Source organism: Staphylococcus simulans (assembly GCF_003043455.1).
In the GTDB taxonomy this organism is placed as follows: domain Bacteria; phylum Bacillota; class Bacilli; order Staphylococcales; family Staphylococcaceae; genus Staphylococcus; species Staphylococcus simulans_A.
Genome location: NZ_PZGG01000012.1, coordinates 1 through 53,437 on the forward strand (window position 1 = coordinate 1; position 53,437 = coordinate 53,437).

The following is a 53,437-nucleotide window of genomic DNA, read 5'->3' on the forward strand; positions in this document are numbered from 1 at the left end:
GATATATTGTCACAAAATTCCAACATTACAGGTGATTTCAATGCTCAACTTATTTATGCTTTTACTTGAACGCGTCGGCTTGATTATTTTACTCGCTTACCTCTTGATGAATTTCAATTATTTTAAAAATTTGATGCATCATCGTGAAACGTGGCGGGCTAAATGGCAGTTAGCTATTATGTTTGTTATCTTCGCATTACTGTCTAACGTAACCGGTGTCGTAATCAGAGATTCTCAAATTTTATCTGGGCAACTCTATACCCACTTAGCACCTGATACTTCACTCGCAAATACACGTGTGTTGACTATCGGTGTATCAGGGCTCGTTGGTGGACCTGGTGTTGCTTTAGTCGTGGGTATCATTTCAGGTATCTATCGATTTTATATTGGCGGTGCAAATGCTTTTACATATTTCGTCTCTTCTATTTTGATAGCGTTAGTTTCAGGCTATGTCGGCCGTTACTATTTAAAAGTACGACGTTATCCACCTGTTTTCTTAGGTGTCATTATCGGTGCTTTATTAGAAGTGATTCAAATGACATGTATCTTATTGTTTGCTGAACATTCTGGTCATGCTTGGTCACTTGTAAGTTTCATTGCGATTCCAATGATCTTAATGAATAGTATCGGTACCGCAATTTTCTTATCTATTATTATTTCAACAATTAAGCAAGAAGAACAAATGCGTGGCGTGCAAACACATGATGTCTTACAATTAGCTAATGAAACTTTGCCATATTTCAGAGAAGGTTTAACAGAAGCCTCTGCTTTTAAAGCTGCACAAATTATTAAAGATTTGATGCAAGTTCAAGCGGTTGCGATTACTAACCGTCATGATATTTTAGCGCACGTCGGCGCAGGTAGTGATCATCATGTTCCTCAAAAAGCGATTATTACCGATTTATCTAAGACAGTAATTCAAAGCGGAAAAATTAAAGAAGCACATTCTCGCGCAGAAATCGGGTGTCACCATCCGAATTGTCCATTAGAAGCAGCCATTGTGATTCCGCTTCACATCAAAGACAAAGTTGTGGGTACGTTAAAACTCTATTTTACAGATGCACATCGATTAACTTTTGTTGAAAAACAACTAGCCACAGGTCTAGCCAATATTTTCTCAAGTCAGTTAGAACTGGGCCAAGCGGAGACCCAAAGTAAGTTATTAAAAGATGCTGAAATTAAATCACTGCAAGCACAAGTCAATCCGCATTTCTTCTTTAATGCGATTAATACGATTTCTGCGATGGTCAGAATCGATAGTGAAAAAGCACGTAATTTATTACTGCAATTGAGTCAGTTCTTTCGTTCAAACTTGCAAGGTGCGCGCAATAATACCATTACGCTGGATAAAGAATTACAACAAGTTGAAGCTTATCTATCCTTAGAACAAGCACGTTTTCCGAACCGCTTCAACATCGACTTTGACATCGATCCAGCAGCACAACATGCACTCTTGCCGCCGTTCATCATTCAAGTCTTAGTGGAAAACGCCATTCGTCATGCTTTTAGAAATCGCCGTTCTAACAATAATGTCACCGTTACGGTACAACTAGAAACACATTACTTATATCTCACTGTCAAAGATAATGGTATGGGCATTCCTAAAAACAAAATGCCTTATATCGGTAAAGCCATTGTGCATTCTGAATCAGGCGGTACTGGCAGTGCACTTGAAAACTTAAACTTAAGATTATCTGGTTTATACGGACCCATGTCCATGTTGAAAATCCGTTCGAATGAAAATGGTACAACGGTCAGTTGTGCCATCCCATACCGCACACAAACTGACGAAGGAGGTCAATTAATTTGAAGACATTAATCGTAGATGATGAACCGTTAGCGCGCAATGAATTGAATTACTTACTGACGCAAAATGGTCAATTCAACAAAATAGAAGAAGCTGAAACAATCTCAGAAACCTTAGAAAAACTGTTATACGATACGTACGATGTCATCTTTTTAGATATTCATTTAATGGATGAAAGCGGCTTGGATTTAGCTGAAAAAATTAAAAAAATGCGACAGCCTCCTTATATCATCTTTGCGACAGCACATGACAACTTCGCAGTAAAAGCTTTTGAACTTAATGCGACGGATTATATACTGAAGCCATTTGAACAAGCGCGCATTGATGCGGCAGTCGCTCGAGTTGCTGCTCAAGTGCAAACGAACACAAAAACAACAATTGATACTAAACCAGAAGAGAATGATACTCATAAAACAAACCAAAAATCGATAAATAAATCACCGGACGTTTTACCGATAGAAGTAGATGAACGCATTTACGTATTAAATCAAAAAGATATCGTTGCTTTGACAGTCAATAATAAAAGAACAACGTTGCATACATTAAGTAGTGATTATGAAACTTCTGAACCTATGAACAACTACGCAAAGCGCTTAGATGCAAAACAGTTTATTCGCATTCATCGTGCAACGATTATCAATAAAGCACACATTCAAACGGTAGAACCTTGGTTCAATTATACGTATCAAGTCACAATGACCAATAACCTTAAAGTACAAGTCAGCCGTTCTTATATGAAAGCATTTAAACAAACTATCGGATTAGAATAACTCATAAATAAACTAACTAAAATAAAGCATGCCTAGTTTCCATTAAAAACGAAACTAGGCATTTTTGTATTTCAATCCACTTTTTCAACAACTCAGGTTCTCCCACTTTCAATCTAGATCAATTACTCTGAATTTCAACTTCTGATTAGTGCAACTCGCGAACCTATACTCGCATCTCATCGTGAAAACGCACACAATCTCGGTTTTTCGTCTTAAACTAGAGACAAGATAAAGAAACGAACGGAGGCTATCCACGATGGAAAAAGCACAAACAAACGTTAAAAAAGCAAGCAAAGCAGCAAAAGCGTATTCATTCTTACATCAAGTACTCGTTATCAGTATCATCTTATTAATCTCAAGAATTATAGAGAGTTTTATGCCTATTCCAATGCCGGCATCAGTAATCGGTTTAGTACTGATGTTCATTGCACTTTCAACAGGCATCATTAAACTCGGTGAAGTTGAAGGTGTAGGAACTGCGCTAACAAATAATATCGGGTTCCTATTCGTGCCAGCTGGTATTTCAGTCATTAACTCACTTGGTATTTTAAGCAAGAGTCCAATTTTAATTATCTTGTTGATTATTATTTCAACGGTTTTATTACTACTTTGTACTGGATTTGTTTCTCAAATATTAGTGAAGGGCTCACCTATTAAACGTAAATCTAAACAACATTCAGTCAAACATCACAATAGAGTTGCGGAGGATCATGTATGATAGAACATTTAGGCATTAATACACCGTATTTTGGTATCTTGTTATCTGTGATTCCGTTCTTAGTTGCCACATATTTCTTTAAAAAGACCAACGGTTTCTTCTTATTAGCACCGTTATTTGTGAGTATGGTCTTTGGGATTGCATTTTTAAAGGTAACTGGGATCAGTTATGAAAACTATAAAATTGGCGGAGACATTATCAACTTCTTCTTAGAACCTGCCACTATCTGTTTTGCGATTCCGTTGTATAAAAAACGTGACGTACTTAAAAAATATTGGGTTAAAATTTTCAGCGGTATTGCATTAGGAACAGTCATCGCAATTTTCGGTATCTATGCATTCGCTAAATTATTCCAATTCGGCAGCGGCATTGTCGCATCAATGATTCCACAAGCTGCGACAACTGCCATTGCATTACCTATTTCAGATGGTATCGGCGGCGTAAAAGAATTAACATCTTTAGCAGTAATCTTAAACGCAGTCATCATCTATGCATTAGGGAACAAACTATTACGCTTCTTCCACATCGATAATCCGATTGCACGTGGACTAGCGTTAGGAACAAGTGGCCATACACTCGGTGTTTCTGCAGCACAAGAACTTGGTGAAACAGAAACTTCAATGGCGAGCATCGCGGTTGTATTAGTGGGTGTCATCGTTGTCGCAATCGTTCCTTTCTTAGCAACAATTTTATTGTAAGACCTCCTTACCTACCACAGCATTAATTTTCCATTCGTTTAGAGACAGGATTACCTGTCTCTTTTTTTGATTTATTAACATGAATTAAATGAAAGCGTTTTAATTTAAAGTTTTCATTAAATGTTCAATTATGAAGAGTTGTATCCTGTTTACAAGAAAAAATGTGCGTATTACACTATTAGTAAACGATACGTTTCGTTTTAAAATTATATAGATTGGGATGAATTTTCATTATGTTCGGCATTTCATTAATAAGCTTAATTATCCGCTTTATATTCGGTGGATTGGCTGTTACTTTAGCGACAGTTATTGCGTCAAAACTTGGCGGCAAATTAGGTGGTATCTTTTCTACCTTCCCTGCTGTTTATTTAGCTGCCTTAGTCACATTATCCGTTGACTTTTCAGGCAATAAATTAGTTTATGAATCTATCCACTTAAGTGCTGGTGCTGTGATCGGTATTATCGGCTGTATTATCAGTGTGGCTTTAACAGCAATCGCAGTAAAACATATCGGCTATAGAAAAGGCGCTGTCTTCTCTATCGCATGCTGGTTTGTTTTATCTTGCATTATCCTAGCACTAAAACATATATAATCGGAGGTTTGAATCAAAAATGAAAATGCTATTGATTAAATTTTTAGCCGGCGGCATGTCCGTCTGCTTGAGTTATATCGTATCAGTTATTATTCCTTGGAAAGAATTCGGCGGTATCTTCGCAGTCTTTCCAGCTGTATTCTTAATTGCTTTAATTGCTTCTGGTATCCAATACGGGGATAAAGTTGCAGCCCACGTTAGTAATGGTGCAGTCTTCGGTATGACAGGTGTTTTATTCAACATCTTAGCTACTTGGTTGATGTTAGTATGGACGAACAACTGGATTCTCAGTATTTTCGTCGGTTTAATTGCATGGTTCTTGAGCGCAATTATTATTTTTGAGATAGTAGAGAAACTAGCACATTTGAAACGAGGTCATTAATATGGCAGGCAGACCAAAAGATCCGAAGATAAATATAAGGATTTTTGACGAGTTAGGCAAAATGTTAGAACGTGAATCTTATAATTCCATTACCATAGATGAATTAGCTGAAAATACACAGATTTCAAAGGCGACCATTTATCGCCGTTGGAAAGATAAAGACAGTATGATAATCGATATGTTTTTAAGCAAAGCACATTCCGATGTCACGCTTCAAGGTGAGTTCTTTGAGGATTTATATACCACTTTGATTAAAATCACACATCTGTATAAAACACCTTTAGGCAAAGCAGTCATTCAAATCTTATTAACCAATGAAGAAAATGACTTGCGCAATCACTTCATGGAAGATTATTTCAATCAATACCGTCAAATGTTAAAACAAGTAAGCGCACCTTATATATCAGAAGAACATCAAGATATGTTTATTGATTTAATCTTCTCACCAATTTATTTTAATATCTTGATTAAACCTGAAGTGCTCACAGATGAGTATATTTATGACATGTTGAATACTGTAATTGATGCCTATCGCCCTTCTTAATCAGTTAATTATTTCAATTGAATATTTCTTAAAATAAAGTTATATAGAGTGAGAAATCCCCTCAAATCTCTTTTTGGATTTGAGGGGATTTCTTTATTCATTGCGTTTCTATTTCGCTATTTTCTATTTATTTTCTATCTTTTAAGAACCAATCTAATGCATATTCAATTGCTTTATCCCAGTAAGCATAATCATGTTTACCTGGACCGTCTTCGAATTGATATGCGACTTTTTTATCATCTAAATAGCTGATAAAATCTAAGTTATCTTGATATAAATCATCTTCTGTACCGCACATAATCAGTAAATCAGGGATATCTAAACCTTTATCTATTGCTTGATCCACTAAATAGTAAGGATCAAGTTCAGTGCCTCTAGCTGCTTTTTTCTCTCCTAATATCGCATGTTTAGAGAAGTCATGCCAATCTATATTCATTAACCAATCAGGTGTAAAGACCGCAGATAATGGTGCAGCTTTAGAGAAGCGTTCTGTTTGTGTTAATGCATATTTGATTGTGCCATAACCACCCATGGAATGACCTGCGATAAAGTGGTCTTCACGACGTTTAGACAGTGGGAAGATTTGAAGCGCATAATCAAAAACTTCTAATACATAATCATAATAATTATGACCATAACCCATATTCGCATAACCACTGTGATCGCCTGCTGGCATTATCACTGCGATTTGACGTTCTTTCGCATAACGTTCTAAACTTGTAAATCTTAAATAAGATGTTTCATCGCTTGATAAACCATGCAGCAATAAAAGAACAGGTAATTCTTTTGCAGGTTTATCTGTTTCAAATTGTGAAGGTTCCTCTGGTAAAAATGCGTTAAAGCGCTGTTCTTTACCTAATGTGATTGAATCATAATTGACTTGTAACCATGCCATAATAAGTGCCTCCTCATTATTTGTCTCATCCCTAATGATAAAGGTATCGTATGTCAGATGAAATCATCTTGCATACGATACCTCTTAAATTAATTAACCATCTACACCTTGAGGTAGTGGACCTTTTGGTTTTCTTTTCTTCACAGGATCGAGACGTTTTTCCAAGAATCTTAATACGATATCAATTAACACTGCGATAATCGCAATTGGAATCGCACCTGCAAGAATGAATGTTGTACCATCAGTCGCGTTTGTACCACGGATGATGATGTCACCGAGTGTCGGTGCACCAATAAATGAACCAACCGCTACTACACCGATTGCGACAACTAATGCGATACGTAAACCACCGATAATTACTGATAGTGCTAGTGGCAATTCAATCATACGTAACACTTGGTTGTTTGTCATACCCATACCTTTACCTGCGTCTTTAATATTGGCATCAACACCGATAATACCTGAATATGTGTTTTGAATAATCGGCAATAATGCGTATAAGAACACAGTGACAACAACCGTAGTCGGACCTAATCCCATAACTAACATCAGAATCGCTAACATTGCGATAACTGGAACTGTTTGAATAATGTTTGCGATAGTAATGACAGTCTTAGATAACTTGCCGAATCTTGAAATCAAGATTCCAATTGGAATCCCGACAATTGCAGCAAATAGGACACCATAGACTGACATCAATAAGTGTTGGAAGAATAGTCCCCATAAATAGCCGGCGTTCAATGAATAGTATTCAATCAGCTGTTGGAATAAATTACCTTTCATTATTTTTGCCCGCCTTTCTTATCATCAAAATAATTATGTTTTTGTAAGAACTCTTCAGCTACGACAGCAGGTTCTTTACCTTGACCATCTGCTTCATAGTTCAAGTGCTGCATTTCTTCTGTTGAAATTTTACCTTCTAGTTTTTCTAATGCTGTATTAATTTCAGGATGTTTCTTCAATAAATCCTTTTTAGCAACTGGACTCGCGTCATATGGCGGGAAGAATTTTCTATCGTCTTTTAATACTTTCAAGTCATACGCTGCGATACGTCCATCTGTTGAATAACCTAATGCAACATCTAGTTTTTTACTTTTTAGTGCATCATAAACTAAACCGATTTGCATTGGGCGTACAGTGCTGAAGTTCACACCATACTCTTTTTTGAAACCTGGATAACCGTCACCTTTACGGTTCAACCAAGAGCTATCTACACCTAAGCGTAAATCTTTTTCATGTTTCTTTAAGTCTGAAACTGTATCTAAGTCATATTTTTCAGCTGTTTCTTTTGTCACCATGAAAGCGTACGTGTTATCAAAACCGTAAGAATTGAAGAATTTTTGATTGAATTTTTTATCGAATCCTTCTTGTGTCACTTTCATAGCTTTCTTAGGATCTTTAATCGGATCTTCACCTAGAGCACCGACTAAGTCTGTACCTGTATAACGTGTTCCTGAAACGTTCGCATCGCCGTTCATTAACGCGTTATGTTGAATCGTACTTGAACCCATATTATTAATTAATGTCGGTTTAATTTTATCTTTCGTTTCATGTTCGATCATCAAACGAACCATATGTGACATGATTTGAGACTCACTTGTTGCGAGTGATGTGATTTCTACTGAATCCTCATCTGCACGACCACCGCCTAAACCAGGCAGACTGCATCCAGATAATACAACAAGACAAGTCACCATCAGAATCAAGTATTTTTTTATCTGTTTCATAAAGTTCCAATGTCCTCCCTATCTGGATATTTTATGCTTTTAAGCCTTTTGGTACTGCCCATTTTTCTACTGCGCGTAGTACGTAATCAACAATTAATGCTAATGCTGTAACAAGTACTGCTGCACTCACAATCATAATTGGGTTATATAAGTTCAATCCGTTGAAGACGAAGTCTCCTAAACCGCCTGCACCTACATAACTTGCAAGTGTTGCCCAACTGATAACATACACACTTGATAAGCGGATACCACTTAGAATCAACGGTAATGCTAAAGGCATTTCAACGTCTTTCATCAGTTGGAATTTCGTCATCCCCATACTGATCGCAGCTTGGCGAACGTCTGGGTTAATATTTTGAACACCTAATACTGTATTATTTAAAATCGGTAATAAGATATACACGAACAATGCAATAATTGCTGGTGTTTTACCTACACCGAATATTGGAATCATAATCGCTAATACCGCAAGTGTCGGAATCGTTTGCAGCACACCTGCTGTTGTTAATACAATACTTGCTGCTTTTTTAGTTTTAGCTAACAGAATACCTATCGGCACTGCTACGACGATGGCGATCAAAAGCGCAACAATAGAAATAAAGAAATGTTCGCCCGTCTTTTGAATCAGTTCGCCGCCATATTCTTGAAGGAATTCTTTCATTATCGCTCAACTCCTGCATCCGACGTTTGTTCGTGATCCATTTCAACCGGTGCTTCTTTAATACCTGCTGCTTCATTTGCTTCAGCTTCTTGTTGCGCTTCTTCAGCACCTTCACCCCAAATGCTGTCATATACAATATCTACTAAGTTTGCACGCGTGATTAAGCCCACTAATGTGTCGTGGTCATCAACTACCGGCACGTTACGAACGTTACGTTTTAAAATCGTACGTACAGTATCTTGTAATTTACTGTTGACGTTAACGCGATAAATGTCACGTTGCATTGTATCAATCAGTTCTTTGCCTGCACGTAGACCTTGGTTGATGTCTTCAATATCCATGTAACCTAAGAATCTGTCTTGATTAGTTACCACAAAGATTGTATCGATACGATGACGACGCATTACATCAACCGCATGGTTTAATGAATCATCTGCACGTACTGTAATTGGTTTAATCATCGCATCTTGTACTGTACGCATATTCGGACGATCTTGAATTAAACGGTTTTGACCGATGAAATCACGTACGAAGTCGTTTGCTGGATGACGTAAAATATTATCTGGTGTATCAAATTGAACGACTTTACCTTCTGACATAATACAAATCTTATCTGCAAGTTTAATTGCTTCATCCATATCATGTGTTACGAAGATAAATGTCTTACCTAATTTTCGTTGTAGTTCTTTGACTAAGTCTTGTAATGTATCACGTGTAATCGGGTCTAATGCGCCGAACGGTTCGTCCATTAAAATGATGTCTTGTTCAGCTGCTAATGCACGTACTACCCCGATACGTTGTTGTTGTCCGCCTGATAATTCAGATGGATAACGGTCTAAGTATTCTTCAGGCAAGTCAACCAATTTAATTAACTCACGTGCTTTTTTATCTTTCTTTTCTTCTGGCCATTTTAATAATTTTGGAACCAGAACGATATTTTCTTTGATTGTCATGTGCGGCATTAAGCCGATTTGTTGAATCACATAACCGATACTACGGCGTAATTCTACCGCATTCATCTTTCTGATGTCTTTGTCATCAATCGTGATTTGTCCTTTCGTTGCTTCAATCATACGATTGATCATACGTAAAGCAGTTGTTTTACCACTACCACTTGTACCAATAAATGCAACAAATTCCCCTGATTGAATATCAAGCGAGATATCATCTACCGCTTTTTTACCTCCAGGGTAAACCTTAGATAAATTCTTAATACTAAGCATTAAAGTAATTCCTTTCTTTATCGAATTTGTTTAAGCCTAAGTAAGTTCTAAGTTGTGATTCAAGAACAGTCTGTCTATCGTTCTCTGTACACACCCTAAAAGCAGTCAATAAAAAAATCACTTGCCCAATGTTTCAATAACTTAACGGATAAGTTCCTAAACAAAGTCGCAAATGACTTGTTAATTGCTTTAGATTCGGTTGCGCTGCAACCTTCACCTCAACTACGTTATAATACAGCGCTGTTCAACAGTGTCTGTTCTTTTGCTCAATACAATAAAATTTAAATTGTATCTTCGACTTACTTGATTAATAGTGTACTTTATAATTATAACACAAACTAAACTATTTGGTCGGATTAATCGCAAAATTTTTTGAAAAAGATTTACATATTTTGTGTTTTTCATAATTTAGGGACGATTAATCCAATATTTAATTCCTCTCGCGTAACTTAATTACTTAAAACGACTAATCATTCATACCTTTACCAGCCAATATTTGCGCTTTGTATTTATCAACACGTGCTTTCCTAGTAGCTTCACGTTTAGCTTGACCGATGAAATACATATACTGGCGTTGACGTCCCGGAGTAAGCTTGTTAAATGCTTCATTTAATTGTTCATCCGCTTCTAACGCTTCTCTTAATTCCTGCGGCATGTCATACTCCTCAGTCTTTTTCATTTCGATCTTTTTACCTGCCCGTTCAATTTCCACTGCTTCATTTACATAAGCTAAAATCATTTCTGATTCTGCTTCGATTTGATCAAGCGACGTAAAACGTAATTGTCTTGCTGCTTGAACATTTTTAGTTTGCTGAATCAGCTTATGTTCTGAATCTTTCATTAAAGCACCCTTGTGAAACAACAACGCACAATAGTCTTTAAATCCATGAATCAACACCACATTCTTTCCATTCAAGGTATAACAAGGATGCATCCATTTATAATCTTCTTCTAAGTCTTTATTTTGAAAAATAATGTCACGTAATGCTTTATACTCATCATGCCACGCTTGCGCACGTGCGAAATACGCGTCTGCTTTATCATTTATTCTGTTCTTTGTCATTGTTGTACTCCTTTTTTATTGGCTTAATATACCATAGCCATTTAAGTGAATTTCTAATCCACAATTTTACACTTTTTGTATTCTAAAACACTCTTTCACTTATATTGCCCTTTTTTCTTGTTCATTCCTGAGTTGCCATTGATTGTCTTCCTTATAACTGGTAATTTTCTAGTAATAACAACGATTTTTTACGTTTCCAAAATGCATAATCATCGAACGCTATAAAATTATGAAGTGCGTAATGACGCTTTCAAACAAATTATCACTTCTAATGATTATACAAAAATTGTTTATATAACGTATTTTCATGCATTTTCATTTATAAGTTATAAACCTGTCCTTTTCCTGTTGACCTCATCTGAATTTTCCGTATAATGTTCTATCATGAGTTAGGTTTGCCTTATATAAAATGACGCAAGCTTATTTTGCTTTACAAATAAAAGAGAGCATCTTCTCTGAAACTTAGGAGTTTTACTATGAAACAAACTAAAAGTGGTAAAATCAGCCTGTCACAGCTTGTTTTACTTGGACTTGGTTCATTAATCGGTTCAGGTTGGCTGTTTGGGGCATGGGAAGCCTCATCTGTCGCAGGTCCTGCAGCAATCTTTTCATGGGTGATTGGTTTCATCATCATCAGTTTAGTCGCATATAACTATATAGAAGTCGCGACAATGCTGCCGCAATCAGGCGGGATGAGCAACTATGCACAATATACACACGGTTCATTACTGGGCTTTATCGCTTCTTGGGCAAACTGGGTTGCCTTAGTTACGATTATCCCAATTGAAGCCGTATCTGCCGTACAATACATGAGTTCTTGGCCATGGGAGTGGGCAAAGTTTACAAGTGTTCTGATGAAAGACGGCACAATTAGTAACATTGGTTTATTGGCTGTTTATGTCATAATCATTATCTTTTCACTGTTAAACTATTGGTCAGTGAAGGTACTTACATCTTTCACAAGTTTAATCTCATTCTTTAAACTAGGTGTACCGACATTAACAGTTATCTTATTACTATTATCAGGGTTCCATCCAGGAAACTATGGTCATTCATTAAGCAGTTTCATTCCTTATGGGACTGCACCGATATTTGCGGCGGTTACAGTATCTGGAATCATCTTTTCATTCAACGCTTTCCAAACAATTATTAACATGGGTGCTGAGATTGAAAAGCCAGAGAAAAACATTTTACGTGGTATCGTGATTTGTCTATCATTAACTGCCTTATTATATGTCGTTCTGCAAAGCGTCTTTATTACATCTATGCCAGAAGGTATGGTCGCTGATAAAGGTTGGAAAGGAATTCAATTCAACTCACCTTTCGCCGACTTAGCCATCTTATTAAATCTGAATTGGCTAGCGATTTTATTATACATTGAAGCATTCGTTTCACCATTTGGTACAGGGGTCTCATTCGTCGCTTCAACAGGCCGTGTATTAAGCGCTATGGAGAAAAATGGACATATTCCTAAAATTTTAGGCCGCATCAATAAACAATATAATATTCCACGAGTGGCGATTATTGTCAATGCCATTCTAGCAATGGTTATGGTGACGTTATTCAGATCTTGGGGTACACTGGCAACCGTTATCGCAACATCAACGCTCGTTGCTTATTTAACTGGTCCGACGACTGCGATGGCTTTAAGAAAGATGGGACCAAAACTTCATCGACCATTTAAAGCACGCTTCTTAAAGATTGCAGCGCCTTTATCTTTCGTCTTAACGTCACTTGCGATTTATTGGGCCATGTGGCCGACGACTGCTAAAGTTATCTTTATTATTATTCTAGGTTTACCAATGTACTTCTTTTATGAATACAAATTAAACTGGGAAAATACCCGTAATCAATTACGCGGCAGTCTATGGTTGATTATCTATTTACTGGTACTTTCTGGATTATCCTTTATCGGCAGTAAAGACTTTAACGGTATCAACTGGATTCATTATCCATATGACTTTATAGTCATTATTATCGTCGCTTTAGTCTTTTATAAAATCGGTATCGGCAGTTACTTCGAAAGTAAGTACTATAAAAATGCGGTTGAAATCAATCAAACTTTAGAAAAAGACATTTCAGACCAAGCGAATACTAAAACTTCATCATAAATACTAATTAGAAACAGCTGAACAGATATTATATCTCTCAGCTGTTTCTTTTTTGTGCTATGTTAGAGGAAAGGAGCGAGTACGATGACATCTATAACAAGACATACCAAAGCTGGTACGATTATCGGTCAACTTGAACAGCACTGTGAAACGTATTTTGGCATTCCCTATGCTTATCCACCTATTCACGACAGACGTTTTAAACATGCAGAATTATTAACAAACTGGCCAGAACCTTTGCATGCAGATCAATTTAAAGCAGTTCCGCCCCAACCGTTTAATAAATTAGAAGCATTCTTCTCTACAAAGCCTGAAGATACACAAGTACCTAAAATCGAAAACCAAAGTGAAGATTGTTTATATTTAAATATTTGGAAACCCGTCACTAATTCTCCTAAAAAGAAATTACCTGTCATGATTTGGTTTTATGGCGGAGGTTACCTCAATGGTCACGGTTCTGCAGAACTTTATAATCCTCAAACATTCGCTGAACATGCCCAAGTCATTGTCATTACTTCCAACTATCGCTTAGGTGCACTCGGCTATTTAAATTTCAAAGCCATTAACGAGACATACGATATGAACTGCGGCTTATCCGATCAAGTTACCGTCTTGTTGTGGGTCAAACAGTTCATTGAAGATTTTGATGGAGATTCTAACAATATTACCTTGTGCGGACAATCTGCAGGCGCCATGAGTATTCAAGCACTAATGCTTCTAAAAGCAGCACAACCTCTCTTTCATAAAGCAGTGTTAATGAGTGGTACTTTGCGCTTTGATGAGATAGAACATAGTCAAAGCACTGCACAACATTTTTTAAACACAGTCACAAAACTTTATAACACCACAGACTTAGCTACACTTTCAACACATCAAATGATGCATGCGATGGAAGAAGATTTAATACAATATGGACCCTCTAAAGGATTAGAATTGATTTACAGTCCAGTTTTTGATGAAACAACTATGGTAGATTCTATCCCTGACAAGTGGCCTGTGTTAGTTGGCTTCACTGAACAAGAAGGCGATTGTTATATTCGAAATGAATCACGCAAGTTAGCACCTGAGCGCTTTTTAGAAGTAATGAATCATAACGATATAACCGTCGATACGGCTGCCTTTGATATCACAACGGGCAAAGGTCAGTCTGAAGCAATTACGTATTATGAATTTAAACAACCTGCTTTACGTTGGTTAGATCATTATCAATATACACAGAAATGGCTCTATTGTTTTAATTGGTCACTCCCAGCATCTCAAAATTTTAAAACACCTTATCATATTTTAGATGTCATTTTTTGGTTTGGTCATACTAATATTTTACAGGCACATCACCTTCCATTAGAACATCATACGCAAGCTTTAATGAATCAAATGATGAACACACTCGAAAAGTTTGTGACAGAAGGTTATGTGGATTGGCCTATTTATACAACAAGTGAAGATTCTTATATTTTTGAATAAAAAATACGCTTAACCCAGAGATTTGGATTAAGCGTTTTGTTTATATTTGCGGTTTTTGTGTTTGTTTAATACTTAAGACGATGAATACAATCGCGATACCTAAGATACTTGAACTATATGCGACTGCATGAACGCCGATATTTGAGACGATTAAACCGCCGATCATACCGCCCGCTGCGATACCTGCGTTTAAGCTAGACATATTCCAGCTGAGCACTTGGCTCGCATCACCTTTCACATGGTCAATCAAACCACTTTGTACGGCTGGGTTAGTACTCCATTCCATGATATTCCATATAAAGATGATCAAAACAATCACAATAGAATTCGTAATAAACCAGTTCACTGCAGCTAAAGATATCGTAAACGCAACAGCTGCGATTAATAACCAAGTTTTACTGGTTAATTTATCTGCAAGGAAGCCTCCCATGGATGTACCTAATGTTCCGGCAATACCATTCACTAATAAGATAATAGAGACAAATTGAATGTCATAACCATTCGTCAGCATTAACGGATTGATATAAACAAAGGTAATTGAATTCGCTGTCAGCAACATAAAGGTCACTGCGAGATATTTGATAATCTCTGCACGATTTAAAATTTTGTAGTGTGATGATGTATTAGTTGTATCACCTGACACAGCTGATAATTCAGCAGGTGTCGGCAAGTAACGCATCATTAAGAAAGCAGCTAAGATACTAACCACGATAATGAACACGAACGTTGCACGCCAACCGAGCCATCCGCCAAGCATGGTACCAATCGGCACGCCGAAAACATTGGCACCGCTGAATCCTGAATACACAATCCCAATCATTTTACCGCGGTTCTGCGGTGCCGTCAGCATAGCTGTCAACGCTAAAATTTTAACGATAATCAAAGCTGCAGCTGCTGAAGAAATAATACGACCGATAATCAATAAAGTGAAATTTGGCGATACTGCGATTAATGCATTACCGAAGACAAAGACTGCGATTGTCCAAAGCAATACGGTCTTTGCGCTGAAACGATTAGTTACTTTGACTAAAATCGGACCGCACACGGCGAAAGTGACTGCGTATAACGTCACTAATTGGCCTATCCATGCTTCAGAAACATGTAAATCCGCGCTCATTAAGTTCATAATTCCAGCTACCATCATTTCGACCATACCGACAATAAATACACTAATGATAAACGTCACAATTCTCATGGCTGACATTCTCTTTGCCTCCTCTCTTTTATATGTAAAATTAATATTTTCAACCTTTCCATTATAGTTGAATTGAAATCAAAATGTAAGTAGATAAATTTATTTTCTGTTATTCGTTAAAAAACAGAGCTGTAAAGCAGAAATGGATTTTCCAGCTTTACAGCTCTGTTTATCTAAAATTAGTTATCATCGTCTTCATCTTCCATCATACTGCCGATGAGTTGATGACGATGGTTAAAGAATTGTTTGTAGCTTAAATATGTTGCGATGAGTGCTGTCGTGATTGTCGCAGTGGTATGGATAAAGACAACTAATAGTTGGAATTTGATGGCTTGAAGCGGATCTACACCACTAATAATCATACCTGTCATCATCCCTGGAATAGAAACTAAACCATATGTTTTTACTGAGTCAATCGTTGGGACAATCGCAAGTTTAATACTTTCTCTTACTGCTGATTTAGATGCTAACTTCGGTGTTGCGGCTAACGCAAGTTTACATTCGATTGTGCCGTATTCTTTCACAAAGGCACGATCTAAGTTTTGATATGCGAGGTTAATCGCGATTAATCCGTTATTCGCAAGCATCCCTGCGATTGGAATCAATTCGTTGCCGGTAAATTTAATAGCACCGACAAAAACAATAACCGCTAATGGAATTGCTGTACCGATAAAGATAGATACAAATGAAATCCAAAAGACATGGTGCATCACTTTAGACGCACGACTGATGGTATTCCATGACGCATTAATAATAATGATTAATACGAATAAAATTAAAATCCAAGGTTCATCCAAATCAAATATAAAATGCAGAATGTAACCTAAGATGACTAACTGAATCACTGCACGAATCGATGCGATGATTAAATCTTTCGCTATATTCAATTTCTCTTTAATAGAGACTGCAATAGGGATAATTAATAACAGTGCCGTTAAGGCTAAGGCTGTTGTACTCATACATCAATTACCCCTTTCTTATCTTTATTGACTTTGCCGTCAACTATGTCTACGCGACGGTCAAAGTGTGACATACTTTGGTCATAGCTATGAGTAATCCACATAATCGATACTCCTTCATTTTTCGCTAAACCAAAGATGACATCTTCTGCTTTCTCAGTATTATCCGCATCTAATGCACTTGTAGCTTCATCTAATAATAAAACATCAGGTATGTACATCAACTGACGTGCTAAACAGATACGCTGACGTTCTCCTCCGGATAAAAACTCAACGTTTGTGTCTAAATCATAATGACCTAACCCAAACTCTGATAACAATTTTAACGCTCTATCCTTATCGAACTTGTCATTTCGTGCAATAGAAGGAAACGCTAAATTTTCTCCAATTGTACGATCGAATAAATCTGTCTCTTGCGGCATATAACTGATACGTTGACGTAATGTTTCCGGCTCATACGCATCGTATTCTTTGCCGTTATAATACATATGTCCGCTCGTCGGACTGATTAAATTACACAACAAATGAAACAGCGTACTTTTCCCGCTGCCGGATGGTCCTACAACTGCGATTTTTTCGCCTTTTTTAACCGTTAAATCTAAATGGTCAATAATCAGACGTTTATCCGCTTTGTAGCACACATCTTTTAATTCTAAAATCGCCATACTACTGCTCCTTTTCTTCAATCTAGAGAGATGACATGATTCATCACCTTACTATTCCCTTTCTTATACAATTTAACATATTTCAATTTTTAAAAATATGACAATTATCTAAGTATAGTACAAAAACACTGACCTTTTACTCAGCCAGTGTTCATGGATATCTGTTACTTAAAAAATATTAAAATAAAGCCGATCGCATTGTTGAAAGCATGAAGCAAAATCGCAACTGCCAAATTCTTTCCACTCATTAAATAAACAACAGAAAATACCGTACCCATTATCACATAAGGCAACGCTTCGTATATAGAAGTCGCATACATTATATGTATGCCCGCAAACAAAATGATGGATAATAGCGTTGCCGGAATATTGCCGATTTTCTTACTGAGTTCATGAATAATCACATGTCTATAAAGAAGTTCCTCTACAATTGGTGCGATTATTACTATGCTGATGAATAAGAAAGGCCATAACCATTGATGTTCAAACATAGCTTCAATCATGGCTTGATTTTGTGTGTTGTCGATGTGTAAGACATGTTCCATAAGGTATCCGATACCGATATTTAAAGTAAAGACAATAATACCTCCACCAATAATTAGATACCATTGTTTAAACGCAGTCTTTACCCTCTCTTTCGCAATAGGTACCAGATAACGTCGATGCATTAAGTAGAAAATAAATAATAAACCTATACTCGACACATCTTGTGCGATGCCGCCAAATTCTTCATACTTTATCATCGGAACTTCTCGGTTAGTCGCACCGTAATATAGACCAAGCACGAGTTGCAGTAGTATCGCTGCACCAAATAATAAGAAGAAAGATAATGGAAATAAGAAGAAATCACGCTTCATAACTTTAGTTGAGTCAAAAGGATTTTCAAGTGTCTGAGTTGTTTGTGTCATGTTGTCACCTCTTGTTGTTTTCTTTATTGTACAAAATTCAAACATCTTTGTATCAATAAATCATGAAACGCTAGAAAGTTATCCTAAACTTTAAAGTCTGTTTAATGACTTATCTAGCTTAATTATTTCCGTGGAAATAAAAAAAGACTGCATAAGCAGTCTTTGGAATGATTGATTTATACTTTTATGTTACGAAAATTTATCCATAATGAACTGACCAACAATACCAATAAAGCCAACACCATTAATAATCATATGAAAAGCGATAGATACCGCTAAATTACGTCGTGAATACATATAAACAAAGACTAATGCACCTGCCATAATCGCATATACACCAAATTCAAATGGCGACACAGCATCAGTTACATGAATACCCGCAAATACAATAACAGATAATATTGCCCCTGCTGTATATCCGATTTTCTTACCGAGTTCGTGGATAATTAAATGACGGAAAATCAATTCTTCAATAATCGGTGTCAAAATCACAATATCTATAAATAAAACCGGCCATGCCCAAGGATTATCAAAGAGTTGAAGAAGTATCATTTGGTTTTGTGTATTATCAAATTGCAGATGCTTCGGCAGTAATAACATCAATCCACCATAGATTGCTTGTGCAACAGACATCGCTAAGTATGTAAGGAGTAATACCCAAGCATAGCGTTTTACTTTCGCAAATCTTGCTTTCGCAATCGGTATAATATATTTTCGATGCATCAAATAATAAATCAGTACTACCACTATTTGCCCAACTAAACTGCCAATCACATTTAACAAAATAAATGTATGTTTAGTTAAATCACCATATTGGCTTTCATATATTAAACGTAATGGAAACATCACTAATACTGTGATCAATGGAATCACAAGAAAGAACAGCGGAATCAACCAAAAATCTCGTTTCATTACACGTTTTGACTGATAAGGATTATCTTGCGTCTGATCTAATGGACGTTGTTCGTTTTCATTCACGATATCACCTTTTCTAAGCAGTTGCTTATTCGTTAACTGCTTGCTTTCGTTTCAAAACAAGATTATAACATATCACGCGTTTATTTAATGTGATTTTTGTGTATATTTTCAAAAAATCATTCTTAATGTTCAATAAAAAAAACAGCAAAATATCGTCTCAGTGTCGACTATTAAAATATAGTAGCGTTGTCTTTAAGCGAAAAGATTATATATGAAATCTGTGAAGTATGTTTCTAAAAACGCTGCGAGTATGTATAAAGGTAAAGCCACTAGAAAGTACATTTTTAGTAAATTACTTAAAGCTAGTTTAAATGAAAGATTTTGCTTTTTATTACTTCTAAATAAGTTGCTTATCTTTCTGATGATTGCTCGATTCAATTTATATAAACCACTAATAACGATGCACATGGCAAATATTTCAATAATTGCATGAGGTATTGCGGACCCGACCATGATAAGACCTTTATTATAATCAATATGAATGGCAAAACCGAACATAATACCTATCACTATGCTTGTAGAAATTATATTTAGAAAGTACAAAAATGGTATTGGCATTAAGGAAAATATAAACATTTGAAGCGGCACACGACCACCATTATTTAGTATATATTCCCATACTTTATTTAATCCTTGCGCATCCTTAAGGTTAGAAGGCAAGCCACTTGATATACTTTTAAAAGTTTCAATTGATGGGCTGAAGATAAGCGATAACACAAAAGCAGTTAAAATAAGAGTCATTGCTACGACGAAAATTTTAATAGTTCTTTTAAAATAATTTGGATCTTGGATATTTAACATAATTAACCTCTCCTTTTAAATTATCAAATTAATTGATTGCTTAGGAGGAGTCGAAAGCTCTCCATATTACCAATTTGATTATAACAAGTATCTTTATTTTTTCACGTTAAATCTATATTTTGTATTATATTTAATTTTTAGTTTCTGATTAATTGCAATAAAAAACAGCAAATCACAATGAAGTGACTCGCTGTTATTATGATAGTGATTATTCTTCGCTAAGTGGTTTTTTTAGAGTTAAACCAGATTTTTTCAATGAGCGTTCAACAGATTTGACGTCGACATAATCATTGCCTTCTTTTGGTCCAGTCACACCTACTCTGTGTGATAACTGTTTTAAATCCGCTTCTTTATAATCAATATCTACTTTTTGAACTGCTTTGTCTTGCTTGATTTCTTTTTTGTATTTAACACCTTTTAAGCCTTCGAATACTTTTTCCTGTTTTGCTAAAATATTTTCAGCATCACTTTTCGAAAGACCGTTTTCATCGTACTTAATTGTCATAATCATTGATTGTTTAACCATTTTATCGCCTTTATAAGTTAAAGTATCAATGACATCTGCCCCTGCTAATTCGCCTTGATATGTTTTTGATTGTTCTTTTTCACACGCTGCTAAGACGAAAAGACTCAACATAATGATCCCCATAAAGAGAAGGCTGCGTTTCATCTCGTTCCCTCTTTTCTTATCCATTTAATAAAATTATTATACCATCTTTTTTCACTTCCACGTATCTCTAATAACTGTTTTTTATGTCTGATTTGAAAATTTAAAGTGTACGCGATTGCTTGTTTAATATAATGAATATTACTATCAATTTAGTCTATACAGTTAATGTAGATTGTAATGTTTTGTGATAAAATTAAAGTGAACAAAGAATGTGACTCTTGTTGTCATATCAGGCATTAAGCGTTCTCATTTTTTCTAAAAGAAGGAGTTAGTCATATGATTTTACCTGGACAAAAACTGATTAATCGTCTGCTGACTGCTTCTAAGCAATCAGAGGGGGTTCTCATGAAACGCATTGGATTAATCGATATCGGTTCAAACACCATCAGATTAGTTGTGTTTGAATACGATAGTAAAACAGGCCTTACGGAAATACAAAATATAAAGACACCTGCACGTTTAAGTCAATATCTTGAAGATGACTTAACAATGAATGATGAAGGTATTCAAGTCTTAATTTCAGCATTACAAAGCTTTAAGAAAGTCGCAGATGAATATAAAGTAGATGAACTGCATCCAATTGCGACAGCAGCAATTCGTCAATCGAAAAACAGAGATGACATTTTAAAACAAGTGAAGAAAAAAATCGGTATGAAACTATCTATCGTTCCAGAATTAGATGAAGCTTATTACGGTTTCTATGCAATTATCAACTCTACTGCCATTGTAGATGGACTTTCTGTCGATATCGGCGGTGGCTCAACTGAAGTTACGTTATTTAAAGGAAAAGAGTTGATTCATTCGCACAGTTTCCCATTCGGTGTCGTTACTTTATCTCGTAAATTCTTTGAAGGTAAAGATCATAACGACAAAGATGCGATTAAAAAAATGCAGAAATTCTTAGACAAAGCCTTTGGTTCTCTTGATTGGATCAATAACCAAAAAGTAGCTTTAGTCGGCGTCGGCGGTTCTGCACGTAACGTGGCACGCATCCATCAATCTGAAGTCGCTTACCCTATCGGCGGTGTACATTGTTATACCATGACAGGTGATGACTTGAACCAAGTCTTTGATTTAATTGAAGACAGTTCACGTGATGATTTAACAAACTTAGATGGTTTAAGTCGAGACCGCGTAGATATTATTCTTCCTGCTGTCGCTGTCTTTAAAGCATTGTTTAAACAAGTAGATGCGACACAATTCACTTTCTCTAGAAAAGGTTTACGTGAAGGCTATGTGATGTATCAATTGAACCAAAAGATTAAAGATGCTTTCGATCGTTTTAACGTACGTAATCGTGCATTATATCAATTGTCGAATACGTATAAACACGAAGGTGTCGGTGCTAAACAACGTGTCGTTTTAGCTGGTGACTTATTAGATCAACTGAAAGAACAAGACATTATCAAGTTGTCTGAAAAGGATCAACGTCTGTTTAAACAAGCCGCTTATATTTATTATTTAGGTCGTTTTATCGATGCTGATTCAGCATCACAACATACGTATTATATTATCTCAAACTCAATGATTGATGGTTTTAGTCACCATGACCGAGTTCAATTAGCGTTAATGGCAAGTTTTAAAAATAAAAGTTTATTAAAATTCTATAATGATGAAACAGGCTGGTTGAATAGTGACGAACTAAGCCACCTACAGTCTCTTGGCGGCATTTTGAAATTCATCGATGCCCTAAATGTTTCACATACAAATCCAATCAAACGCATCGAACTCGTAAAAAATGATAAAGACCATTACACCTTAAATGCCTATTACACTGGACATCCGATTGCAGAAGAATATCAAACAAATCGTCAAAAGAAACACCTAGAAAAAGTATTAAAAGGAAAAGTATCAATAAACTTTACAAAATCTTAACATTAATGTGTTAAGTTACAAATGGATGTTTCTGTGAATTTAAGCATTTGTATACAATGAATTAAGTTATACAACAAGTTGCACTTGAGCGTTCAACATAAAATTTAAATTGTAATTACTGACATCTCTGAATGACATCTATGAACTTTGTCATTTCAATTTTATATTCAAATAAAGTCTATTTACTTACCATGGGGTGGTCATTATGGAAAATCAAGTCGTTGAAAAAGATATCAACAAACCAGAGTTTTACAATAACCGAGAATTAAGCTGGCTCGACTTCAACTATCGTGTCCTACAAGAAGCGAGCGACAAAACAAATCCTTTATTAGAACAATTCAATTTTATTGCGATTTTCGCATCTAACCTTGATGAGTTCTTTATGGTCCGTGTAGCCGGTCTGCAAGACCAAGTTAAAATGAACTTCAATAAACCCGAAAATAAATCACAAATGACACCTAAACAACAACTGGCTGCCATTAAAGAAAAAAACAAACCAATGGTTGATTTACAGTATGAACGTTATAACGAATTAACAAAGCAGTTACGCGAATATAATGTGATTACTACAAAACCACATGAATTAAGTGAAGCATTACAAAACGAATTAGAACAAGAATTCAAATACAACATTTTACCGACATTAACACCGCTAGGTATTGATGCCTACCATCCATTCCCTAAGCTGGTTAATAAAAGTTTAAATATCTTTGTTGAGTTAGATACTGATGAAGCAACTAATACAGCGATTGTTCAAATCCCATCGCTAATTGATCGCTTCATGGTTTTAAAAGATGAAGATAAACAATACGTCTTAATGATTGAAGATGTTATCGATTATTTCATTGAATACCTCTTCCAAGGTTATGACATCCGCAAGACGTTTACATTCCGTATTACACGTAATGCTGACTTAACGATTCATGAAGATGGAGCTGAAGATTTATTAATCGAAATCGAACGCTTCTTGAAAATGCGTAAAAGCGGTTCAGCTGTACGTTTAGAAGTTGATTCACGTAATACAAATGAGTTAGACATTGAAGGTCTAAAAGAACAGTTAGAAATTCAAGATGAAGATGTTTATTTTGTAGACGGTCCTTTAGATTTAACAATGGCGTTTGGTTTAGTCGGTTATTTAACACCGCAACTACCGAACTTACGTTATGACCGTTATACACCACAAATTCCTGAATCACTAGGCTATAATGACGTCTATGATTTAGCGTTAAAACGTGATATTTTCTTCCATCATCCGTATGAATCTTTCGAGCCGATTGTTGATTTTATCCGTGAAGCTGCTGAAGATCCAAATACGATTGCGATTAAACAAACATTGTATCGTGTCAGCAAGGATTCACCTATTATCAAAAGCTTGAAATATGCGGCAGAACAAGGTAAACAAGTTACAGTACTTGTTGAATTGAAAGCCCGCTTCGACGAAGAAAACAACGTTCACTGGGCACGTATGTTAGAAGATGCAGGATGCCACGTAATTTACGGTATGACACATCTGAAAACACACAGTAAAATCACATTAGTAGTTAAACGCTTAAAAGGTCGTCTTGTACCGTTTGTACACTTAGGTACTGGTAACTATAACGATAAAACAGCTGAAATCTATACAGATATGGGTATCATCACAACACATAAAGGGATTGCTGAAGATGCGATTAACTTCTTCAACTACTTAAGTGGTTACTCAATCAAACCTCATTACAATGAATTGATTGTGGCACCATTTGATATCCGTGATGTATTCGTAGAGCGTATTGAAACTGAAATCAAAAACCATCAAGAATATGGCAATGGTCATATTATTATGAAAATGAACTCTTTAACAGATAAAACGATTATCAAAAAGTTATTTGAAGCCTCACAAGCAGGTGTTAAAATTCAATTGATTATTCGTGGTATCTGCTGCTTGAAACCAGGTGTGCCAGGTGTCAGCGAAAATATCCAAGTCGTTAGTATTGTAGGTCGTTTCTTAGAACATTCTCGTATCTACTACTTCCACAACAATGGTGATGAAAAAATCTATTTATCATCTGCAGATGCGATGACACGTAACATGATTAAACGTGTAGAAATTTTATTCCCTGTTCATGATGCGAAAATCAGAGAACGCTTATTAAACTTTGTGAACTTACAATTATCTGATAATCAAAAAGGCCGTTATCAAGATAAAAATGGTATCTACCATTATGTTAATAACAATCAACTACCATTAAATTCACAACTTTACTTGATGCATCAAGCAGTTGAATTAGCTAAAGCTATCAAACACAAAACACCATTTACTGAGGTACGTCCCAAGAGTACGACTCAACCAAGACGTAATTGGATTTCACGTTTAAAAAACACATTTAAATCTTAAAATAAGTCTCATATCAGTAAAATATGAGTAATAAGTAAAGACCCGCAACCGCGGGTCTTTTCATTTATCTATTCCTATATCTATTCCTATTTTCCATTTTCTGCTTACTGTTTTTTCATAGTTGATGCTGATTTAGGAAGTTGATACCAGTTTTTTAGAAATTCCAATAACACTGCACTATATTCCGTTAAATCTTTTTTATTAATTTTTTCATCTACACTATGTGCTTCTGTTAATAATCCAGGTCCATATAAAATCGTCGGTATGCCATAATCATCTAACCAACCGCCATCTGTCACTGTTGTTGACATACCTGTTTCAAGCGGTGTGTGATGTATAGCTTCATGCGCTTTTGCTAAAGTTTTGAAACCTTCATGCTCTACTGGCAGTGTGAAACTTGGGAAGATTTCGCCTTGGTCTTCAATCATAGACGTGCCGCCCCATTCAAATTGAAGTGGATTATTTCGTAACCAGACATCCGCTTCAGCCACACGATGTAAATATGCTTCAATTTCTTTGATTACTTCATGGTAATCTTCATCAGGCAAGAAATGAACTGTGATCCATAAACGACACGTGTCTGCGATAAATGCAGGATTACGACCGCCTTCAATGACCGCTGGATTAATCGTATTGGCACCGGCAGGCATATCTGGATAATGTTTCATGACAGCCCAATGTTGTTCTAGCTCTTTTAACGCTGTAATGATTTTAGCCATCTTTTCAATCGCACTCGCACCATGTAAGCCACCACCCGCATGTACCATTTGACTACGTGCACCATCATGGATTGTTGTTTTACTTTGTATTGTAATCCAACCTGTGATGACACCGCCTTGTCCTAGCGCTTGTGAATCACTTGTATCTAGCACCAAGGCTAAGTCAGCTTTAGGACTTAATTCACATGCTGTCTTTGTGCCGGCTTCTCCAACTTCTTCACCCACAACAGATTGAACAATAATATCACCTTTCGGCTTTAATCCTTGTGCATGCAGTTGTTCTAAGACATAAAAGAGCGAAGCCATCCCGCCCTTCATATCACTGACACCTCGACCATACACTGCATCATCTACTTCGGTTAATTTAAATGGCGGATATTGCCAATGTTTAGGATCTTCTACATTTGCGACATCCACATGACCATTTAAAATCAGTTTTGGTGCATCGCTATTTTCACCAGCTAATACACCGACCACAATACTGTCATTGTCATATAAAGGTTCACGTTTGACTTCAAAGCCTAATCCTTCTAAGTAATTTTGTATTTCTATTTGCAACGGATCTGTATTACGTGCTGGCGGACTTTCTGTCGGGTGTTCCACTAACCATTTCAACAATTCAAATAAACGACGTTCCATGTTCCTCTTCCTTTCCAAATGTGATGGTTTATTTTATACTTGTTTCACTTCTCGTTACCCTGATTTAATCCTCTTAAATAACTGCGAAATCCTCGCATGACCCATTCATGTATCACCGCTTGTGTATACTTATAAATTCTCCAAGGTAAACGAGGTGTAAAATGCGCTAAACAGGTATAAAGCGCTTGATTACTATGAATAAAATAAAAAGATGACGCGTTATTTTTAGATTGATACAACAAACTATTTGGTTGAATCATTAGTTTGACACCTTGTGTAAGATTGATTTGTTTCATCGCTATCAACGGACGGTTGATATTGAGTAAGTGAATATCAAAGCGTTCAGGTTGTTCCTTCACTTGAATAAGACCTAAAGACATTTTCTTTAGGTAATATGCATAAGCAACAATGCTTTGATGAACCGTGTAGTCTTGAGGTAATGACATACATTGAAGCGAAGCAGCTTGTTTCTTCTTTACTTTTTTATATGCGATGACATCATCATACTCAATCACTTCTATGGGTTCAGTCGCATATACAAAGTCTTTAATCAATTGACGTAAAACTTGAGACTTACCGTGCCACAAGCCATCTCCAAACATTTCAGGCAATGCATTTATCAGTACGATATCTTCTTTTTCTATGTATTTCTGCCAATATGATAAATCTATATAATCCATAGCTTGATAGCTTAATCCAGCTTGTTTATCAGCCTCTCGATTTGCATCATATAAAACAAGAATTTCATATTGCGTTGTATCTATAGTTTCTAATATGTATTTTGCTGTAAGCGAAACATCTTCTACTATCACCAAACGTGTCATGGTCTTCACCTCTTCTTTACTATAACTATAACAAAAAAGCACGTATCTAATGAAAGACACGTGCGTTCTAAATCTATACGAATAAACTTAAGAATAATATAAAGATAAGTCCTGAAACGGAAATAATCGTTTCAAGTAATGACCAAGTTAAGAAAGTTTCTTTAATCGTCAAACCGAAATATTCTTTAAACATCCAGAATCCTGCATCGTTGACGTGAGATAAAATCACACTGCCGGCACCAATCGCAAGCACGACTAATGCGACATTGACATCACTAGCTTGTAGCAACGGTAAAACAATACCTGTTGTAGAAATTGCCGCAACTGTCGCAGAACCTAGCGCGAGACGTAAGACTGCCGCAACAATCCATGCCAGTAAAATCGGAGACATTGTTGAGCCTTCGAACATCTTCGCAATCGTATCGCCGACACCGCCGTCAATCAGGACTTGCTTGAACGTACCGCCGCCACCGATAATCAAGATCATCATACCGATTGGATAAATCGCATCTGTTACAGACTGCATAATCGCTTTGTTGTTGCGGCCTTGTCTGAGACCCATTGTCACCATCGCAAAGAGTACCGCAATCAACATTGCTGTATCAGCTGTACCAATGAAGTTGATAATACCGATAAACGCATTTTTAGAATTTTCCACATTACCTGTAATCAATTGAACAACCGTCGCAATCAACATCAAAATAACAGGAAGTGTCGCAGTTAACACACTGATACCAAAACCTGGCATCTCTGAATCTTTAAATTCTTTTTGTGCACCTAATGATGAAATGTCGCCTTCTCTTGTATAAGCAGTCGGTGTCAATTTTTGTGCAATTTTACCGAATACCGGACCTGCAATAATTGTGACTGGAATCGCGATAATGAAACCATATAATAATACTTCACCTAATGAAGCATGTAATTCTTTTGCGATGACTACTGGTCCAGGATGCGGTGGCAAGAAGCCATGCGTTACAGATAACGCTGTAATCATCGGCAACCCGATTTTAAGCGGAGATACTTTTGTACGTTTTGCTAAAGTGAAGACTAGCGGTATTAATAGTACAAGTCCAACTTCGAAGAATAAGGCAATCCCAATCACAAAAGCTGCGACAACCATTGCCCATTGGACATGTTTCTCTCCAAATTTATCAATTAATGTATCTGCGATACGTGTCGCACCGCCGCCATCAGAGAGTAACTTACCTAAAATCGCACCTAATCCGAAGATAATTGCGATATGTCCGAGCGTACTACCCATTCCTTTTTCAACGGTTTCAACCACTTTGTCCAGCGGCATACCTAACATCAACGCAGTGACCATTGATGTGATAATTAATGAAATAAACGTGTTCAACTTCAACACAATAATGAGTGCTAATAAAATTAAAATACCAATGACCACCGTGATTAACGGCCAAATTTCTGTAAACATGCTTTTTCCTCGCTTTCATCATAAGTCTCACTACTGATAACGTTTACATCAGTAGTCAAAGAAAAAGCCGAAGTGCTTAATAGTTTATGGATAGACACTCCAACTGCTTTTTCTCAGTGACTCATGGTTCTCTATTTTATAAATGTTTTCTTTGGAAATCTGCGATCTTACGATATTGCGGAGCCAAACTACGGCTCAAATCAATGTAGATACCAATCAATTGTTGATAAATTTCTACAGCGGCTTGATTCGGTTGATGCGCATGTGTCGTTCCGACCATCTCTTCAATAATTGAAAAGTCTTCAATTTCACCTAAAGCTTTCAATCCTAAGACACACGCACCTAGCGAAGAACTTTCATAACTTTCAGGTACAATCAAATCTGTATCAAAGATATCTGACATCATTTGACGCCACATTTCACTCTTCGCAAAACCACCTGTTGCCTTGATGGCCGTCGGCGTTTCGCCCATCATTTCAATTAACGCAAGATAAACGGTATACAGATTGTATAAAATACCTTCAAGTGCTGCGCGAATCATATGTTCTTTTTGGTGAGATAATGTTAAACCGAAGTACGAACCTCGTGCATCCGCATTCCATAAAGGTGCACGTTCACCTGCAAGATAAGGATGAAAAATCAGACCTTTCGCACCAGGTTCTACACGACTGGCTATTTTCGTTAAAACATCATAAGGATCGACTCCAAGACGTTTCGCCGTTTCTACCTCACTCGCAAGCAACTCATCACGCAACCAGCGTAAAATAATACCGCCATTATTCACTGGACCGCCAATCACATATTGTCCCTCATCTAACACATAACAGAAAATACGTTCTTTCTCATCCGTTCTTGGATGATCAATCACGGTACGAATCGCACCTGATGTCCCGATTGTTACCGCTACTTCACCTTTCTTGAAGCTGTTCACACCTAAGTTTGATAGCACGCCATCACTTGCGCCGATGACTATAGGTGTCTCTTTGTTTAGACCTAATAAAGTAGCATAGCGTTGTTTCATACCTTTTAAGATATACGTAGTCGGTACTAGTTCAGGTAATTGTTCTGGTGTAATCCCAAGTAAATCTAACGCTGGCTTGTCCCAAGTTAAAGTTTCAAGATTCATCATACCTGTTGCTGAAGCAATAGAATGATCCATCACATAACGTCCATATAATTGGTATAAGACATAACTTTTGATATCAATATATTTCGTCGCTTGCTGGTAAATCTCTGGATGTTCCTCTTTCAACCAATAAATTTTAGACAACGGCGACATCGGATGAATCGGCGTGCCTGTGCGTTTATAGATTTCATGACCGTTATGTTGTTGGCGAATTTCTTCAGCGTGTCGACTTGCGCGGTTATCCGCCCAAGTGATACTTTCTGTTAATGGTTTTTGATTATTGTCCATTGCGATTAAACTATGCATTTGCGCACTGAACGCAATTAATTTCACATCATCTGGTCCTACTTTACCTTCTCGTATGACTGCCTTAATTGTCATTAAGACAGCATCAAAAATTTCATCTGGATTTTCTTCAGAGGTATCAACATCCGGTGTCTGCATGTCATAACCGATATTATGTTTCAACAAATATTGGCCATGTTCATCATAAAGAACTGCTTTCGTACTCGTGGTACCGATATCGACTCCAATCATATACTTCATGGTTTAACCTCCTATTTCTTTTCTAAAAATAATGCGCTGATATAATCTCCGACATCATCAAAATTACGGTGAAATGCATCCCGTAATAATGCTGTATCATTATGTTCAACGGCTTGTGCGTAGATTTCGTGGTTGGCATGAATTCGTTCAAAATCGTCAGGATTTGTCTGCATTCTCTCTCGCATCGACAACAAGATTAAACACAATAAAATCGGCTTAATATTATTCCAACTGCTTAGTAAATAACGATGTTTGGTCGCATCAATCAATACTTCATGAAATAAAATATCATGTTCGGTAAAAGATTCTGCATCTTCAAACTGAACAGCGACTTTCATCATCTCTAGATGCTTACGCATGTTTTTAGCTAATACTGCACGTTCTTCATCTTGAATGCGCGCAAACGCAAAAGATTCCATCATGATACGTAAATCATACACTTCACGACGCTCAGCTTCGCCAAACGTTAAGACATCTGCCCCCATACGTTCTAAACGAATCAATTGATCTTGTTTCAATAATTTAAACGCATCACGCACAGGAGAACGACTGACATTGAATTGCTTAGCAACTTGATTTTCAGTTAACGCATCCTCTGATGTCAATTCACCACTGATAATCTTCAAACGTAACTCAGCCGCAACTGCTTCCCCTGTTGTCATATTCGCTAACCATTGTTTCGGATATTGTTTTTCCATCACGCACCTCTTTTCGTTCTACATACTTGTATACAAGTATATTAATACAAAGTTGCGAAGATTGCAATCGCTTACAAACAATTAAAAAAACAAGAAATTGAAAAGACGTTTATCACATCTTATTTCTTCAACTTCTTGTCATTACGGTTTTTCATCTTCTTTTTTTGATTCCTCACGTGCCATTTTATGATCTTTAATAAAAAGTCTAACCATCGCTAACGCAATCCAACTCACTAATAAGACAGGCAAAATAATAATATTCAATAGATTCAAGTCTAGTGTTTGCGTAGATATTTTGAGCTCTCCAATTTGTTTAAGTGTCGCTTTATCACTTGTTAAAAATTGATAGAGCGTAAAGAAAATTGTTGTCCACTGAATATAGTATTCTAAAATTGCTACTAACATTTCATTATAATCGTTCCATTTAATTAACTGCAGTATCACAAAGTAATTGAAGATACCAGCCATCAAAATGGTGATGACCCCGAAAATAAATATACTACCGTCATCATTCAATAATTTCACAAAGATGAAATAGACTAAGCTGCCTGATAACAATAAAGAAACTAACCCAGAAATAATCATGATAATACTTAAACCAAATGATTTAAAAAACAAAAATCGATCACGATAGCGGCCTGATAAAAACCCAGTGAGTAAAAACAGTGCTAAGATGACAATTATATTCAGTATAATCATGGTGTTACCTCGCTTATATACTTAATTTTATTCTTCTACTACCCTTTTTTGTTTTCAAAACAACAAAAAAAGCCCTCATCCATATTCCTATAGATGAGAGCGTGAAATTTAAATGTGATTCAATTGTTTATTCAAGTGCGGATTATAGAGAATCTACTTTTTCACCGTTGATTAAGATGTCATCGCCATCGATAGTTACTTCGATGTCTTTCACATCTGTGTGTTCTAGGTAGTAGTCTGTGATACGGTCACGAATTTCTCTTTCAACCACACGACGTAATGGACGTGCACCAAGTTCTGCATCGTAACCTTGGTCAATCAACCAATCTTTAGCATCTTGACTAACTTCAAGTGAGATGCCTTTTTTATCAAGTGTATCAGCAACGTCATCTAATAATAAGTTGATGATATCTTGTAATGCATCTTTGTCTAAGTGAACGAATTCTACGATGCCGTTGAAGCGGTTAAGGAATTCTGGACGGAAGAATTTTTTAAGATCGTCCATTAATGCTTCGCGATCTCCTTCATCACCATCACCGAAACCTGCGTTTGAAGTACAGATGATGATTGTGTTTTTGAAGTTCACGACATTACCTTGACCGTCTGTCAAGTTACCGTCATCCATCACTTGTAGTAATAAAGTTAAGATTTGTGGGTTCGCTTTTTCGATTTCATCGAATAAGATGACTGAGTAAGGATTACGTCTTACTTTTTCAGTTAAAGTATTAGAGTTATCATCATAACCTACATAACCTGCAGATGTACCGATTAATTTAGATACAGCTGTACGGTCCATGTATTCACTCATGTCTAATTTAATTAACGCTTCTTTATTACCGAATAAGTCAATTGATAATTGTTTAGCTAATTCAGTTTTACCTACACCAGTAGGACCTACGAATAAGAAGCTGCCGATTGGTCTGTTACCTTCATCGAAACCTGCACGGTTACGACGGATAGCACGAGCTACCATATCTACGGCTTTATCTTGACCGATGATTTTGCTTTTTAGTCGTTTAGAAATGTTTTTCAAACGAGCAATATCATTGTCGTCCATTTGTGATACTGGAATACCAGTCATACGTTCTACAGTATCTGCCACGTCTTGAACAGTTGCTGTTGAACCTTCGCCATGACCTGATTCAAGTCTATCTTGTAATTCTTTGACTTCTTTTTGATATTTGTCTGCATCAGAATAAGCTTCTTCGCTGACTGCTTTAGATTTTTTATCTTCTAATTCTTTAATTTCTTTTTCAACTTCCACTTTGTCTACTACTGGATTTTGTGCAGCTAAGTGTGCAGCTGTGATATCTAAGATATCTAAAGCTTTATCCGGTAATAAACGTTGTGGCACGTATTGAATAGATAAGTCTACACAAGCTTTCAATACATCATCAGGTAATTTTACATTGTGGTGTTCTTCGAATTTTTCACGAACACCTTCTAAGATTTTGATTGTATCTTGTGCTGATGGTTCTTTTACAACAACTTCATTGAAACGACGTGCTAAAGCTGGGTCTTTCAAGATGTTGTTTCTGTATTCGTCTTGAGTTGTTGCACCAATTACTGAGATTTCACCACGGCTCAATGCTGGTTTGATAATGTCAGATAAACCTTTGCTTCCTGAGTCTCCGCCAGTTGAACCTGATCCGATGATTTGGTGAATTTCGTCAAAGAATAAGATAACATTTTTTCTTTCTTTAACGCTGTCTAGCAATTGTTGGATGTTTTCTTCGAAAGCACCACGGTATTGTGTACCTGCTTCTAATGAAGAAATGTTTACTGAGATAATTTCTTTATCTTTAATTGCTGCTGGTACATTACCTTTCACAATTGCTTGTGCCAATCCTTCAACGATTGCTGATTTACCTACACCAGCTTCACCGACTAAGATTGGGTTGTTTTTATTACGACGGCTTAATACTTCTGCAGTATCTTGAACTTCTTTGTCACGTCCGATTACTGGATCTAATAAGCCTTGTCTTGCTTCTTCAGTTAAGTTACGGCCTACTTTTTCTAAGTAGTCTTCGCCGCCTTGTCCACCACCAGCTTGTCCTGGTTGTGCACTTTGTACTTGTTGTGAAGGGTGACCACCTTGTTGTTGTTGTAATGCTTGTAATTGTTCAGGTGATACTTCACGACCATTAATATAATATTTTTTATTTCCATCTGCATTTTGCATATCTTGCATCATTCTTCTAAAAATTGAGTCAAATTCATTTCCGAAAAATCCGTTATTCATATATTCATAACCTCCGTTAATTGGTAAAACTCCATTATTTTAATAATTTCTGTCTGTCTTAAAATAACTGTTTTACACTTCCATTTATATTTTTCTTGTGGCAAGTACACAATACTTTTTCGTTATGCGTGTCGCATTATTAACAGATAAGTGCTTTAGATTCGGATATTCAATTAGTTGACAAGTTAAACTACTATTTACATTCAAAATATACCACCTTGTCAAAAATTCAAAACACTTTCTTTAGTTTTACATGTCTCTATATATTTACTTCTTAATTATCTATTGTGTCCTTGCAATTCCATGTCTTGTTTTCAAGTTAAAATTTGTATAATTATTATTTGGTCAATTAAAGTCAAATAACTTCATTCCTTTAGTTATCGCCTTTATCAACCTTACATATGTAATTATAACGTATATTTATGCATTAATCAAGTACTAAATATGCATTTTTCAAAGTTTTTTTAAGTTTTTTTGGATTTTTTCGGTTAAATATACCAAATAACTAAGTTATCTACCATCTGACCGCTTCTGTGAACATTACATAAACTTTTCCATTAAAAAAGAAGTTGAATCTTTCAAAGACTCAACTTCTTTTCCGTTATTCTTCATGGCTGACTTGCTTCAAAATATCACCATACATTTTCTGCAGCTTATACTCTACTGTTTCGATTTCTTCTGCACATTCTTTTAATGTATTTTTATAAACTTCTGTATTTGTCGCATTTTTATAGCGTAATTTATGTTCAAGGCTAGCCCACATATCCATACCAATTGTACGGAGTTGAATTTCAACTGGTACGTACTCAACAGTATCTGTTAAGAAGACAGGTATTGAAACTACAAGATGCAGACTGCGATAACCGTTTTCTTTTGGCTTTTCTATATAGTCCTTACGTTTTAATAATTTAACATCCGCTTGTCTTAATAATAAAGATGCAACGACTTCAATATCTTCTAAGTAATTGCACACCACTCGAATTCCAGCGATGTCCGTGATATTTTGACGTGCAGATTCAGTCGTTACTGGCAATCCCCTTGTTTCCAGCTTACGCACTAAACTGCTGATCTCTTTAACACGTCGTTCCATATGATGAATTGGATTATGTTCATATAAGATTTGAAAGTCATTATCTAGAATACTTAACTTCGTACTTACTTCTTCTAAAGCTGACGCATACAAATGATGTAAACTCACAAAATCCACTAATTCTTCGATTCGATAATTCTGTTCTTGAAACTTTGTGATATTACGTTTTAAATCTTCCTTAAGCGCGTTAAGGTTAAGTGTTTCTCTTCTCTCTACATACATAATAATCCCCCGTTCTTCAGACACCTTTATTATAACGGAGTTTGTACTTAAAATTAATTATTTGTAATTCACAAACGAATCTTTGTGTATAAATTTTTAAAAGATACAAAACAAGTATCCTTCTATTTAATAGACAATTCTTTATTTTAAAACATTCATAGTTTCGGCTCATCACCTTGCGCACCGTTCTTTTTTTCTATACAATATAAATCGTAATAATTACGATTAAACGTGTGTATATATAAATAGGAGGATTTTTTATGGCTAAAATACCAGTAACGGTGCTAAGTGGGTACCTTGGTTCAGGTAAAACAACATTATTAAACCATATCTTACAAAACAGAGAAGGCTTACGCATCGCGGTGATTGTCAATGACATAAGTGAAGTGAACATCGATAAAGATTTAGTTATTGAAGGTGGGGGCATTTCACGTACAGATGAAAAATTAGTAGAACTTTCTAACGGTTGTATCTGCTGTACATTACGTGAAGACTTATTAAAAGAAGTAGAAAATATCGTTAAACGCGGCGGCATTGATCAAATCGTGATTGAATCAACAGGGATTTCTGAACCTGTACCAGTCGCACAAACATTCTCATATATAGATGATGAACTCGGTATTGATTTAACAAGCATTTGTCGTTTAGACACAATGGTTACTGTTGTTGATGCGAACCGCTTCATCAACGACATCAAATCAGAAGATTTATTAGTTGACCGCGATCAAGGTACAAGCGAAGAAGACGAACGCACCATCGCTGACTTATTAATTGACCAAGTCGAATTCTGTGATGTCTTAGTCTTAAACAAAACAGACTTAGTTTCAGAAGAAGAGTTAAACAAATTAGAAGGTATCTTACGTAAATTACAACCGACTGCGAAATTTATCCGTACACAAAATTCAGTAGTTGAACTGAGCGATGTCTTAAATACTGGTTTATTCGATTTTGAAGCGGCTTCAAACTCTGCAGGTTGGCTTCAAGAATTAACAGAAGGCGGTCATGCGACACATACACCAGAAACTGAAGAATACGGTATTTCTTCATTTGTATATGAGCGCCGTATGCCATTCCACGCAGAACGCTTCCATAAATGGTTAGAAAATATGCCGAATACGATTGTCCGTGCTAAAGGTATTGTGTGGTTAGCACAATATAATCATGTGGCATGCTTAATGTCTCAAGCAGGTTCTTCAGTAACTATCCACCCAGTTACGTTCTGGGTTGCGGCAATGTCTGAAGCTCAACAACGTGAAATCCTACAAGAACGTGAAGATGTTCGTGAAAACTGGGATCCTGAATTCGGCGACCGTCATACACAATTTGTGATTATCGGTACAGACTTAGACCAAGAAGCTTTAACAAAATCATTAGACGAATGCTTATTAACAACAGAAGAATATGATCAAGATTGGTCTCAATTACCAGAACCTTATGGTTGGCAAATCACTCAAGCATAACCAATCTTAAATAAGACATACGAAAGCCTCTTAACGCAAACCGTTAAGAGGCTTTCTTCTTTAATAATCGTATCTGTTGCTCCCTTGATTCACAATGCAACGCGCTCAGTTTCTTATTATATTGCATACTGTGAATCGGTACTTTTAAAATACCCAAGTCCTATTTAAAATAATCATTATCGTGCACTTAATTTAAGATTTCACATGTACTTTAGTGCCACGGTTATCTGCGATTTCATTGGCACGTTTAACCGCTTCTTCTTTCTTATCATAGCTGTCTGCAGCTTGTTTCGCACCATGTGTTCTGACTTTCCATTCGTTATCTTCTTTATAGACTTCGACATCATTCTCGTTTAATTCTGGACGTGCGTCTTTATCTTTTTGGTGACTCGTAATGTTTTTGTTTTTCAACTCATCAAGTTCTTCTTTCGACGCATTTTTATACCACTCTTCAGCTTGCTTTGTCGCAATTGGAATTAATGTACCTTCATCATAGCCATCTTTTAACATCGCATTACCGATATCAATCGCTTTTTTACGTTCCAGCTTATCTAAGTTCTTCCAAGTGTTTGGATAGTCATCTAATGTCCAAGGCATATAACGCCCTCCTCTTCAATATCACTTAGTAGTGTTATACCACTTATTGCGGATCTCCAATCTTATCTGAATCTCTCAATCGTGCATATTGTTGGATATTTAATAACGCGGTGCGAATATTTGTATATTGTGGTAAAGACGGTAATCCTGTACCTTGATAAAGCGGTATATGTTGTTCAAAGTGTGTCGCAATACCTTCAAACGCAATTAAATACTGACCCATCACGACATCATCAATGGTTTGCGGTTTCGGGTTATTCTGCGCTCTTGATAACATAAAACTGATTTCTTCTAACGCAAAGATAATTGGATAATACGCACTGATTTTCGTACTGTCCGCAAACAATTCGCCATGTGCGTTTTGATACATACTATTCATATTACTTAGTTTTATACGTAACTTTAATTCACTGAACTTCGGTGCTTGTTTCGCTAAATGTTCATTTCTTGAGAACACATAATAGAAGAATGACATTTCATAACGGACCACTTCCGCAATCGCATCCGGTAATGTTTGTGACGCATTTTTTCTTCCTAAGATTAAGAGACCGATGACTGCGATAATGACACCGATGACCACATCTACAACTCTCGGCAAGGCAATTAAAATAGATAATTTACCTGATGCGAGACCATTCAACATAATAACTTGTGTCGTAATGAAAATCATTGCTATCGCATAATTCGCACCGATAATAACTTCAGTAATGGTCGCACTTAGCGCAAGAACTATAATACTGAGAATCATATGCGGGTGGAATGATAAAATAACCGTCAATAAAAGCACACCGATAAACGTCCCAATGGTTCTGGCCACTGCACGTTCCATACTATGAATGGTATTCGTTCCAATCAATATCGTATGGGCAGTCAATGGAATCCAGTATGCTTTATCAAAATCAAACATCAAGGCGATAAAAATGGCTGCACCCATAATCATGCTGTAACGTAGAGTGTTCATTAATACGAGTGAATCTAACGTTAAATTATATTTTAATTGTTGACCGTATAAAGGTTTCCTTAAATTCGCTTCGTATTCAATTTGGCCTGTCGGACTATGCAAGATTTCATCTGTACGATAAATCTGCTTTTCTAAACGTTGAAAGATAACAGGCAGGTCTATCTTTTCTCTCCACTGCATGATTTCTTCTTCATCTAATCTTGTAGAAACACTTCGTTCAATGTACTGCATCATTTCGATTAAAACATCTGGCAATGTTTCAACTTCTTTGGTCTTCAACTCTAACAGTTCAGCGAAGATACCTTCTGCGTTATTATGCAGTAAATATAAACGATGTAATTGTTCGGATTGCTTTTTATTTGAAGTAAAAGAAGTAATCAGTTGTTTATCTGTTGTTTTAAACTGATTGACTAACTGCTCAGTATTTTGCTTGAACTGCTCACTGTCTGCGTATGCTTTGACTAGTTTTAATAAACTTTGATACTCCGCTTCAATCGCACGTTCTTGTGTATTTTTCTCTTGTAATTTTAATAATATCGCTACAACTGCCAACGCAAAAATACCGCCAATAAAAACAAAGATGCCACGTGTCAATGCTTGTTCGGGCGCAATCGGCATATTAATCGGTAACGCAAACGTTACAATAAAGAATGTGGCTGAAGGACCAGGTATTTCTAAGGCGCTGAATATGTAGTAAGCAACGACAGTAACAAGCAATAATAAGATGCCGAACAATAATGGTATCGCAACTGTCAGTGTCCCAAATGTGATACATAACGCAAATCCGACTGCACACCACCATAAAATACGTAATTTAGATTTATCAGATCCGCCAAAGACATAAATGTTAGCTAATGTACCTGTCGCTATTAATAAACCAAATTGAAAGTATCCCAGCAAATATCCTAACAGTAAAGGAACCAACATTAATAATCCTTGTCTTATCCCTTTACTGAAATTCACATTCTGTTTATTGAATTTAAACAGCGACTTGATATAGTGCGCCATGCGATTACTCCTTTCGTGTTTTAAATCATTTATCAAGCTAATCATCAGATTACTCATTTTCTACATGAAAATAAAAAACGCCAGAACATAATACCCGCGTATTATATCCTGACGTTAGGATGTTGTATCACTTATTCTGCCATTCTGATTTCTTCATCGATATTTTCGTAATCAATATCTGCTTCTAAGAATGCTTCATCTTTAGTTGGGAAGTGTTGTTCGAACGTTTCTGCATCTGCAAGTTCAACACTGCCTCGCTCTAATTCAAAACCTAAAATGTGGCCGCCGACTGTACGGTCTTGATCCACGAAATGTAAATGGAAACCTGCTGAACCGACACCATGGAACAGTTCTGGTGTGAAGAAACCGACGATTGTTCCATTTAAATAATCATAATGATGTTCCGGCTGACGATTCACTGACTCCATTAAACGTGTGTATGGCGGCTCTTGTTTCGGCATCATGCGTACATGGACATGATTGAAACTGCCTGTGATACGGATTGCTGAGAATAAGTTGCGACTCTTCATACGTTCCATAATTTGATCGTACAATTCATCTTGAGTTGTAACGTTCAACACTTCAAATGCCTGTGTAGGGTCAAATTTCGTAATGGTCGCAAACGGCAACATCTCATGACCATCTAAGTGTCTGAAACCGCCGTATTCATCTGCGTGATACGCGTTACCGTTAATAAAAATGACTTCACCGTCGCAACCTGTCAATGTGCCGATACCCATGTCTCCTTGTTCAAGCATCTCATCTACAGATACTGTACCTTGAAGCATTCCAGCCATTAACGTCGCCAAAGTTCCATGTTGGTAAATCATACTCTTCATTCTCCTTACTGATTTGACATGACAGACATCTTTATGTCTTTGTCTATTTATGTCCTATTATAGCACTAAAGTCATGCCCTGCCTTGTTAGTTGCTTAATTTTCTGCGAGCTTTTCTTGGTTATCAAAGACAATGATTTCAGGTTCATCTAGACAAAGTTGAACGATTTCTTGCCAATATACTTGGAAATGATCAGATTTCTTATGATTTTCGAAGCCTTCTTCACAGCTCCATTGTTCAATAATCGCAAAGGAATTTGGGATATTCGCATTTTCATAATGTTCATAGCTGATATTTGATGTTTCAGCTTGTGAAGCTGCGACTAATTGTCCCATTAGCTCTGTATACTTATCATAATTCATATCGTTGACTTTTGTTTTAACAATTACTGTAATCATATTTTCCCTCTCCAATTTTTATATTTTACCAGTAGTTTCTTTCCCCTAAAAAGAAACTATGAACCATAAAAATAATAAAAGGTCACGCTACATTGAATAAGACCCTTCCTCTTATCTATCGTAACATGACCTATATATCCGTTCTTATTTTATGCTTGTACTTTCGTTCACTTACAATTTAGAACGATTGGCCACAAGCGGACTGTCTGGTTTAACGAAGAACCACATTAATATAGCTATCGCAACTAAAATAATTAATGATTGTAATGTCCAAGTCCAACCGATTAAATCAGCTAAAATACCAGCGATTAATGGACTTAACATCGCACCGACGTTACCCCATAAGTTCATCCAACCTGAAACTGTACCAGAGAAGTTACGTCCAATGTCAGCAGCTGCTGCCCAGCTCATACCAGTAGTGACACCCATACCGCTTAAACATACCGCTAACCAAGCGATGTTCACTTCTAATACTTCACTGCGGATTGCGAATAATAATCCGATACTGAAGACGATCATACCAATAATCGCAATTGAACCACGTGCGACAAAACGAGATTTTCCAGCTTGTAAGATTCTATCCGAAATCGCACCGGCAATCATGATACAAATAAACATCGCAAGCCAAGGCACCCCTGCCAATAAGCCTAATGCTGTATATTTAACATGATATTGTTCCATTACGTAAGTCGGTAACCAAATTAAGAATAAACCAACAATAAATTGTACTACGAAATATTGAACTGCAATCGCATAGAAACTGAAATGTTTAAAGAATGCACTCCATGGTGCAGATTGTTTTTCTCCTGCATCAACAACGTCACGACCTTGAATGATATAACGTTTTTCAGCATTGTTAACCATTTTATGTTGTTCAGGCAAGTCTTTTGCGATAATTACCCACAATAACGCAATCACAAAGCCCACTGCCCCGAAGATATAAAATACGGCTTGCCAGTTGAATAAGCTTACAATCCAAACTGTCACAATCGGTGCGATAACCGGACCGAAATATGACCCTGCAAGTAACGCACTTGATGCACGTCCTTTTTCATTTTTAGTAAACCAATATGAGTTGAATACCGCATTTGATGGATACATTGGCGCTTCCCCTACACCGAATAAGAAACGCACAGTATATAATAAACCGTGGTTCTTAACCAGACCTGTTAAAATCGTAAATGCACTCCACCAAATCAACGCAATCGTCAACATTTTTCGCGGTCCGAATTTTTCCGCAAGAATACCGGATGGGACTTGCATCATCGCATATCCCGCTGAGAAGAATGTTGCTAATAAACCAAACTGAGCCTTCGTCATATGTAAATCTTCCATCATCGGTGCTGCGATTAAGGAGATGTTAGATCTGTCCATATACGCAATAACCCCAATAATAAAGAACGCAAATGCGAAGAACCATCGTACGTTACTCTTTCTTTCACTCATAGATATCCCAACTTTCTGTGTTCAAAATACATTAGGTCATCATATGACCTAAGTTGTTCTAGTAAATATTACCACTATTTGAAACCGTTCACAATAACTTTTTTACAGAAATTTGAACATTAAGAATGACACAACTTTATTTTATTATTTACAAAACCGATGGAATAAACCATGACTACGCTTGGCTTTTACATTTTTCAAACTTGAACATACTCGTACTAATTATACAAATAGATGTTATTTGATGTTATTTTTAGTACAATATAGCTTGGACACACAAACGCAGGTGTTCTTTTAATTAAATTCAAACATTATAAAACTTGTATATAAAAAGGAGTCATCGCTTTACCATGGAACAAATACTGACTGACTTTATTTCCCGTTGGGGTTATCTCGCAATTTTCATTTTAATCCTTGCAGAGAATATCCTACCTTTTGTGCCTTCAGAAATTGTGTTGACTTTCGCAGGTGTATTAGCCGCAAAATCACATATTTCTATTTGGCTATTATTAATTATCGCAACAGTCGCTTCATTTATGGGACTACTTATCCTTTATTATATTTGTAGTCTGGTTAATGAACAGAAACTTTACCGCTTCGTAGACAAATACGGTAAATGGATCAAACTTAAAGGTAAAGATGTCGAACGCGCTAATAATTGGTTTAAAAAATACGGCGCCATCGCAGTCTTTATCTGCCGTTTCGTTCCAGTCTTACGTGTTTTAATCACTATTCCTGCAGGTGTCAACAAAATGAATATCGTCACGTTCGCAACACTATCATTAGTCGGCACAACAATATGGAACTTCGGCTTAATCTATTTAGGTAAATCATTAAGTGATAACTGGCATGATATCTTAAATGTGATGCATACATACTCATATATCATGTATGCCATTATCGCTATTGCGTTAGTATACTTTGCGTACCGCTACATTGCGAAACGCCGTCAAAGACAAAACTAAACAATACGTAAACAAAGCACACTTCATTTTTTTGAAGTGTGCTTGTTTAATGAGTCCTACTATAAAGTTGTACCTTGCTGTCATTAGAAATTCTGATTTTTAAACTTGTTTAAGCCTATGAAATAACCAAGTAGCGCAATTACTAGCGTAAAGGCAAGAAAGATAGACATACGTCCTAATTCAAAACCAGTATGCAATGTTGCATCATAACCTGTTCCATACATATGACTGCCGATGATAAGTGTCACAGTGTTAAATACGATATATGTAACGATAATGATTGCTGTGATAATCATTTGAATCATATTAGATTTTTCTGCACCGACCACATATGTACACGGATAAAACAAAGAGACTAATAAACAAATACCTAACCCTAACATGATAGCAGAAAGAAATTGAGTGATATTGCCGAATCCCAATAAATATCCACCTGTAAAAATAAACAATACAATCGCAAATCCTAATCCAGCTGAAATAAAATAATACGCGTAATGTGCTTGTACAATTTCTTTTCGACTGACAGGCAAAGTAATCGCATATTTATACCACCCTGCTGACGCTTCATTTTTTAAATTATCCGTCGCAGCTGAAACAGAAAACATCAAAATGATTAAACTAGCAAATGAATTAGAACCTTCTAAATCCATAGCGGTTAGCCCGATACCTATCAATAAACCGATGCCTAGATAAATCCATAATGCTTTTTGTGTTGAATAATACTGACTGTATATTAACCCCTTCATCCGTCCTCACCTCTTAGGATTATTTTGCTGACTTGATCAATGTGCTCGATAGGTTCTAAATCAAAAGCTAAAGTACGTTCATTTTTTAACACAATCGCTTGCACTTCTCCTAAGTGATGTTTCTTCGCTAAAACATCTTCATCTTCTAACATTTCAAATTCTGCTTCATCACATGTTAAACGCGCATAATTATTGAACAATGTGGTTTTGTCAATTTGAACATTAACCTGACCATGTCTAAGAAAAATTAACTGTGTTGCTAAACGTTCAATATCCTCCGCAATATGAGAAGTCATCAACACACCGCGGTTACCTTCATTCACAAACGTTTCAATTTCATCTTGGATCTCATCTCGACTCGCCGCATCTAAACCTGCAGTGGCTTCGTCTAAAATCAATAATCGACTTTCATGAGACAATGCGACTGCCATAGAGAGCTTCATAGACATTCCTCTCGAAAAATATTTAACCGCCTGTTTTTCTGGTAATTCAAAACGCTGAATGTATTCAGTGAACAAAGTGCTGTCAAAATTACGATACACCTTTTGATACATACGATTCAGCTTATCAATAGTCATATTTTTCGTGAAATTCATGGAATCGAATACGACACTGATGTCATTTTTATAGTCTGTATCTTCAGGTGATACACGTTGACCGAAAAAAGAGATTTCACCGCTGTTTAATGGATAATCTCCCACAATCATACGAATTAACGTTGATTTACCTGAACCGTTTTTGCCGATTAAAGCGACAATTTCGCCCGGATCAACTTGAAAGGACACATCGTTGATGGAGAAGCGACTGTTAGAAAAATGTTTCGTTAAATGTTGTACCGAAAGTAATGATGTCATAAGACCTCCTGAAATTTTTATGTTATTTTTATTTTAACATAGTTGATTCAAATATTTAGTTTATTTCTCTATTCTCTCTCTTTTTAATGCAAGTACACATTATTTTTTTCAGCTTTTTAAAACGTGACCATTGAAAAATTGTTAAAAAAGTACAATAATCAAATGTAAGCGCTATTATTATTAAACCCAGGAGGCACAAATGATTACCAACGAACGTGAACTTAAAAATAAGTATTTCGATTTACTTGCAGAGAAATTCAACCATGAAGAACAGCTTGCATCAGAAATTATCAGTTTAGAATCTATTTTAGAATTACCTAAAGGTACAGAGCACTTTGTCAGTGACTTACATGGAGAATATGAATCTTTCCAACATGTTTTGCGTAACGGTTCTGGCAATGTCCGTACAAAAGTCAACGACATCTTCAAAGATAAAATGTCGAACCAAGAAATCAGCGACTTCACTGCTTTAATTTATTATCCAGAAGATAAATTAAGAATGGTTAAAAGCAGCTTCGAAACAAAAGAACCATTAAACCGTTGGTATGAAACACGTATTGACCAAATGATTCAAATGGTTCAATATTCAGCTTCAAAATACACACGTTCTAAATTACGTAAAGCATTACCTAAAAAGTTTGTTTATATTGTCGAAGAGTTACTTTATAAAACTAACGAACTTGAAAATAAAACACCCTACTACAATACATTGATGCGCCAAATCATTGAGACGCAACAAGCAGATGATTTAATTATCGGTTTATCCTACACAATTCAACGTCTAGTCGTAGACCACTTACATGTTGTCGGTGATATTTATGACCGTGGTCCTGAACCTGAAAAAATTGTTGAAACGTTAATCAACTATCACTCTGTTGATATTCAATGGGGCAACCATGATGCAATCTGGATTGGTGCTTATGCAGGTTCGCGTGTATGTCTAGCTAACATCTTACGTATTTGTGCACGTTACGACAACTTGAATATCGTTGAAGATGCTTATGGTATCAACTTGCGTCCATTATTAAACTTAGCTGAAAAATACTACGGAGATAATCCGGCCTTCCGTCCAAAATTACGTTCTGATTCAAAGTTATCTGAACAAGAACAACTTCAAATCACTAAAATACATCAAGCCATTGCGATGATTCAATTCAAGTTAGAAATGCCGATTATCAAACGTCGCCCTTCTTTCGAAATGGAAGAACGCTTAGTATTAGAACATGTCGACTATGATAACTTAACGTATACACTTCATGGCCAAACTCATGAATTAACTGATACATGTTTCGTTACTGTAGATCCAGAAGACCCTGCTAAATTATTGCCAGAAGAACAAGAAGTCATTGATAAATTGTTAGTGTCTGTACAAGAATCAGAAAAACTTAAACGTCACATGACCTTCTTAATGGATAAAGGTTCATTATACTTACCTTATAACGGCAATTTATTGATTCATGGCTGTATCCCAATTGATGAACACGGCAATATGGAAGGAATGGAAATTGATGGTACATTCTATTCTGGCCGTCCATTATTAGACCAATTCGAAATGTATATGCGTAAAGCATTCCGCAATAAAGATATCACAGATGACTTAGCAACTGACTTAGTGTGGTACTTATGGACAGGAAAATATTCTTCTTTATTCGGAAAACGTGCTATGACAACATTCGAACGTTATTTCATTAAAGATAAAGCGACACATAAAGAAGAGAAGAATCCTTATTATTCATTACGTGAGGATCCTAAAGTTGTTGGCAAACTATTAGAAGACTTTGATTTAGATCCTGAACAAGGTCATATCATTAACGGTCATACACCAGTAAAAGAAATTGATGGTGAAGATCCAATCAAAGCTGACGGTAAGATGATAGTCATTGACGGCGGCTTCTCTAAGGTATATCAATCTACTACAGGTATTGCCGGTTATACTTTACTCTACAACTCTTACGGTATGCAGTTAGTGGCACACCAACACTTCAATACAAAAGAAAATGTCTTACGTTACGGTGCAGATGAATTATCTACGAAACGTCTTGTTGATAAAGAACTACAACGTAAACGTATCCGCGATACAAACACAGGAAAATTCATCAAAGAAGAAATCCGCAACTTAAAAGAACTTATGTCTCATCGCTACACAGATTAATTTTATAAAATAAAAGCAGAAGGCTGATTCAACGTCGCCTTCTGCTTTTTTGTGGTTATATATGATTTTATTTTCTTTCCTCACATATCTGAGAGTTAAGATAATGGATTAAAATGTAGTGTAAAGTTTAAGTGATATTCTGCATCATCCATACGATAACGCTCTGGTAGTTCTGGACCGCAACTGTTCGTACCGATACCACTTTGGCCAACATCAATATTAACATATGTGTAACCATCTAATTGTAATTGATCTGCATGCTCTACTGTTGTCAGTTGTGCATCTGAATACGGTTTCGCATTGAAACTAAACGGTGTTTCAGCATTAAACGCAACTTGTGTTGTGGTATTGTCTAATGTCACATGCGTCGTATTATTGTGACTGCCATCTTCTTGCGGTCTGATGTGCGGCCAGAAATTATCATTGACTGTAGAAACAAAGTAACCTAAATGACTTGCAAGTTGTTTATCATCATAACTGCTGAATGGCCCATGACCATAGTACGCTAAGTTTTGATAGTTATTTGATAATTTGAACTCTAAGCCCAGTCTCGGTAAGAACGGCATACGTGCATTCTTTTCAAGTTCTAAATCCGCTTCAACCTTACCATCCGCATGCACTAACCAAGTTAATGTTCCTGCTAAGATTTTTGGCACACGTTTATTTACGATACTGATTTGGAATTGAACACTGACGCCGCCTTCTGATTCAACAATTGAATAATCATACACACGTGTATGCGCATGTTCATAACCCATTTCTTCCCATTGGTTACGAATATTGATGTCATTATCTGTCGGTGCACGCCAAATACGGATGGCAGTAGGTTCATGAAGCACGAGCTTACCTGCTTGCGTCACATGCGTTAATGCAGCTGAACGTGTATCAAACGCATATTCACTATTATCTCCTGAAATTTGAATCGTTTGTGCTGTGTCATCTACTGAAACTTGATAAGCAGCTTCACGCTCAGTCGCTGTTTCAAATTCCAAACGTTCTTGAACAATTTGATCATGGCCTAAAATAGTTTGGTCTTTACTCGAGATATACTCTACTAAAATATCGCTGATTTGATTTAAAATCGCTTCATCAATAAACGTATTCAACGCAACAGAGATTTCAGTATGTGGTTCAAATCCTGTTAAATCTGCATACTCTTCATATTGTTCTCCTGATAGCGTCGTAATTGTAAAACGTAATTGCAGAACTTCATCTGCATCAATAAAGTCAAAACGGTTATAAAACGTTAACGTCTGTTTATCATAGTGAGATAAAATCACCGGGCGATTCACTTGTTGGAACTCGTAATAACCTTCATGTGGTGTTCTATCTGGTGACACAATACCATCCACACAGAAGTTGCCGTCATGTAAATCTTCGCCGAAATCTCCGCCATAACGAAATACTGGCTGTTCTTTATTTTGACTGATATTCACTGCGTGATCACACCATTCCCAAACAAATGCACCGATAAAGCTTGGGTACGCTTCTAATAATTCATGGTATTCTAAAAGACCACCTGGAGAATTACCCATCGCATGTGCATACTCACATAAAATGAACGGTTGTGTAATAGTTTGATTATCTAAATAACGCTCTTTAATTTCTTCAGGTGATGGATACATACGACTAATCATATCAAGTTTAGAGAAATCTTCTCCGCCTTCTGCATAAAAGGCGCTTTCATAATGGATTGGACGTGTCTCATCTAAATCTTTCGCAAGTTTAGCTGCTTTCTCAATATTAACGCCATATCCAGATTCATTACCTAATGACCACATAATAATAGATGAGAAATTACGTAGAGGTACAATAGATGCCTCAATACGATCTAAAATCGGTGCTTCGTATTGTGGGTCATCTGCGATAATATTAAAGTCTTTCGTATTTTCATCTCCGTAGAATAATACCACGCCATGTGTTTCTAAGTCCGCTTCACTCATCACATAGAAACCATATTCATCAGCTAACTCATAGAAACGTGGTGCTTTCGGATAATGCGCGGTACGGATCGCATTGAAGTTGGCTTGTTTCATTAATGTCAAATCCTCATGCATTTGCGCTTCAGTTAAGACATATCCTGTTTCTGGATTACTGTCATGATAGTTAGCTCCGCGTAATTTCACGGATTTACCGTTAATCCATAACTGCTGGTCTTTAATTTCAACTTCACGTAAACCGACCTTTTCAGTAATCACTTCATCTGCACTTGTAATCACAAGTGTATAAAGATATGGTGTTTCAGCGCTCCAATATGCGGCATCTTCTACATTTAATACTAACGTATCTTGATTAGATCCTTTTTGTTCAGTAATTAATCCACCCTCTTGATCAAACAGTGCTACTGTATAATCAGGATTACCATTCACTTGTGTCACATCTAAGTGGACTGCCCCTGTTTGTACCGTAGTATCGATTGTCGTTTGAATTGTATAATCATCAAGACGATTGTTTGGACGTTCTACAATATAGACATCTCTGAAAATACCTGAATGACGAAACATATCTTGGTCTTCAAAATATGTGCCATCTGAATATTTAACAACCAATACTTGAATCGTATTGTGACCTTCTTGAACAAATGATGTGACATCAAAACGTGACGCACTGCGAGAAACTTGGCTGTAACCTACAAATGTGTCATTGATCCATACATAATACGCACTGCTGACACCGTCAAAGTTCAACACAAATTGATGGTCTTCGTCATAAATAGAATCTATAGTGAAGCTGCGTTCATAATAACCACATGGATTATCTTCTGGCACATATGGCGGATCAAATGGGATTGGATATTTAATATTTACATATTGCGTTTGGTCAAATCCATGTAAATTCCATACTGAAGGAACCGGTAAAGTTTGAGTCACTTTGTGATGGCTTGCTTCGAACTCTGCTACACTGTTGAAGAAACCAAAGTTCCAGTCACCAGATAATTGTGTTACAGAAGTATTGTGTTGCTGCGGTTTTGGAATAAAGTATGCAGCATAAGGTAATGTATTGACATGTAATTGTTCTAAATTATAATGTAAATCTAATTTCAAGGCATGACCCTCCTAAGTATTTTTCAAAAATTATATAATTTTGTTAAATATACGTGTTATAATGACTCTATCATAGAGAGAAAGAGAGTGAGACAAGTGCAAGTCTTTTGGACAAAACTTAAAAAAACAAGCTACGAAGCCCAAGTCGATGAATGCGGCAAGGAAAACTTATACGTAGGTAACGGCTATGAATACGAAGTCACTAAACCTGCTGTCTTGCATATCGTGACACAAGGAACCGGCACCTTTACTGTGAATGAAACCACTTATCATCTAAAGAAAGGCGATGTCTTTTTGCTTCTAAAAGGTATGCATGTAAAATATCATGCAACTGGAGAAACACCTTGGCATTATATGTGGGTCGGCTTCAGCGGCACGCATGCCATCAACTTTATTACACGTACTTCTTTATCAGATGAATTAGTCCTCTTAAATCAAAACACTGAAACATTATTTAAATTAATCTTTAAAATCTGCATTCTGGCAAACAGCCATACTCCCGAGGATACCCACGATATCTTACTGAAAATAAGATTGTTTGAATTGTTATATTTCCTAACACAACAAAACCAAAAAGAAATAGTAATTCCTGATCAACGTGAAGCAACGGATTTAAAAGATGCTTTAGAATATTTCAATGACAACTTTAAAAGTAAAAATACTACTGTTGATAATGCTGCGAAGCTCGCAAATATGAGTCGTAGCCAGCTGTATAAGCGCTTTAAAAAGCAATTCAGTGCTTCACCAAGCAGATATCTCAAAGATCTCCGTATGGCTTATGCGGCTGAACAGCTGAAATTTACGAATAAAAATGTGCAAGTTATTTCAGATGAGCTCAATTATGAAGAATCACTTGCTTTCTCAAAAGCTTTCTCTAAATACTTTAACTGCCCACCTACGCAATACCGCAAAAATTATAAGGCAAGAAAAACATTGCAATCTGAATAAATGAAACTATCAATCAACTATTTTTAGTTGCTGTAAAACAAAAGCAGTGGATAGAGTTATGAATAAAAACTCTAACACTGCTTATTATATTGTTACAGTTTTTCTTCTTTATGAATCGGTGGACGTCCTTCTCTTTTACGTTTAAATTCAAGCGTTTGTTGAATATCGCGTAAGAAGTCTCCTTTTAAGTTGAATGCTTTATGATATAAAATACTACAAATGATGATAAAGAAGATTGGTACACCCACCATACCGATTCTGATGCCCCAAATTGTATCTGTTGTTTGTTCAACGTTTGGCACATAACCGATCATTGATAAACCTACACCGACACTTAATCCCGCAAATGCTTGTGCTAATTTAACTAAGAATGTTTGTGTTGATGTGATGACACTTTCGTTACGTTGACCGAATTTCACTTCACTGTAGTCGATCACGTCAGCTAAAGCAACTGTGTTGATGCCGACAAGTGTGCCTGTACCGAAGCGGATACATGCACCGCCGATAATCACCCAAATTGCTGCGTGTGGCGCAATAAAGCCTGCAAGCAAAATAATCACTAAGCCGACAATAATACCGATAACTGCATAGTTGAATACTGCACTACGTCCGACTTTCTTAACTAAGTAAGGGAAAATTAATAATGAACCCATTTCCATTAAAATCATTGTATTAAAGACAGAGAACAAGCTTTCTACGCCTGCAACATATTTAAAGTAATACAAGATGATTGCGTTAATCATTTGTCCGCATAAGTTGAACGCTAAAATTACACCGATGACCGCAAGTAATTCTTTGTTTTTAAAGAGAATACGCCAAATATCTTTAAAACGAACTTTGATTGCGTTTTGTCTTTCAATCTCAGTATCTTCATGAACGAAGAATACAGTAATACCGATTGTGATGATAAATGTAATACTACAAATGATTGCGAGCGCAAAAATACCTGCACCTCTGAATGGTTGACCTAACCAATCATCCAATTTATGAATGAACATTAAACCGAAGCTTCCGATGACAAATGCTGCAAAGCTCGCAAAGAAACGTGGAACAACCGCAACTTCTTCACGTTCACGTGGGTTGTTCGTTAAGTTCGGCAGCCAAGACCAGTATGGGATGTCCATGATGGTATAAGTCATCCCCCATACGATGTACATGATTGAAATGTAAATATACATGCCATTGCCTGCGAAGTCGAAGTTTGTGAAGAGTAATACTGTGATGACAGCATTAATTAGTGTACCGATAACGAGCCATGTTTTGAATTTGCCGAAGCGGTTGTGTGTATTATCTACAACCATTCCCATAATTGGATCATTAATCGCATCCCAGATACGTGCAGCGAAGAATAATACTCCGACGAATGCTGGTGAGAGCCCTACAATGTCAGTGATATAAAACATTAAAAACAAACTGACAATATTAAAAATGGCGTCCTTTCCTACTGTTCCGAATCCAAATGCATACTTTTCAAAGCGCGTTAGTTTTCTTTCCAATCCTTTCACCTCTATCTATAGATTGTTATTTCTTGGTTGTCTTTGTACCTTTAAATAATTAATTCTCTATTCATGTAAACGTTATCATTTTTCAGAAAACAATAGAATATCCAAATCTTTCTTTTATATATCCAAATGTTTCATAGTCCAATTATTTGTGGCACTTTGCACCTTGATAAACTAGATTATCGTTACACTTTTATCATTATTTAAACGCAAAAAAACTCCTGTTACTTACTTTAAATAAGTAAGCACAGGAGTTAAATCGATTACTACTTTTATAATTTCAATGGTTTAAGATTCTGCGTTAAAGTTTCACGTCTATCTTCGTATTGTGGCGGCAATTGAAGATGTTGACCTAATTGATCTTTCGGCTCATCTACCGCAAAGCCAGGACCATCTGTTGCCATTTCAAATACGATGTCACCTTTTTCTTTGAAGTAAATCGCTTTGAAGTAGTTACGATCTTTAACTTCTGTCACAAAGTAACCATGGTCTTCCATGTGTTTTTGCCAGTCTAAATGTTCTGCTTCTGTTGGGATAGACCAAGCTACATGGTGCACAGTACCAACACCGAATAAACCTTTTGGCAATGGTTGCGCAGACATAATGATTTGATGTTTTTCTTCGCCTTCTGTTTCTAAGTGGATTTTAGAAGGATTTTCGTTAACAACACTTAATCCCATATCATCAACTAATGTACTGCGAGTACCTGCTGGATCTGCAGATAATAATTCTGTACCGTGGAAACCTAAAATCGCATTATCTTCAGCTTCTTCTTGGCCTTCTACCAATGCTAAAGCTAGACCATGTACGTCATTAAATTCTAATGTTGCTTCGTCAAATAAACCAGAAATTTTAGTTTCAATACCTTGTTCATTTAAATGTGCTTCCCAAGCATCCATTGAGCCTTTAGGAATTCTGAATGCGATACGTCCGACTTGGCCGCTTCCCACACGCCCTTTATGTTGATTTGGCCAGTTAAAGAATGTCATTACCATGCGTTTGTCGTCATCTTGTCTTGAAAAGTATAAGTGATAAACACCTGGGTCATCGAAGTTCACTGTTTGTTTAATCAATTGTAAGCCGAGTACATTACGATAGAAGTCTAAGTTCTCTTGAGCGTCACCTACAATTGCTGAAATATGATGTATACGTTTAATGTTTTCCATATATGGAAACCTCCTTTATTCAGTATAATTA

General features: G+C 36.4%; 46 protein-coding genes. 15 read left to right on the top strand and 31 right to left on the bottom strand.

Translation table 11 applies throughout. From position 1 onward, the window contains the following. Positions 1-40 precede the first annotated feature (40 nt). The 7 genes from BU038_RS03565 to BU038_RS03595 all read left to right on the top strand — a co-directional run bounded on the left by BU038_RS03565 (position 41) and on the right by BU038_RS03595 (position 5,512). Positions 41-1,810, top strand: a complete 1,770-nt coding sequence (locus BU038_RS03565) for a sensor histidine kinase (protein ID WP_107604845.1) — start codon at positions 41-43, stop codon at positions 1,808-1,810. Next, complete coding sequence (locus BU038_RS03570) at positions 1,807-2,577, top strand: response regulator transcription factor LytR (RefSeq protein WP_107604846.1); 771 nt, start codon at positions 1,807-1,809, stop codon at positions 2,575-2,577. The genes BU038_RS03565 and BU038_RS03570 overlap by 4 nt, the downstream gene beginning before the upstream one ends. Before the next feature lie 256 nt (positions 2,578-2,833). Further along, a complete protein-coding gene (gene lrgA / locus BU038_RS03575) occupies positions 2,834-3,295 on the top strand; it encodes an antiholin-like murein hydrolase modulator LrgA (RefSeq protein WP_107604847.1) in 462 nt (153 codons plus the stop codon). Further along, the gene (gene lrgB, locus BU038_RS03580; protein WP_107604848.1) at positions 3,292-3,993 is read left to right on the top strand and encodes an antiholin-like protein LrgB; all 702 of its coding nucleotides are present in this window, start codon (positions 3,292-3,294) and stop codon (positions 3,991-3,993) included. The genes lrgA and lrgB overlap by 4 nt, the downstream gene beginning before the upstream one ends. Positions 3,994-4,226: 233 nt before the next feature. Further along, positions 4,227-4,586, top strand: a complete 360-nt coding sequence (locus BU038_RS03585) for a DUF3147 family protein (RefSeq protein ID WP_002479766.1) — start codon at positions 4,227-4,229, stop codon at positions 4,584-4,586. Between the two features lie 19 nt (positions 4,587-4,605). After that, positions 4,606-4,968, top strand: a complete 363-nt coding sequence (locus BU038_RS03590; protein WP_107604849.1) for a DUF3147 family protein — start codon at positions 4,606-4,608, stop codon at positions 4,966-4,968. 1 nt (position 4,969) lies between these two features. Further along, positions 4,970-5,512: a TetR/AcrR family transcriptional regulator gene (locus BU038_RS03595; RefSeq protein ID WP_107604850.1), complete on the top strand. Its 543-nt coding sequence runs from the start codon at positions 4,970-4,972 to the stop codon at positions 5,510-5,512. 127 nt (positions 5,513-5,639) lie between these two features. Here BU038_RS03595 and BU038_RS03600 read toward each other — a convergent pair whose 3' ends face one another. The 6 genes from BU038_RS03600 to BU038_RS03625 form a co-directional block, all read right to left on the bottom strand. Next, positions 5,640-6,407 (bottom strand): alpha/beta hydrolase, encoded by a 768-nt coding sequence (locus BU038_RS03600; protein ID WP_107604851.1) that lies wholly within the window; start codon positions 6,405-6,407, stop codon positions 5,640-5,642. 93 nt (positions 6,408-6,500) lie between these two features. Continuing rightward, positions 6,501-7,190, bottom strand: coding sequence for an ABC transporter permease (locus BU038_RS03605; RefSeq protein WP_107604852.1), 690 nt, complete (start codon positions 7,188-7,190; stop codon positions 6,501-6,503). Continuing rightward, positions 7,190-8,134 carry an osmoprotectant ABC transporter substrate-binding protein gene (locus tag BU038_RS03610; RefSeq protein ID WP_107604853.1) on the bottom strand — a complete coding sequence of 315 codons (945 nt, stop codon included), beginning with the start codon at positions 8,132-8,134 and terminating at the stop codon, positions 7,190-7,192. Before BU038_RS03610 ends, BU038_RS03605 begins: the two co-directional genes overlap by 1 nt. A gap of 31 nt (positions 8,135-8,165) precedes the next feature. Then, positions 8,166-8,795 carry an ABC transporter permease gene (locus BU038_RS03615; protein WP_002479772.1) on the bottom strand — a complete coding sequence of 210 codons (630 nt, stop codon included), beginning with the start codon at positions 8,793-8,795 and terminating at the stop codon, positions 8,166-8,168. Further along, on the bottom strand, positions 8,795-10,018 hold the full coding sequence (locus tag BU038_RS03620) for a betaine/proline/choline family ABC transporter ATP-binding protein (protein WP_107604854.1): 1,224 nt from the start codon (positions 10,016-10,018) through the stop codon (positions 8,795-8,797). The genes BU038_RS03615 and BU038_RS03620 overlap by 1 nt, the downstream gene beginning before the upstream one ends. Positions 10,019-10,484: 466 nt before the next feature. Next, a complete protein-coding gene (locus BU038_RS03625; RefSeq protein WP_107604855.1) occupies positions 10,485-11,081 on the bottom strand; it encodes a YdeI/OmpD-associated family protein in 597 nt (198 codons plus the stop codon). Between the two features lie 476 nt (positions 11,082-11,557). Between BU038_RS03625 and BU038_RS03630 the strand changes: the two genes are divergently transcribed. Together BU038_RS03630 and BU038_RS03635 are read left to right on the top strand one after the other, a co-directional pair. Then, complete coding sequence (locus BU038_RS03630; RefSeq protein WP_107604856.1) at positions 11,558-13,192, top strand: APC family permease; 1,635 nt, start codon at positions 11,558-11,560, stop codon at positions 13,190-13,192. Between the two features lie 84 nt (positions 13,193-13,276). Continuing rightward, positions 13,277-14,656: a carboxylesterase family protein gene (locus BU038_RS03635; protein ID WP_107604857.1), complete on the top strand. Its 1,380-nt coding sequence runs from the start codon at positions 13,277-13,279 to the stop codon at positions 14,654-14,656. Between the two features lie 40 nt (positions 14,657-14,696). Here BU038_RS03635 and BU038_RS03640 read toward each other — a convergent pair whose 3' ends face one another. From BU038_RS03640 to BU038_RS03670, 7 genes are all read right to left on the bottom strand, one after another. Further along, positions 14,697-15,860, bottom strand: coding sequence for an MFS transporter (locus BU038_RS03640; protein WP_107604858.1), 1,164 nt, complete (start codon positions 15,858-15,860; stop codon positions 14,697-14,699). A gap of 170 nt (positions 15,861-16,030) precedes the next feature. Continuing rightward, on the bottom strand, positions 16,031-16,810 hold the full coding sequence (locus BU038_RS03645; RefSeq protein ID WP_002479779.1) for an ABC transporter permease: 780 nt from the start codon (positions 16,808-16,810) through the stop codon (positions 16,031-16,033). Then, positions 16,807-17,475: an ABC transporter ATP-binding protein gene (locus tag BU038_RS03650; protein WP_107604859.1), complete on the bottom strand. Its 669-nt coding sequence runs from the start codon at positions 17,473-17,475 to the stop codon at positions 16,807-16,809. The genes BU038_RS03645 and BU038_RS03650 overlap by 4 nt, the downstream gene beginning before the upstream one ends. Positions 17,476-17,639: 164 nt before the next feature. Next, positions 17,640-18,383, bottom strand: a complete 744-nt coding sequence (locus BU038_RS03655) for a CPBP family intramembrane glutamic endopeptidase (RefSeq protein WP_158262779.1) — start codon at positions 18,381-18,383, stop codon at positions 17,640-17,642. Between the two features lie 189 nt (positions 18,384-18,572). Continuing rightward, entirely contained in the window at positions 18,573-19,361 is a 789-nt protein-coding gene (locus BU038_RS03660) for a CPBP family intramembrane glutamic endopeptidase (RefSeq protein ID WP_107604861.1), read from the bottom strand. Between the two features lie 192 nt (positions 19,362-19,553). After that, on the bottom strand, positions 19,554-20,162 hold the full coding sequence (locus BU038_RS03665; RefSeq protein ID WP_107604862.1) for a stage II sporulation protein M: 609 nt from the start codon (positions 20,160-20,162) through the stop codon (positions 19,554-19,556). 208 nt (positions 20,163-20,370) lie between these two features. Next, on the bottom strand, positions 20,371-20,832 hold the full coding sequence (locus BU038_RS03670) for a DUF1307 domain-containing protein (protein WP_107604863.1): 462 nt from the start codon (positions 20,830-20,832) through the stop codon (positions 20,371-20,373). Positions 20,833-21,177: 345 nt separating this feature from the next. On the opposite strand from BU038_RS03670, the gene ppx reads away from it, so the two are divergent. Then, positions 21,178-22,707 (top strand): exopolyphosphatase, encoded by a 1,530-nt coding sequence (gene ppx, locus BU038_RS03675; protein ID WP_107604886.1) that lies wholly within the window; start codon positions 21,178-21,180, stop codon positions 22,705-22,707. 205 nt (positions 22,708-22,912) lie between these two features. Continuing rightward, positions 22,913-25,081: an RNA degradosome polyphosphate kinase gene (locus tag BU038_RS03680; RefSeq protein WP_107604864.1), complete on the top strand. Its 2,169-nt coding sequence runs from the start codon at positions 22,913-22,915 to the stop codon at positions 25,079-25,081. Between the two features lie 104 nt (positions 25,082-25,185). Here the strand turns inward: BU038_RS03680 and BU038_RS03685 are convergent, their stop codons facing one another. From BU038_RS03685 to BU038_RS03720, 8 genes are all read right to left on the bottom strand, one after another. Further along, complete coding sequence (locus BU038_RS03685) at positions 25,186-26,439, bottom strand: acetylornithine deacetylase (RefSeq protein WP_107604865.1); 1,254 nt, start codon at positions 26,437-26,439, stop codon at positions 25,186-25,188. A gap of 44 nt (positions 26,440-26,483) precedes the next feature. Next, positions 26,484-27,263, bottom strand: a complete 780-nt coding sequence (locus tag BU038_RS03690; RefSeq protein ID WP_107604866.1) for a hypothetical protein — start codon at positions 27,261-27,263, stop codon at positions 26,484-26,486. Between the two features lie 73 nt (positions 27,264-27,336). Further along, complete coding sequence (locus BU038_RS03695) at positions 27,337-28,698, bottom strand: gluconate:H+ symporter (RefSeq protein WP_107604867.1); 1,362 nt, start codon at positions 28,696-28,698, stop codon at positions 27,337-27,339. A 136-nt stretch (positions 28,699-28,834) separates the two neighbouring features. Continuing rightward, positions 28,835-30,370, bottom strand: a complete 1,536-nt coding sequence (gene gntK, locus BU038_RS03700; RefSeq protein ID WP_107604868.1) for a gluconokinase — start codon at positions 30,368-30,370, stop codon at positions 28,835-28,837. An 11-nt stretch (positions 30,371-30,381) separates the two neighbouring features. After that, a complete protein-coding gene (locus tag BU038_RS03705; protein ID WP_107604869.1) occupies positions 30,382-31,068 on the bottom strand; it encodes a GntR family transcriptional regulator in 687 nt (228 codons plus the stop codon). Between the two features lie 141 nt (positions 31,069-31,209). After that, a complete protein-coding gene (locus BU038_RS03710; protein WP_107604870.1) occupies positions 31,210-31,767 on the bottom strand; it encodes an SA1002 family membrane protein in 558 nt (185 codons plus the stop codon). A gap of 142 nt (positions 31,768-31,909) precedes the next feature. Next, positions 31,910-34,009, bottom strand: coding sequence for an AAA family ATPase (locus tag BU038_RS03715; protein WP_107604871.1), 2,100 nt, complete (start codon positions 34,007-34,009; stop codon positions 31,910-31,912). A 601-nt stretch (positions 34,010-34,610) separates the two neighbouring features. Beyond that, positions 34,611-35,321, bottom strand: a complete 711-nt coding sequence (locus BU038_RS03720; RefSeq protein ID WP_107604872.1) for a GTP pyrophosphokinase — start codon at positions 35,319-35,321, stop codon at positions 34,611-34,613. Between the two features lie 260 nt (positions 35,322-35,581). On the opposite strand from BU038_RS03720, the gene BU038_RS03725 reads away from it, so the two are divergent. Further along, entirely contained in the window at positions 35,582-36,781 is a 1,200-nt protein-coding gene (locus BU038_RS03725; protein WP_107604873.1) for a GTP-binding protein, read from the top strand. Between the two features lie 192 nt (positions 36,782-36,973). Here BU038_RS03725 and BU038_RS03730 read toward each other — a convergent pair whose 3' ends face one another. From BU038_RS03730 to BU038_RS03750, 5 genes are all read right to left on the bottom strand, one after another. Further along, the gene (locus BU038_RS03730; RefSeq protein ID WP_002479794.1) at positions 36,974-37,378 is read right to left on the bottom strand and encodes a DUF2188 domain-containing protein; all 405 of its coding nucleotides are present in this window, start codon (positions 37,376-37,378) and stop codon (positions 36,974-36,976) included. A 43-nt stretch (positions 37,379-37,421) separates the two neighbouring features. Then, on the bottom strand, positions 37,422-39,347 hold the full coding sequence (locus BU038_RS03735; RefSeq protein WP_107604874.1) for an FUSC family protein: 1,926 nt from the start codon (positions 39,345-39,347) through the stop codon (positions 37,422-37,424). 131 nt (positions 39,348-39,478) lie between these two features. Continuing rightward, positions 39,479-40,186, bottom strand: coding sequence for an acetolactate decarboxylase (budA, locus tag BU038_RS03740; protein ID WP_182676054.1), 708 nt, complete (start codon positions 40,184-40,186; stop codon positions 39,479-39,481). Positions 40,187-40,280: 94 nt separating this feature from the next. Then, positions 40,281-40,583: a putative quinol monooxygenase gene (locus BU038_RS03745; protein WP_107604876.1), complete on the bottom strand. Its 303-nt coding sequence runs from the start codon at positions 40,581-40,583 to the stop codon at positions 40,281-40,283. 171 nt (positions 40,584-40,754) lie between these two features. Next, positions 40,755-42,029: an MFS transporter gene (locus BU038_RS03750; protein WP_107604877.1), complete on the bottom strand. Its 1,275-nt coding sequence runs from the start codon at positions 42,027-42,029 to the stop codon at positions 40,755-40,757. Between the two features lie 350 nt (positions 42,030-42,379). On the opposite strand from BU038_RS03750, the gene BU038_RS03755 reads away from it, so the two are divergent. Further along, complete coding sequence (locus BU038_RS03755) at positions 42,380-42,994, top strand: DedA family protein (protein WP_107604878.1); 615 nt, start codon at positions 42,380-42,382, stop codon at positions 42,992-42,994. 83 nt (positions 42,995-43,077) lie between these two features. On the opposite strand, the gene BU038_RS03760 is transcribed toward BU038_RS03755, so the two are convergent. Further along, on the bottom strand, positions 43,078-43,740 hold the full coding sequence (locus tag BU038_RS03760) for an ABC-2 transporter permease (protein WP_107604879.1): 663 nt from the start codon (positions 43,738-43,740) through the stop codon (positions 43,078-43,080). After that, positions 43,737-44,594: an ABC transporter ATP-binding protein gene (locus BU038_RS03765; protein WP_107604880.1), complete on the bottom strand. Its 858-nt coding sequence runs from the start codon at positions 44,592-44,594 to the stop codon at positions 43,737-43,739. Before BU038_RS03765 ends, BU038_RS03760 begins: the two co-directional genes overlap by 4 nt. 199 nt (positions 44,595-44,793) lie before the next feature. On the opposite strand from BU038_RS03765, the gene BU038_RS03770 reads away from it, so the two are divergent. Then, entirely contained in the window at positions 44,794-46,746 is a 1,953-nt protein-coding gene (locus BU038_RS03770) for a fructose-1,6-bisphosphatase (RefSeq protein WP_107604881.1), read from the top strand. A gap of 95 nt (positions 46,747-46,841) precedes the next feature. Here BU038_RS03770 and BU038_RS03775 read toward each other — a convergent pair whose 3' ends face one another. Further along, on the bottom strand, positions 46,842-49,790 hold the full coding sequence (locus BU038_RS03775; RefSeq protein WP_107604882.1) for a glycoside hydrolase family 2 TIM barrel-domain containing protein: 2,949 nt from the start codon (positions 49,788-49,790) through the stop codon (positions 46,842-46,844). Positions 49,791-49,877: 87 nt separating this feature from the next. On the opposite strand from BU038_RS03775, the gene BU038_RS03780 reads away from it, so the two are divergent. Beyond that, entirely contained in the window at positions 49,878-50,738 is an 861-nt protein-coding gene (locus BU038_RS03780; protein WP_158262780.1) for a helix-turn-helix domain-containing protein, read from the top strand. Positions 50,739-50,830: 92 nt separating this feature from the next. On the opposite strand, the gene melB is transcribed toward BU038_RS03780, so the two are convergent. Further along, on the bottom strand, positions 50,831-52,234 hold the full coding sequence (melB, locus tag BU038_RS03785) for a melibiose:sodium transporter MelB (protein ID WP_107604884.1): 1,404 nt from the start codon (positions 52,232-52,234) through the stop codon (positions 50,831-50,833). Positions 52,235-52,512: 278 nt separating this feature from the next. Continuing rightward, entirely contained in the window at positions 52,513-53,406 is an 894-nt protein-coding gene (locus tag BU038_RS03790) for a VOC family protein (RefSeq protein WP_107604885.1), read from the bottom strand. Positions 53,407-53,437: the final 31 nt, after the last annotated feature.

Excerpts from the sequence above, each read along its gene's own strand:
- BU038_RS03635 (WP_107604857.1), top strand. The coding sequence starts at position 13,277 with ATGACATCTATAACAAGACATACCAAAGCTGGTACGATTATCGGTCAA.
- BU038_RS03600 (WP_107604851.1), bottom strand. The coding sequence starts at position 6,407 with ATGGCATGGTTACAAGTCAATTATGATTCAATCACATTAGGTAAAGAA.
- BU038_RS03665 (WP_107604862.1), bottom strand. The coding sequence starts at position 20,162 with ATGTTAAATATCCAAGATCCAAATTATTTTAAAAGAACTATTAAAATT.
- BU038_RS03630 (WP_107604856.1), top strand. The coding sequence starts at position 11,558 with ATGAAACAAACTAAAAGTGGTAAAATCAGCCTGTCACAGCTTGTTTTA.
- BU038_RS03565 (WP_107604845.1), top strand. The coding sequence starts at position 41 with ATGCTCAACTTATTTATGCTTTTACTTGAACGCGTCGGCTTGATTATT.
- BU038_RS03730 (WP_002479794.1), bottom strand. The coding sequence starts at position 37,378 with ATGCCTTGGACATTAGATGACTATCCAAACACTTGGAAGAACTTAGAT.
- budA (WP_182676054.1), bottom strand. The coding sequence starts at position 40,186 with ATGAAGAGTATGATTTACCAACATGGAACTTTGGCGACGTTAATGGCT.
- BU038_RS03615 (WP_002479772.1), bottom strand. The coding sequence starts at position 8,795 with ATGAAAGAATTCCTTCAAGAATATGGCGGCGAACTGATTCAAAAGACG.
- BU038_RS03790 (WP_107604885.1), bottom strand. The coding sequence starts at position 53,406 with ATGGAAAACATTAAACGTATACATCATATTTCAGCAATTGTAGGTGAC.
- BU038_RS03710 (WP_107604870.1), bottom strand. The coding sequence starts at position 31,767 with ATGATTATACTGAATATAATTGTCATCTTAGCACTGTTTTTACTCACT.
- BU038_RS03605 (WP_107604852.1), bottom strand. The coding sequence starts at position 7,190 with ATGAAAGGTAATTTATTCCAACAGCTGATTGAATACTATTCATTGAAC.
- BU038_RS03720 (WP_107604872.1), bottom strand. The coding sequence starts at position 35,321 with ATGTATGTAGAGAGAAGAGAAACACTTAACCTTAACGCGCTTAAGGAA.
- lrgB (WP_107604848.1), top strand. The coding sequence starts at position 3,292 with ATGATAGAACATTTAGGCATTAATACACCGTATTTTGGTATCTTGTTA.
- BU038_RS03670 (WP_107604863.1), bottom strand. The coding sequence starts at position 20,832 with ATGAAACGCAGCCTTCTCTTTATGGGGATCATTATGTTGAGTCTTTTC.
- BU038_RS03655 (WP_158262779.1), bottom strand. The coding sequence starts at position 18,383 with ATGACACAAACAACTCAGACACTTGAAAATCCTTTTGACTCAACTAAA.
- BU038_RS03755 (WP_107604878.1), top strand. The coding sequence starts at position 42,380 with ATGGAACAAATACTGACTGACTTTATTTCCCGTTGGGGTTATCTCGCA.
- BU038_RS03625 (WP_107604855.1), bottom strand. The coding sequence starts at position 11,081 with ATGACAAAGAACAGAATAAATGATAAAGCAGACGCGTATTTCGCACGT.
- BU038_RS03765 (WP_107604880.1), bottom strand. The coding sequence starts at position 44,594 with ATGACATCATTACTTTCGGTACAACATTTAACGAAACATTTTTCTAAC.
- lrgA (WP_107604847.1), top strand. The coding sequence starts at position 2,834 with ATGGAAAAAGCACAAACAAACGTTAAAAAAGCAAGCAAAGCAGCAAAA.
- BU038_RS03690 (WP_107604866.1), bottom strand. The coding sequence starts at position 27,263 with ATGACACGTTTGGTGATAGTAGAAGATGTTTCGCTTACAGCAAAATAC.
- ppx (WP_107604886.1), top strand. The coding sequence starts at position 21,178 with ATGAAACGCATTGGATTAATCGATATCGGTTCAAACACCATCAGATTA.
- BU038_RS03585 (WP_002479766.1), top strand. The coding sequence starts at position 4,227 with ATGTTCGGCATTTCATTAATAAGCTTAATTATCCGCTTTATATTCGGT.
- BU038_RS03695 (WP_107604867.1), bottom strand. The coding sequence starts at position 28,698 with ATGTTTACAGAAATTTGGCCGTTAATCACGGTGGTCATTGGTATTTTA.
- BU038_RS03715 (WP_107604871.1), bottom strand. The coding sequence starts at position 34,009 with ATGAATAACGGATTTTTCGGAAATGAATTTGACTCAATTTTTAGAAGA.
- BU038_RS03745 (WP_107604876.1), bottom strand. The coding sequence starts at position 40,583 with ATGATTACAGTAATTGTTAAAACAAAAGTCAACGATATGAATTATGAT.
- BU038_RS03590 (WP_107604849.1), top strand. The coding sequence starts at position 4,606 with ATGAAAATGCTATTGATTAAATTTTTAGCCGGCGGCATGTCCGTCTGC.
- gntK (WP_107604868.1), bottom strand. The coding sequence starts at position 30,370 with ATGAAGTATATGATTGGAGTCGATATCGGTACCACGAGTACGAAAGCA.
- BU038_RS03760 (WP_107604879.1), bottom strand. The coding sequence starts at position 43,740 with ATGAAGGGGTTAATATACAGTCAGTATTATTCAACACAAAAAGCATTA.
- BU038_RS03680 (WP_107604864.1), top strand. The coding sequence starts at position 22,913 with ATGGAAAATCAAGTCGTTGAAAAAGATATCAACAAACCAGAGTTTTAC.
- BU038_RS03610 (WP_107604853.1), bottom strand. The coding sequence starts at position 8,134 with ATGAAACAGATAAAAAAATACTTGATTCTGATGGTGACTTGTCTTGTT.
- BU038_RS03640 (WP_107604858.1), bottom strand. The coding sequence starts at position 15,860 with ATGTCAGCCATGAGAATTGTGACGTTTATCATTAGTGTATTTATTGTC.
- BU038_RS03750 (WP_107604877.1), bottom strand. The coding sequence starts at position 42,029 with ATGAGTGAAAGAAAGAGTAACGTACGATGGTTCTTCGCATTTGCGTTC.
- BU038_RS03725 (WP_107604873.1), top strand. The coding sequence starts at position 35,582 with ATGGCTAAAATACCAGTAACGGTGCTAAGTGGGTACCTTGGTTCAGGT.
- BU038_RS03595 (WP_107604850.1), top strand. The coding sequence starts at position 4,970 with ATGGCAGGCAGACCAAAAGATCCGAAGATAAATATAAGGATTTTTGAC.
- BU038_RS03735 (WP_107604874.1), bottom strand. The coding sequence starts at position 39,347 with ATGGCGCACTATATCAAGTCGCTGTTTAAATTCAATAAACAGAATGTG.
- BU038_RS03685 (WP_107604865.1), bottom strand. The coding sequence starts at position 26,439 with ATGGAACGTCGTTTATTTGAATTGTTGAAATGGTTAGTGGAACACCCG.
- BU038_RS03650 (WP_107604859.1), bottom strand. The coding sequence starts at position 17,475 with ATGGCGATTTTAGAATTAAAAGATGTGTGCTACAAAGCGGATAAACGT.
- BU038_RS03645 (WP_002479779.1), bottom strand. The coding sequence starts at position 16,810 with ATGAGTACAACAGCCTTAGCCTTAACGGCACTGTTATTAATTATCCCT.
- BU038_RS03705 (WP_107604869.1), bottom strand. The coding sequence starts at position 31,068 with ATGGAAAAACAATATCCGAAACAATGGTTAGCGAATATGACAACAGGG.
- BU038_RS03620 (WP_107604854.1), bottom strand. The coding sequence starts at position 10,018 with ATGCTTAGTATTAAGAATTTATCTAAGGTTTACCCTGGAGGTAAAAAA.
- BU038_RS03770 (WP_107604881.1), top strand. The coding sequence starts at position 44,794 with ATGATTACCAACGAACGTGAACTTAAAAATAAGTATTTCGATTTACTT.